The following is a 49,825-nucleotide window of genomic DNA, read 5'->3' on the forward strand; positions in this document are numbered from 1 at the left end:
TCAGTCGATCCCTCGGGAAGGTACGCCCTTCACGTGCCACTCCGAGAGCCGATCCACAAGTCATGAGCATTGCTCGACGTCGAAACCCATCAGCGCGTGCATCCCTGCGCTGTTCGGAAGGACATGAAAGGTAACGTTCTCGCGCTCCTGCATCTGCAACAGGTGCTTCAACTGCTCCAACCACTCCGCTGAGTCACGCATCGGCGTGCGGAGGGCAGCCTCCGACAGGATCGTCCGAAACGGTGGCGCATCCTCACCATCCAGCAGTTCGCGGCGTCCCATGCGCGCCTTGACCTGCTGTTCAAGCTCCGGCCCCTTGAGCCCGCCCGCTGCCAGCACCTCCCGTGCATAGCCCGGCGTCTGCAGCAGCCCCGGCAGGACGCTCACCGCGAAGTGCCACAGGCTCACCGCCTCGGCCTCCAGCGCCATGTACCGGCGATACCGCTCACGGAACTGGGTATGGTCGCCGGCGGCCAGTTCCCAGAGGGCAAGCAGGAGTCCCGGCGTCTCGTAGTACTGGTCCAACGCTTGGACGACCTCGGGGCCGCCCAGGGTGTCGCCCTTCTCCATCTTTCCGAACAGGGACCAGTCCCAGCCCATCCGTTCCCCGAGCTGCCGCAGACTGTCCCCTCTTGCCGTCCTCAACTGCCTTAATTCTTCGGCAAATCGCTGGCGCGGTTCCTGACTGCGGCCTGTGATGATGCGGCGCTGCGGCAAGGTGACTCACCTTCGTGCAACGTGTGGCACATGCGCTTTCGAGAGAGGAACCCGACCGTGCCTACGGCGCGTCGTGCCTCACCCCGGCTGCATTCTTGTAACGCACTGACTACGCAATGTAATACGTGGTGCTGGGCATTGGTGGCCGAATAGCGAATCTGCACGGCCACACCCGCTCCTCACCCGTTCCGAGCGGAAGGACCACCGTGCCGACACGTCACCCTGCCCCCAAGCTCCAGGAAGCTACCGACGCCCGTGACGCCCTCGCTGCCGCTCTCACGCAGGCCGGTATCCAGCTCCCCGCGATGGACGTCCGTACGCCCTGGGGAGACGTGCTGCCCGAGGACGCGGAGGAGTGGACGGCGGACGCCGCCGAGGTGCACCGCGTTCCCGCCAGCGCCCGGTACGCCCTCGTGCACCTCGGTGTCTGCTCGGCGCCCGTCGCCCTGGCCCTCGCCGCCGTCATCGCGAGGGGCGCCGACCAGTGAGCGGGCCGAGTTCCGACGCCTCCGCGCCCGGACCCGCTCCTCCCCCAGCCGGCACCGCCGTCCTGGACACCGAGCGCGATCGCGTCGGCGTCGTCATGGGGTGCGAAGGGCCGTACCTTCAGCTCCGCCCGCTGTCCGGTGGGCGGGAGTGGGACGCCGACCCGAGCCGGGTCCGGGCCCTCACTTCGGAGGAGCTGCTTCGCGCTCGGCTGGCCGAGGCGAATGCCCGCAGCAGGACGGGTCTCGGTGTCCAGCGGCTCCAGCCGTCCCTTGAGTGACGGTCTCGGGACTGGTAGGCCCGCATGTTGAGGTGTCGCGTATTCGTCAGCGGAGTTGTGCTCATGCCCTGATGGTGTGACGGACAGTGATGTTCGGGAGTCTCCCCCTCCGCCGTTTGACCTCGCCTTATGACTGCGAGCTTCCGCTTACTCCAGATGGAGAGCTGCCAAGCGGGGCAGTCGGCGAGTCATTTCGCCGTGGTCGTCGAAATCGAAGTTCCAGGTGGGGTCCAGCTCCGGGTATCGGATGGTGAACGCATCGTCAGGGAGTTGTTTGCCGGTCGCCATGATGTGTGCGTTCCAGACGATGCTTAGCGCCTCCTCGCACTCGAGATCGAGTCCGTCGGCCGCTGATGCTCGCACGATGGGCAGTTCTGCCAGGGCATCGGGGGCAGCGACTACGCGCTCGAAGGCCTCGCGTCCCTGCGCGATCAACCAGCCACGGAAGTAGTCGAAGCCGTCGTCGGAGCATCCACCATTGATCACGTAGGCAGCGGCCCACAGAGGGTTCGTGTAAGAGTCTGCCATCAAGTTCCATAGCACCTGCTGAGCGGCGACGATCTCCTCGGTCGGGTGCGTGGCCAGCTGCGAGGTTGCCCGGTGGGCGACGTCTTCGCCGTCGTTCGGGTTGGACGCCTGATTGCGGGCTGCCTCGATGAGCTGCCAGAACTGCTGTTTGTTCATGGCGGCAGAGCATGCCACCTGGTTCTGACATCGGGCCGGTCACGGAAGCTTGGCCCACCAGAGCAGCCACGTCGCTGCTGTCAGCGTGTGTGATCGCCGGGCGCATATCGGCTCCAGGCTCCTCCGGCTTCGGTGACCAACCGGGTGGCGGTCTTGTCGTGGTGAACCGCCCCGAGTCAGGCAGAGACTCGATTCGCCGCAAGGATCGAGTCATGGCACGGCCCTCCCGTCACCCGCTTGAGTTGCGCCGTCGCGCGGTGCGCATGGTCGCCGAGGTGCGCGACGACCACCCGAACGAGACGGCCGCCCTGCAGACGGTCACGGACAAGCTCGGCATCAGCTCCCGCGAGACACTGCGGAACTGGGTGAAGTAGCACGAGAGCGACGCCGGGACGCGGCCGGGGACGACGACGGAGGAGTCCGCCCAGCTCAAGGCGTTGAAGAAGGAGAACGCCGAACTGAAGCGGGCGAATGGGATCCTCAAGGCGGCGGCGAGTTTCTTCGCGTCAATGGCCGAGCTCGTCCGGCCACACACACGCTCGTAGCCTTCGTCGACGAGCACCGGGACCGCTTCGGCGGGGTCGAGCCGATCGGCAGAACGCTCACCGCACACGACTGCAAGTCGGACCCGCGTTCTCACCCGGCCATGAGTCCCGAGGTCAGGAGAAGGCACCAGGCGACAGCACAGCATGTACGAAACCGGCCGGCGGCAAGTAACTGTGGGCTTCGACATAGTGAGCAACCAGTTCAGGAGCAGCGTAGGCGACGCCGTTCCCCATGACGCGTATCTCTGAACTGCCCCGTGGAGTGTCGCCCTTCGGTCCGAGCAGTCTCGAGGCGCACCAAGGGCAGAAGTGATATCCGCGTGTCCGTTGGGCCCGATGCGTCTGAGTCATACGCTGCAGCGCGTCCACCAACTCCGAAGGGGGCGCCCCTTTTGAGTAGGCCTTACCGCGGCTGAGCCAGCCCACGTTCAGCAGCGGGACACCTCGCCAGCAGCCTGACGCTTCTGGGTCCCAACTGTCCCTGTCGTACGTGTACGGAGTCAGGTCTGTGTAGTAGGTCATGAGATTTTCTATCAACCAGAGTCGATCGAATCGCATGTGCCGGGACCCGACTGGTCAACCAGAGCGCCCAAGGGAAGTGCCAGGCCGGCGCGGTCGCCGGGGGCGGGGTGCCGCCCCCGGCGTCCGGTCAGCGGGTGGCGAGGAGTTCGAGCGTGTCGATCACTCGGTTCGAGAAGCCCCACTCGTTGTCGTACCAGGCGACCACCTTGACGTGGCGGCCGTCGACGCGGGTGAGGGCCGAGTCGAAGATGGAAGAGGCGGGATTTCCCGTGATGTCGGAGGAGACGAGTGGGTCGTCCGAGTACTCGAGGACGCCGGCGAGCGGCCCCTGTGCCGCGGCGCGGTACGCCGCCAGCACGTCGTCGCGCGTCACGTCGCGGGCGACGGTCGTGTTGAGTTCGACGATCGAGCCCACCGGCACCGGTACGCGGATCGAGTCGCCCGACAGCTTGCCGTCGAGGTTCGGCAGCACCAGGCCGATCGCCTTGGCGGCGCCGGTCGTGGTCGGCACGATGTTGACGCCGGCGGCCCGGGCGCGACGGGCGTCGCGGTGCGGACCGTCCTGCAGGTTCTGCTCCTGCGTGTAGGCGTGCACCGTCGTCATGAACCCGTGCTCGATGCCGGCGAGTTCGTCGAGGACCGCGGCCAGCGGCGCGAGCGCGTTGGTGGTGCAGGAGGCGTTCGAGACGATCGTGTGCACGGCCGGGTCGTAGGCGTCGGTGTTGACCCCGAAGGCGAGCGTGACGTCGGCGCCGTCCGACGGCGCGCTGACGAGTACCTTCTTCGCGCCCGCGTCGAGGTGGGCGCGGGCTGCCTTGGCCGAGGTGAAGCGGCCGGTGGCTTCCAGGACGAGGTCGACGCCGAGTTCGGCCCACGGCAACTGCGCCGGTTCACGCTCGGCCAGCACCGTGATCCGGCGGCCGTCGACGACGAGGGCGTTCCCGTCGACGGTCACCGGGCGCCCGAGCCGGCCGGCCGTGCTGTCGTAGGCGAGCAGCCGGGCGAGCGTGGCGGGCTCCGTCAGGTCGTTGACGGCGACGATCTCGAGGGTGCTGTCGCGTTCCAGCAGTGCGCGCAGCACATTGCGTCCGATGCGGCCGAATCCGTTGATGGCGATGCGAGTGGTCATGAGTGGTGTTCCTTCCCTTCGCCACCAGGCTCGCCCGTGGCCGGCGCCGCCGACAGTGGCGGAATCGCCACGGTTCAAAAGGTTCCCGCCACGCGCGCCGGGCGGGTTACTCGCCCAGGGTGAAGGTGCGCCGGTACTCGCTCGGGGTGGTGCCGAGGATGCGTTGGAAGTGCAGGCGCAGGTTCGCGCCGGTGCCGAGGCCGACGTCGGCGGCGATCTGTTCGACGCTGCGCTGCGACCGCTCCAGCAGTTCGCGGGCCAGGTCGATGCGGGCGCGCATCACCCACTGCATCGGTGTGTAGCCGGTCTCCTCGACGAAGCGCCGGGAGAACGTGCGCGGCGAGACCCCCGCCTGTCGCGCCAGTGTGTCGAGGGTGAGGGGCTCGCCGAGCCGGTGCAGCGCCCACTCGCGGGTGGCGCCGAAGCGCTCACCGAGCGGCTCGGGGACGCTGCGCGGCACGTACTGGGCCTGGCCGCCGCTGCGGTAGGGGGCCGCGACCAGACGCCGGGCCGCGTGGTTGGACGCGGCCACTCCGAGGTCGCCGCGCAGGATGTGCAGGCACAGGTCGAGGCCGGAGGCGGCGCCGGCCGAGGTGAGCACGCTGCCCTCGTCGACGAACAGCACGTTCTCGTCGACCTGGACGAGCGGATGCCTGGCCACGAGTGCCCGTGTGTAGTGCCAGTGCGTCGTGGCGCGCCTGCCGTCGAGCAGGCCCGTGGCGGCGAGCGCGAAGGCGCCCGTCGAGATGGCAGCGAGCCGCGCGCCCCGAGCGTGGGCGGCGATCAGTGCGTCGACGACGGCCTGCGGCGGGTCCTCGCGGTCCGGGAACCGGTAGCCGGGGACGAAGACGATGTCGGCCCACGCGAGGGCGTCGAGGCCGTGGGCGACGTAGTACGCGAGGCCGTCGCCGCCGGTCACGAGACCGGGTGTCGCCCCGCACACCCGCACCTCGTACGGCATGCTCGCGCGGGTCGTGAAGACCTGCGCGGGAATTCCGACATCGAGCGGCTTCGCGCCCTCGAGCACGAGGACGGCGACGCGATGCAGGCGGGAGGCTGGCACAGGAAGAGGTTGCGTGCGGCGTGACGTCGATACGCTCACTGCGCGGACCGGGCAGACGACACCGGCCGGGGCGCCACCGTGTCCCAGTGGACCGTGCGGTCGCACCAGCGGTCGAGGAGGGTGCGGTCGTGGCCCACGGCGAGGAGGCCGGCGCCGGTTTCGGTGCGGTAGGCCTCGACCACCGCCACCAGTGCGGCCGTGGTCGACGCGTCGAGCATCGCGGTCATCTCGTCGCAGATCAGCCAGCGGGGGCGCAGGACCAACGCACGGGCCAGACAGGCGCGTTGGAGTTGGCCGTCGCTGACCTCGTGGGGGCGGCGGGTGAGCAGGTCGGGGGTGAGGCCCACGGTGTCGGCCAGTTCGGCGATCCGGTCGGGGGCTCCGGCGCGGCGGCCCGTGGCGCGCAGGGGTTCGGCGATCAGGTCGGTGAGGGTCAGGCGGGGGTCGGCGGAGAGGCGGGGCTGCTGGAAGACGACGCCGAAGGCGGTGCGCAGCGCGCGGGGGGCTCGGTGGCGCCAGTGGCGTACGGGGGTGCCGTCGAGGGTGAGGGTGCCGGCGTCGGGGCGGTGGAGGAGGGCGGCGACCTTGGCGAGGGTGGACTTGCCGCAGCCGCTGGGGCCGAGCAGGCCGACGGCCTCGCCGGGGGCGACGGTGAGGGAGGCGTTCCGGACGGCGGGGGCCGAGCGTCGGTCGTAGCCGGCGGTGATGGCACGGAGTTCAAGCACGGACGACGTCCTCCGGGGTCAGGGCCTCGACCGGGAGCGGGTGGTGGCAGGCGGCCGACGCGGTGAGCGGCGGCAGGGTCGCGCAGGCGGTGGTGGCGCGGTCGCAGCGGGGGGCGAAGGCGCAGCCCTCGGGGAGGGCGCCGAGTTCGGGGGGCATGCCGGGGATGGGGGTGAAGGCACGGTCGGGGAGGGCGTTCAGGAGGCCTCGGCTGTAGGGGTGGCGAGGTCCTGGGGTGCCGAAGAAGGTGTCCGCGTCGGTGAGTTCGACGATGCGGCCCGCGTACATGACGGCGACCCGGTCGGCGATGCGTTCGGCTGCCGTCAGGTCGTGGGTGATCATCAGGAGGGCTCGGGCGTGTTCGTCGTCGGCGTCGACGTGGCGGCGGAGTTCGTCGACGGTGTGGTCCACCAGGTCGCGGTCGAGGCCGGTGGTGGGTTCGTCGGCGAGGAGGAGGGGTGCGTCGCCGATCAGGGCGAGGGCGGTGGCGGCGCGTTGGGCGAGGCCGCCGGAGAGTTCGTGGGGGTGGCGGTCGAGGTGGTCGGCGGGGAAGGCGGCGCGGGCGGCGGCCTTCTCGGCGGCGGTGCGCAGGGCCGTGCGGCCGCGGACGCCGGTGAGTTCGGCGACCGTCTCCTCCGTCTGGGAGCGGATGGTGCGGACGGGGGTGAGGTGGGCGGCGGGGCTCTGCGGGATGAGGCCGATGCGGCGGCCACGTACGGTGCGGGCGAGGGTGCGTTCGTCGGCGGTGAGCAGGTCGAGGTCGCCGAGCCGGGCGTGGCCGGCGGTCTGCGCGTTGGCGGGAAGCAGGCCGAGCAGGGCGGAGGCGAGGACGGACTTGCCGCAGCCGCTCTCGCCGATCAGGGCGAGGCATTCGCCGGGGGCCACGTCGAAGTGGGCGTCGGTGACGGCGGCGATACGGCCTCCGCCGGGTACCAGGAAGCGGACCGACAGTCCGCGGACCGACAGTACGGGAGGTCGCTCGGTCACAGCGTCAGCTCCGATCGGCGGCGGGGGTTGATCCGCTCCCGCCAGACTCCGGCGAGTCCGGCGATGGCGAGGGTGGGGATGATCAGGAACAGGCCGGGGAAGAGGGTGGGCCACCAGTGGCCTGCGAGGAGTGAGCCGCGGGCGCCCTGGATGAGGGTGCCGAGGCTGGCGGTGTGGGTGGGCAGGCCGAGGCCGAGGAAGGACAGCGCCGATTCGTGCCACATGGCGTGCGGGATCATCAGGACGGCGGCGAGGCCGGCCTGGGGCAGTACGCCGGGCAGCAGGTGCCGTAGCGCCACCCGCCATCGGGAGGCGCCGCCGGAGACGGCGGCGTCGATGTAGGGGCGGGAGCGCAGGGAGAGGACCTCGGCGCGGACGATGCGGGCGGTGGACAGCCAGTGGGTGAGGGCGACGGAGATCACCACGGGCCAGACGCCGGGGCGGAACATGGCGACGATGAAGATGCCGAGCAGCAGGTGCGGGACGGAGGAGATGGTGTCGACCAGGCGCATGACGAGGCGGTCGACCCAACCGCCGAGGGCTCCGGCGGTGGCTCCGACGGCGGTGCCGATGACGGTGGCGGTGAGCGCGGCCACGACGCCGACGAGCAGGGAGACCCGTAGGCCGTAGACGCAGCGGAGCAGGAGGTCGCGGCCCACGTCGTCGGTGCCGAAGGGGTGGGACAGGCTGGGCGGGAGGAGTTTGGAGGCGAGGTCGACGGCCTGCTGGTCGAGCTGGGCCAGTGGGGGGACGAGTAGCACCGCGAGGGCGGTGAGGGCGACCAGGGCGGCGGAGACGCGCAGGCGCAGGGTGTGGGTGGAGCGGCGGGTGGTGCCGTGCGAGCGCCAGGCGGTCGCGGCCGTGGGGGCGGTCGCGTCAGCCTTCTCGACGGTGGTGTCAGCCATGGGGATCACATCTCTTCCAGCTTCACCCGCGGGTCGATCAGTCCGTACAGGAGGTCGGCGAGGAGGTTTCCGGCGAGGACGGCGGCGGTGGCGAGGGTGGTCAGGGCTGCCAGGAGGGGGAAGTCGACGGCGGTGGCCGCCTCGACGGTGGCGGCGGCGATGCCGGGCCAGCTGAAGACGGTCTCCACCAGGAGGGCGCCGGTGATGAGTTCGGGGACGCGGGAGCCGATGAGGGTGAGCACCGGCAGCAGTCCGGAGCGCAGGGCGTGGCCGAGCAGGACGGTGCGTTCGGCGAGGCCGCGGGCGCGGGCGCCGCGCACGGGGTCCTCGGCGAGGGCGTCGCCGACGCCCTGGCGGACGTAGAGGGTGAACCAGGGCAGTTGGGAGACGGCGAGGACGCCTGCGGGCAGGATCAGGTGGCTTGTGACCTGGCCGGCGGTGACGTGTTCGCTGCCGGTGTCGGTGAGGCCGCCGGCCGGGAGGACGTCGAGGTTGAGGGCGAACAGCCAGACGGCGAGCAGGGCGATCCAGAAGACCGGCGCGGCTTCCAGGGAGTAGGCGAGGGAGGTGACCGTGCGGTCGACGAGCGAGCCGGGACGGCGGGCGGCGAGGACGCCGAGCAGGGTGCCGAGGAGTACGGCGACGGCGAACGCGACGGTGCACAGCAGGGTCGACCAGACCAGTCGTTCGCCGATCGCCTCGGCCACCGGCTGCCGCATCACGCTGGAGTGGCCGAGGTCGCCGGTGAGCGCGGAGGTCAGCCACTCCCACCAGCGGACGGCGAAGGGCTGGTCCACGCCGAGGTTGTCGCGGAGCCGGTCCAGGGTTTCCTGGTCGGCGCCGAGGGCGGCGGTGCCGGCGTAGGCCTTGACGGGGTCGAACGGGGAGGCGGCGGCGAGGGCGAACGCGCCGAAGGTGACGACGAGGAGGACGGGCACGGCGAGCAGGGCCCGCCGTGCCCCGAGGTGTCCCATCGCCGCCCAGGGCAGGGTCTTCACTTCTCGGGCTGCCAGTCCTCGGCGTTCCACCAGGGTCCGCTGGCGAAGCCGTGCTCGTGCGGTTCGACCTGGGTGGTGAGGTCGCCCCAGTGGTCGTCGAGGACGTAGAGGTGGTCGATGTGGGTGAGGAAGGTGTAGCCGGGGTCCTTGACGAGTGCGCGCTGGAGGTCGTCGTAGGCGGCCTTGCGGTCGTCGGGGTCCTGGGCGCGGCGGCCGGTTTCGAGGGCCTCGTCGACGGCGGGGTTGTCGTAGTGGGGCATGTTGTTGAAGCCGTCGCCGGCGAGGGAGGAGTGCAGCAGGGTGTAGAGGCCGAAGTCGGGGTCGCCGGTGCTGCCGAAGCCGGCGAGGACGGCGTCCTTGCCCATCCGGGGTTCGATGACCTCCCAGGTGGCGCCCTCGACCTTGACGTCGATGCCGGCCTTCTTGGCGTCGGAGGCGTAGGCGAGGGCGTGGTCCTGGCGGACCTTGTCGCCGGAGGGGTAGAAGAGGGTGAACGTGGCGCGGGCGCCGTCCTTGGCGCGGATGCCGTCCCGGCCGGCCTTCCAGCCGTCGCGGTCGAGGATCTTCTTGGCCTCGGCGAGGTCCTGGGGGCGTTCGATGTCCTTGGCGTACCAGGGATCGTCGAGGGGAAGCGGCCCGTAGGCGGGACGGCCGGCGCCGTCGAGGATCTTGTCGACCATGGCCTGGCGGTCGACGGCGAGGTCGAGGGCGCGACGGATCGTGGTGTCGCCGGTGACCTTGTTCCCGGTGGGGAGGGTGACGGCGCGGAAGTCGTAGGTGGTGGCCCGGTAGGTCTTGCGGGCGTCGTCGTTCTTGAAGGTGGCGGCGAGGTTGGGCGGGAGGGTCGCGCCGTCGAGGTCGCCGGAGCGCAGCCGGGTGGCGCGGACGTCGTCGTCGGCGATGATCGCCATGGTGAGCTTCTTCACCTTCGGTGCGCCGCCCCAGTAGTCGGGGTTCGCCTTGAAGGTGAGCTTCTCGCCCTTGCTCCAGCCGGTGAGGACGTACGGTCCGGTGCCGATCGGCTCGGTGTTGAAGGCGCCGGTGTTGGGGTCCTGCTCGCCGGCGACGTGCTCGGGGACGATGGGCAGGACGGTGCGGGCCGGGAAGGCCGCGTAGGGGTACTTGAGGGTGAAGACGACCTTGTCGTCGCCGTCCGCCCTGACCTCCTTGACGGCGTCGAGTTCGCTCTTGGCGGTGTTGTTGGTCTTGTCGTCGAGGACCGTTTCGTACGTGTAGACGACGTCCTCGGCGGTGAGGGGTTCGCCGTCGCTGAACTTCACGCCCGGGCGCAGGGTGTAGGTGTAGGTGCGGCCGTCGTCGGCGATCTCGGGGAGCGCCTTCGCCAGGGCGGGCTCGAGTTCCAGGTCGGCGTCCCGGGCGAGCAGCCCGTCGAAGATCTTGGAGTTGCCGTCCTTGCCGTAGCCGAGCAGCGGGCTCAGGGTGTCCGGCTCGGAGGCGACCCCGATCACCACGGACTCGGCGGACCCGCTGCCGCCCGCGGCGCCGTCCGTGCCGCCGGTCGGTGCCGAGCAGGCGGCGACCGCGGCGGCCATGGTCGCCGCGACGGCGGCACCCTTTATTCGTCGGGTCGTCATCGAATTCCACACCTTTGCTGCCCGGATCTCGTTGTTGCATATTAGTTGCAGCAGGGTTCTGCCCAGCACCCCCTCCCCTCATTCCCGCGCTTCGGCGGACCGGGACCGCGAGGTACGCGCTGCGGGGCGCCGTCCGCGCCCCCCGGGTGTGCTTGTCAGCGGGCCGAAACGGGGTCTACTGTCGCCACGCCTTGGTGAACGGGAAATCCGGTGTGATGCCGGTGCGGCCCTCGCCACTGTGATCGGGAAGTCCGGCTCCGGCCCCAGGCCCTGTCCCCCGACAGGACCGAACGGCAGCCACTGGGTCCCCCTCGGACCCGGGAAGGCGGAGCACGGGCGGTGGTACCCGTCAGCCAGGAGACCGGCCAAGGCGCGTCAACCATCCACGAGGTGCTGGAGAGGGTCTGCTGAGCCATGCACATAGCCGAGGGTTTTCTACCACCGGCGCACGCGGTCGCCTGGGGCGTCGCGTCGGCGCCGTTCGTCGTCCACGGAGCCCGGTCGCTCACCCGTGAGGTCAGGGAACATCCCGAGAGCACGCTGCTGCTGGGCGCGTCGGGAGCGTTCACCTTCGTCCTGTCCGCGCTGAAACTGCCCTCGGTGACCGGGAGTTGCTCCCATCCCACCGGCACCGGGCTGGGCGCCGTCCTGTTCCGGCCGCCGGTCATGGCGGTGCTGGGCACCATCACCCTGCTGTTCCAGGCCCTGTTGCTCGCCCACGGCGGGCTGACCACGCTCGGCGCCAACGTCTTCTCGATGGCGGTCGTCGGGTCGTGGGCGGGGTACGGGGTCTACCGGCTGGCGCGGCGGTACGGGGCGCCGCTGATGGCCGCGGTGTTCTGCGGCGCGTTCGTCGCCGACCTGTCGACGTACTGCGTGACGAGTGTGCAGCTGGCGCTCGCGTTCCCCGACCCGGGCAGCGGATTCCTGGGGGCGCTCGGCAAGTTCGGCTCCATCTTCGCCGTCACGCAGATCCCGCTCGCGGTGAGCGAGGGGCTGCTGACGGTGCTGGTGATGCGCATGCTGGTGCAGTCCAGCAAGGGCGAACTGACCCGGCTCGGGGTGCTGGTGGCCGGGCTCGGGAAGAAGTCGGCGGGCGCGGGCGAGGCGGTGGCCCGATGAGCCGGAACGCGAAGATCAACTCCCTGTTGCTGCTTCTGGTGGCCGTGCTCGCCGTGGTGCCGCTGGTGTTCGGGCTCGGCGATCACAAGGAGGAGCCGTTCGCGGGCGCCGACGCGGAGGCGGAGGCGGCGATCACCGAGATCGACCCGGACTACGAGCCGTGGTTCTCGCCGCTGTACGAACCGCCGTCCGGGGAGATCGAGTCGGCGCTGTTCGCCCTCCAGGCGGCGATCGGCGCGGGCGTGCTCGCGTACTACTTCGGACTGCGACGGGGGCGCCGGCAGGGGGCGCAGCGGGCGCAAGGGGTCGCCACCGAGACGGACTTCGACGACGCGGGACCCGGGGCCTGATCCCCCGTGCTGCCGATCGACGCGGCGGCGCACAGCAGTCGCTGGCGCCGCCGTCATCCCGTGGACAAGGCCGTGCTCGGGCTGGGGCTCACCGTGCTGGCGATCTCGCTGCCGCCCTGGCCGGGAGCGGCCCTGGTGCTGCTGACCGCGCTCGCGGTGCTGCTGGGCCCGGCGGGGGTGCCGGGCCGGCGGCTGTGGCGTGCCTACCGGGTGCCGCTGGGCTTCTGCGTGACCGGGGCGCTGACGCTGCTGGTGCAGGTGGGCGGGCCGGACGGGTTCGTGGCCTGGGCCGACGACGGGCCGTCGCGTGCCGGGGAGTTGCTGCTGCGCACCTCGGCGGCCTCCCTCGGGGTGCTGTTGTTCGCCTTCACCACGCCGATGTCGGATCTGCTGCCGCGCCTGGTACGGGCCGGGGTGCCCGCTCCCCTCGTGGACGTGGCGCTGGTGACGTACCGGATGAGTTTCCTGCTGCTCGACTCGGTGCGCCGGGTCCGGGAGGCTCAGGCGGCCCGGCTCGGGCACACCAGCCGGGCAGCCACGTGGCGTTCGCTGGGCGGGCTCGGCGCGACCGCGTTCGTCCGGTCCTTCGACCGGGCGGCGCGGCTGCAGACGGGGCTCGCCGGGCGCGGTTACGACGGCACGCTGCGCGTGCTGGTGCCGGAGGCGCGGGTCTCGGTGCGCTTCACGGTCGGGAGCCTGGCCCTCCTGGCGGCCTTGGCCGCCCTCACCTTCGTCCTGGAAAGGCAGTTGTCATGAGCGGGCCCGCGTTGGTCGCCCTGCGGGGCGCGTCGTTCGCGTACGAGGACGGCCCGGCCGTGCTCACCGGCCTCGACTTCGAGGTGCGGGAGGGGCGTGCGCTCGCCCTGCTGGGCCGCAACGGCAGCGGCAAGACGACGCTGATGCGGTTGCTGAGCGGTGGACTGCGCCCGCGCGAGGGCGAGTTGACCGTGGCGGGGCGGCCCGTCCGGTACGACCGCAAGGGGCTGACCCGGCTGCGGACGACCGTGCAACTCGTCGTGCAGGATCCCGACGACCAGCTGTTCGCGGCGTCCGTGGGCCAGGACGTGTCGTTCGGGCCGCTGAATCTCGGGCTGTCCGACGCGGAGGTGCGGGCGCGGGTGGCGGAGGCGCTGGCGGCGCTGGACATCACCGCTCTCGCCGACCGTCCCACGCATCTGCTGTCCTACGGGCAGCGCAAGCGGACGGCGATCGCGGGCGCGGTCGCCGTGCGGCCCCGGGTCCTGATCCTCGACGAGCCGACGGCGGGCCTCGACCCCGACGGCCAGGAGCGGCTGCTCGCCACCCTCGACGGGCTGCGTGCGAACGGCACCACGGTCGTCATGGCCACCCACGACGTGGATCTCGCCCTGCGCTGGGCCGACGACGCGGCGCTGCTCACGCCGTCCGGGGTGCGGACCGGCCCGGCGCCCACGATGCTGGCCCGCACGGATCTCCTCGCGGCGGCGGGGTTGCGGTTGCCGTGGGGTGTGGCGGCCGCGCGCCTGCTCCGCGCCCGGGGTCTGCCGGCCGACACGGCTGCCGGGCCCCGGACGCCGGAGGAACTGGCCGCGCTGTACGTGGCGGACCCGTAGTGCGGTGTCCGCGGGTCGGGCCGGGGGTGGCGTCGCGCGCGGGGTGGGAGGGGAGCGGGGCTGCTCGGGGGCTCGGTTCGGGTGGTGCAGGGTCCTGCGCGCCCGGCACCACCCGAATGTCAGGCCCTGGCTAGACCGAGGTGCGGAAGGCGGGCAGGTAGCCGCTCGACTGGCCGATGGCCTTCGGGTGGTAGGAGTTGCTGATGTTGAGCCAGTCCACGCTGTGGAGCCACGCGTCGCCCGAGCAGATCTCGTGGCCGGTGAACTCGTCCACCACGCTGGAGAAGGCGAACCCGGAGTTGGCCGCCCGCTTGGCGATCACCCCGTTCATCACGTCCGAGGCGTTGTTGATCGCGCCGCGCTCGGTCTCGGTGAGTCCGGCGATGCAGCTGCCCGAGAGCTTGTAGAAGCGCGGGTACCCCAGGACTACCACGCGGGCCTGCGGGGCACGCGAGCGGATGTTGGCGTACATCGTGTCGAGCTTGCCCGGGAGGGAGCTGTTCATGAGGGAGATGGCCGAGTTGACGCGGCTGACGCAGGTCGCCTCGCTCTGCAGCACGCAGGCCTGCATGACGTCCGCGAAGCCCATGTCGTTCCCGCCCGCGGTGACGCTGACGAGCGTGGTCGATGCGTTCAGCGCGCCCAGCTGACCGCTGGAGACGCTGCTCGTGGTCGCGCCGCTGCAGGCGACGAATCTGAACGAGGACGGGGCGTTCGCAGCGGCCCAGAGTTGGGGGTAGGCCTTGGTGCTGCGTCTGCAGTCGCCGCTCTCGGACGTGTAGCTTCCGGCGCCCACGCCGGAGGAGTAGGAGTCGCCGAGAGCGACGTAGTTGTGGCCGGCCGCCGAGGCCGGCTGCGCCATGCCGAGGACGGCTGCGGCACCCATGACGAAGGCCAACACGGAGGCCCGGAGAGAACGCACTGACATAGCGGTCAGCCCTTCGAAGTGCGGGGAAAGAGCGGTTGGTTGTTGAAGCAACCACTCTTTTAGCAGGGCTGAAACTCGTCAGTAACACCTCGGCGAAAAGCCGCCCGTAATGCCTGAATGGTCATTCGACCGAACCATCTCCGCGCGTAGATAAACTCCTTTCTTCTAAGGGAATTCACAGTTCTCTCAGATGGCGTTCCGATCTCCCGAGGGGCTCCGGCCGGCGCTCCGGGGGCCGGCCGCGCGGGTGATGGCCGACTCGACGGCGGCGATGCGGTCGCCGAGGAGGGCGAGGGCGGCGACCGCGCGGGCGAGGGCGTCGTCGTCGGGGCCGCCGAGGGTGCGGGTGCGGAGGTGGGCGGCCTTCACCTCGTCCCAGCGGTCGGCCTGCGCGGGGGTGAGGGTGCCGCGCAGCTCGGCGAGTTTGAGCAGGCTCGCCTCCGCGCCGGTGGTGAGGGTCTGCGCCTCGGCCGTGTAGTGGTCGTCGACGACGGCGGTGAGTTCGGCGTCGTTCATGACCGGCTGGATCCGCTGGGCGATCTTGTTCATGTTGCGGTAGGAGCCCTGGAGGCGGAACGGCGGCTCGGTGCGGGCGTCGTCGGACTGGGCGGCGGAGGCGATGTAGGCCGCGTTGACCGCGAGGACCGTGCGGCGGGCGGTGAGCAGGTGGCGCAGGACGGCCAGGACGCGGTCCAGTTCGGTGGGGGCGTAGGGGTGGGTGAGCCGGTCGGCGTGGGCCGTGGGGTCGCCCTCGGCGAGGCGGATCAGCAGGTCGAGGTCGGCGCGGTCGCGCCCGGCGAGCGGGGCGAGCACCGGGTTGGCGGTGAGGGCGTTCTCCACGAAGCTGGCCGCGAAGGCCTCTTCCTTGCCGGTGAGGACGTCGCCGAGGTTCCACACGTCGGCGCGGTTGGCCAGCATGTCGGGCACCCGGAAGAGTTCGCCGGACTCGGTGTACGGGTTGCCGGCCATGCAGACGGCGAACCGCTTGCCCCGCAGGTCGTAGGTGCGCGGCTCGCCCTCCCACACGCCTTCCACCCGGCGGGTGGCGTCGCACAGCGGGATGAACTTCTGGAGGAGTTCGGGCGAGGTGTGCTGGATGTCGTCGAGGTACAGGAGGGTGTTGTTGCCGGCGGCCAGCGCGAAGTTGATCTTTTCGATCTCCTGGCGTGCGGTGGCGTTCGGTGCTTCGGCCGGGTCGAGGGAGGTGACCGTGTGGCCGAGCGCGGGGCCGCTGATCTTCACCAGGACGAGGCCGAGCCGGTCGGCGACGTACTCCATGAGGGTGGTCTTGCCGTAGCCGGGCGGGGAGACCAGGAGCAGCAGTCCGCCGGTGCCGGTGCGTGCGGACTCGCCGGTGGTGCCGAGCTGTTTGGCGAGGCTGTCCCCGATGAGGGGGAGGTAGACCTCGTCGACCAGGCGGTTGCGGACGAAGGTCGACATCACGCGCGGGCGGTGGTCGTCCAGGCGCAGCCGGGTGCGTTCGGCGTCGACCAGGGCGGTGCGGCGGCGCTGGAAGGCGCGGAAGGCGGGGGTGTCGTGCTCCCTGAACTCCTTTGTGCGGGCGAGGAATTCGTCCAGGCGGAGGGCCAGGCGCCGGTCGGTGATGCGGGGGTGGGTGCCGAGCAGGCCCTCCACGGTGGTGGTGAGGGGCGCGTCGGACTCGTGGCGGGGCCGGCCGGGGCAGAGTTCGGCGGCGACGGCCTCGGCGAGGTCGCCGGGGGTGAGGCGGGTGCCGGTGGCGGTGGCGTACGCGGACAGCCAGGCCTCGACGAGTTGGCGGCGGGCGGCGAGGTCGGTGAGGGCGGGCAGGTCCTCGTCGTAGGCCTCGGTCGCGACGGTGCGGCGGAACTTGTCGAGCAGGGTGCGGGTCTGCGCGCTGATGACGAACCCGTCGGGGCCGGTGGTGAGTTCGTCGAAGAGGTAGGCGGCGCAGGCTTCCGGTCGGGCGGTCGTGTCGGGGTGCCGGTCGGCGATCGTGCGGGCGAGTTCGGTGTGCAGTTCGGCGAGCGCCGGGGGCGGCCCGAAGGCGTCGCGGACCCGGGCGAGGGAGCGGGCCCGGCGGGTGAGGTCGGCGCGTTCCTCGGCGGTGGTGGCGTGGGTCCAGTGCAGCAGGGCGAGGGCGCGGGCGGCGGGCTCGTGGCGCAGGACTCCGGCCCCGTCGTGCAGGCGCAGCACGGCGGTGAGGATCGCGGTGGCGTCGTGGTCGTGGACGCCGCGCTCGTACCCCTCGTCGTAGGCCTCCTCGGCGGCCCGGCGCACCAGTGCCTCGAGGTCGTCGGCGCCGTTCAGGGCGTCGGGGCCGTGCTCGTGCAGGAGGCGGGCGGCGAGGTGTTCGGCGCGGTAGACCCCGGGCGACTCGGAGGGCAGGTGCCGCTCCCAGTGGCGCCGGCCGTCGGTGAGGGCGGGGTCGGTGACGGGGCTGCGGTAGTCGGTTCCGGTGAGGGCGAAGGCGAGGGTGTCGCCGTGCGGGACGACGGTGAGGTCGAGGGGCTGGGTGGTGACGGCGAAGCGGTGGCCGCCCAGGCGGATGGCGCGGCCGTCGTCGGCGTAGAGGTCGGTGCGGTCGCGCAGGGCGCGGGCGGCTTCCTGCCGGGCGGAGCGGAGGCGTCCGTCGAGTTCCTCGGCCCGGACCCGGTCGCCGAGTTCGCGCAGTTCACCGGCGGTGCGGCGGACCTTGGCGACCAGCGGGTCGGAGGCGAAGTAGGTGCTCACCTCGTCGGTGTCGGCGAGGGTGGTGGAGCGGCGGGCGATCGTCGCGAGGACGCGGTCGGCGGCGGAGGCGAGCTGTTCGGCGCGACGGGCGCGGGCGTCGGTGAGGCTCTGTTTGCGGGCGGCGAAGGCCTCGTAGATCTCGGTGCGCTGGTCGGCGAGTTCGCCGAGGACGTCGTCGAACTCCGCGAAGCGGGACTCCAGGGTTTCCAACTGGGCCAGTACGCGGGTCAGTTGTTCGTCGCAGGTCTCGGGGTCGGTGGCGGTGGCGAGGGCGCCGGTGACCGTCTGGCCGAGCAGGGCGATCTCGGCGGCGAATCCGGCGCGCGCCTCCCGGTCGCGCAGGCCGCGGCGGCGGGCGTCGAGGGTGGCGCGGGCGCGGTTGACGCCGCCGAGGGCCTCGGCGACGCGTTCCAGTACGGCGGTGCGGACGGTCGCGTCGCCGATGTCGAGACCGGCGACGACCTCGGTCACCGTCCGCAGTCCGTCGGCGAGTTCGTCCAGGCGGGTGGCGACCGGGGCCGCCTCGGCGGCGACGGTGATCGTCTCCGCGTCGGCGACGAGGCGTTCGACGTCGGCGTGGTGGGCGGTGAAGGCGTCCTCGTGGGCGAGGTGGGTGACCGCGCGCTGCCCGAAGGAGGCGAGGTCGTGGCCGGCGTCGGCGGCGAGTTCGTCGATGCGGGCGTGGTCGGCGTACCGCATCTCCTTCAGGGTCAGCAGATGGCCCTGGGCGTGGCGGAGTTCGGTGAGTCCGGCGACCCAGGCGGTGGCCTCGCGGGGCTGTTCTCCACGCAGCCGGCGCACCACGGAGGCGATGCGGGCGGCTGCCTCGTCGAGTGCTTCGGCGGCCCGGCGGGAGAGGTCGCGTACGGTCTCGAACTCGGCCAGGACCTGTTCGGCGGTGCCGCGCACCTGCTCCAACGGGGCGTGCAGGTCGCCGAGTCCGGGGTCGGCCAGCCAGTGGTGGGCGTCCGCGGTACGGACGCAGGCGGCGACCAGGGCCTCGTACACCTCGGTGGTCGGGGTGGTCTCGGTGACGGAGCGGGCCAGGGACAGGCAGTCGGAGACGCCGCGTACGAGGTCGGCGTTGCCGACCCGGTCGAGGGGGCCGTCGCCGACGGGCTGCGCGGCGGCGTGGGTGTCGGAGACGTAGGGCGAGTGCCACAGCTGGAGCGGGTGGACGCGGGCCGGTTCGTCGCCGTCGGGCCGCAGCAGGGTGAGCGCGCCGTCGTCGAACAGGGCCCAGCCGTGGCAGGTCAGCGGGGTGGCGACCTCCTCGCGGATCACGTTGTACGACAGCAGCAGGGAGCGGCCACGGCCGGGTGCGTGGAAGGCGTACAGCACGTCCTCGCCGTTGGGTGAGCGCACCTCGCGCTCGAACTCCATGCCTGTCGTGTCGAGTTCGTATGTCTTGTGGGGACCGGCGGCCAGGCAGTAGCCGCCGGGGAAGACGATGCCCTGGTCCTCGGGCAGGCGCCGGCAGCCCTGTCCGACGCCGTCGAGGCGGACGACGGTCCGGGTGAGGGTGTTGAAGACGAGGTGGCGGTGCGCGGTCTCCTTGTAGGGCAGGACGCGCAGCAGGATCAGGGCGCCGACGCGGGCGTAGGCGATCTCCGCGTCGGCGAGGGACTGGAGCGGTTCGTCGACCGGTTCGCTGTGGATGCCGTCGGGGGTCTCGGTGTCGCTCTGCGTCCTGACGGTGAGCGTGCCGCCGAGGGTGTCGACGAAGACCTCGCCCTGGACGGAGACGTGCGGGTGCCGGCCGAGGACGTGGTCCTCGCGGGTGGTGCGGGTCCATTCGATGTCCGGAGCCGGGGTGCGCGCGTGGTCGCGGTCACCGCGCGCGTCGAGGAAGGCGGCCCGGCCGTCCTCGGTCACCGACCAGCGCAGGACGCGGATGTCGCCGGCCTTCTCGCCGGTCTGGAAGACGGCGAGCAGTCTGCCGTCCACGCGGCGCAGCCGCAGCAGGCGTGCCTGGCGGTAGTAGCGGTGCAGCGCGGCGAACTCCCGTACGAAGGCGGGGTCGTCGAGCAGTCCGGGCACGGCGTCGTCGGGCAGCCGGCCCAGGTCGCGGTCGTGGACGGCGAGGACGTCCCCGACGGCGGTGTCCGTGTCCGGGCGGGGCTGGGCGCCGTAGCCGAAGAGGAGCACGTCGCCCACGGCGACGATGTCGCGGGGCACGCTCGTGCGGTCGGTGCGCAGTCGTTCGGTGCCGGTGAGGCGCAGTTCGGCGGAGCCGAACGCCTCGATCCTCTGCCGGTTCAACGCCTCGGTGCGGCGGGCCAGTTCGGCGGCCTGCGCGGACAGCCGGTCGCGCAGCACCTGGTAGGTGCCGCCGTCGACCGACCCGTGGAAGCCGGCGGCGGGGCCGGTACCGGTTTCGGTGTCGGCCGGGGCGTGGGCGCGGGTGTCGGGCGTCTCGTGGGTGCCGGTGCTCATGGCCGCCTCTCGGGAGGGAGCGGTCGGGAGCCGCCGTCCCCTGTGCGGCGGCTCCCGATGGGGGTGGTCGGGCTCGTCAGACCCTCGCGTGGCCGTTCAGCGCGGCCAGCGGGGTGTCCGCAAGTCCCAACTCCCCAGCTTTTTCGATCAGTTGCTGAAGCTGTCCGGTGTTCTCGCCGCCCGCCTTCATCAGCTGCATCAGCAGCGCGGACACCGTCAGGTGCTGCACGTCGGCGCTGGAGACGGAGCCCAGCATCCGGCTCAGGTCGTCGGTGAAGCTCGCCGTGCCGTCCAGCCAGGGCCCGGCGAGGGCCTGGGCGGTCCGGGAGTGCTGGACGAACCCGTCGACGCTCTTGCCGAGGGAGATCGACGACATCAGCCGGTCGAAGAACACGGACTCCCCGCCGACGATGTTGATGTCGGCGCCCTCCAGGCCGGTCGCGAGGACCGTGGCCTGCGCCTCGGCGACCTGCCGCTGCGCCTCCAGGCCGGCGAGCCGTATGTCCTTCTCCGCCTCCAGCCGCAGCCGGTACTCCTCGTGCCCGCGGGACGCCTCGTCCAGCGCGGCCATCGCCGCCGCCTTCTCGGTGAGGCCTGCCGCCTCCGCCCTGAGCTTCCCGCTGATGGCCTCCGCGTCCGCGAGCGCCTTGGCCCGCGCGCCCTCGGCCTCGGCGCGCATCCGGGCCTCGGCCGCCTCGGCCTCGGCACGGCCGGCCTTCTCGATGACCTCGGCCTCCTTGTCGCGGACCTGCACGGCGGCGAGTCCCTCGGCGGCGGCCTCCGCCTGGATGGCCTCGGCCATCCGCAGCTTCGCCTGTGCGTCCAGGTCGGCGGTCTTCAACCGGGCCTCGGCCAGGGTCAGTTCCTCGGCGGCACGGTGCGTGGCGGACTGCTCGGCGGCCTCGGCGGCCTTGATGTCCTTGACCAGCTTCTCCTGCGCCTCGGCCTCGGCGGCGATGATCACGGCCTGGCGCTGCCGCTCCGCCTCCTCCACGGCCCGCAGCTTCTTGATCGACTCCTCCTGCTCGGCGACCGTGCGGTCCACCGCGACCCGCTCCCGGACGACCTCGGCGATCTCCCGCTTCTCCGCCTCGACCTCCTTGTCGGCGGCGATCCGGGTCAGCGAGGTCTCCCGCTCGCGGGCGATGACCTCCAGCATCCGGTCCTTCTCGATGCGCTCGCTCTCCACCGCGATGACCCGCTCGCGGTTCTTGGCGGCGACGGCGACCTCGCGGGCCTGGTTCTCGCGCTGCACGCCGAGCTGTTCCTCGGTGCGCAGGAAGGCGCTCTGCGCACGCAGCCGCTCCTCCTCCACCACCCGCGCCGTCTCGGCCTCCTCCCGGGCCCGTACGGTCTCGATCTCCCGGCGCTGCTTGATCTCCGCGTCGGCCTGGCGGCGCTCCAGCTCCAGGATCGCCTCCCGCGCGTCGACGTTCTGCCGGGTGATCTCCTTCTCCTCGCCGCGCTGGGCCTCGTTGGTGCGGACGTGCTCGATGGCCGTCAGCTCGGTGATCTTGCGGATGCCCTGCGCGTCGAGCACGTTGCCCGGGTCCAGCTGGGACAGCGGCGTCTGCTCCAGGAAGTCGATCGCCGCGTCCTCGAGGTGGTAACCGTTGAGGTCGACCCCGATGACCTCGATGATCCGGTACCGCAGCTCCTCACGCTTGGTGTAGAGGTCGGTGAAGTCCATCTGCTTGCCGACGGTCTTCAGCGCCTCGGAGAACTTCGCGTGGAACAGCTCCTGCAGGGTGTTGCGGTCGCTGGCCCGCGCGGTGCCGACCGCCTGGGCGACCTTGATGACGTCCTGCACGGTCTTGTTGACCTTGACGAAGAACGTGATGCGGATGTCGGCGCGGATGTTGTCCTGGCAGATCAGGCCTTCCTTGCCGGCCCGGGTGATCTCGATGGTCTTCACCGAGATGTCCATCACCTCGGCCTTGTGCAGCACCGGCAGCACGACCTGCCCGGTGAAGGTCACGTCGACCTTGCGCATCTTGGAGACGATGAGCGCCTTGCCCTGCTCCACCTTGCGGAACAGCTTGGTCATGACGAACAGGGCGGCGAACACGAGGAGCAGGCAGACGCCGACGAGCACGGCGACACCCACGGTGGCAGCATCCATGGGACACGTCCTTCAGGGCTTTGTGACGGACAGAAGTGACAGGTCGACGCCGGGCGTCGAGAAGTGGAGCGGGCGGAGCCTCCCCCGGTGCGGCTCGGCTCGGAGAAATCGGAAATCCCAGCGAACTCGGAGAATTCAGCGAACTCGGAGAGCCCGGACGGCTCGTACAGCGTGGTGGTGCGGCGTGGTCGCGTGACACGCCCGGCCTGCGCGGGAGCCGTGGAGCGGCTCCGTCACGAGACACGTGCGGCGCACCGCCCCGGTTCCCGCCGAGCCCGCGGAACTACCGGGACGGCTCGGGTTCGTCGGGCAGGAGCCGGTGCAACGGGCGCACGAAGAAGCGGGTCAGCCGCCAGGCGGCGAGCAACGCGGCGAACACGACCGGCAGGCGCAGCGACCTCGCGGCGGACCCGTCGGGGACGTGGACGGCCAGCAGCACGGTCGCGCCGGTGGCCAGCAGCCAGGCGAACAGGGCCAGCAGGGAGAGCGCGAGGGCGACCGGCACCCCGCCCATCCCCCAGGCGTCGAGATCCGCGTCCGAGTCGAAGGCGTGGGGGGTGGTGGCACCCACGGCCACCAGCAGCCAGAAGCAGGCCGCCACGACGAGGGCCGCGGTGAACAGGAGGGTGGGCAGGCCCGTGGCGGCCTCTGCGATCAAGTGCATCCCCGTTCCCCCCTTCCCGTTCGCGGCTCGTACCGGTGGCAGCACCGGTTCCCTCGGGTTCGGTGCCCGACGCCTGCCGGTGCCGGGCACCGGAACCATCCGCGGTGCTCCCCGCGGACCATGTTGCCCGTTACCGATCCGTCCGCGCATTGCCGGAACCCGGCAATGTTCACTAGGGTCTTCATGCCGAGTAGGGCATCAACGACGCATCAAGACGGCGTCAAGGGTGCGTCAAAATCGAAGGGGCGATGTGGCGGAGCGGGAGATTCCGGAGGAATATCTCGAAGGTTATGCCCAGATCCTGGAGGAGGTCGCGGCCACCGGTCGGCGCCTCTCCCGGGACGAGCTGGCCTCCCGGAAAGCGCTGGGGGAACGCGCCGCGGAGGCGGGCTTCGGACTGCGTGCCCTGGTGCGCACCCATCTGACCGCCGCACGCGACGCCTGGCCGCGCGGCCACACCGACTCGGCCGAGGCGGCGCTCTCCGCCGTGCAGCAGGCCGTGGACGCCTTCGCCGAGGGCTACGAGCGGGCGCAGCGGCTGGCGGTCCGTCGGGAGGAGGCGGCCCGGCGGGAGTTCATCGACGATCTGCTCCACGGGCGCAGCGACCTGGGCCGGCTCGCCGAACGCGCCGACCGCTTCGGGCTGCGGCTGTCCCAGGCGCACGCCGTCGCCGTCGCCCGGGGCCCCGTCGCCTACGACGAGGGGGACGCCGTGCCGCGGCGGGTGGAGCAGGCCCTCGTCGCCCGGTTCGGTGACCGCAGCATCCTGCTCACCACCAAGGACGGGCGGCTGCTGTGCGTCGCGCCGGGGCACCACGGCGAGGTGCTCACCCACTTCGCCAAGCAGGCGCACGCCGCGACCGACGGCGGCCAGGTCGCCATCGGCCGCCCGCAGTCCGGGCCCGGTGGTGTCGTCCACTCCTACGAAGAGGCCCTGCGCACCCTGGAGATAGCCGAACGGCTGGGGCTGGACGAGCCGTTGCTGCGCGCCGCCGAGCTGCTCGTGTACCCCGTCCTGGCCCGCGACCGCCAGGCGATGGCCGATCTGGTCCACAACACCCTCGGTCCGCTCACCACGGCCCGGGGCGGTGCCGAGCCCCTCCTCGACACGCTCACCGCGTACTTCGACTCCGGTTGTGTCGCGGCGGAGGCGGCCCGCCGACTCTCGCTGAGTGTGCGGGCACTGACGTACCGTCTGGAACGCATCCACAAGCTCACCGGCGCCGACCCCTCGGAGCCCGCGCACCGCTACATGCTCCAGACGGCGGTCATCGGCGCCCGCCTGCTGGCCTGGCCGGCCAACGAACTGTGATTCCTGTGAGGTTCGCAGTTCCGGCGAGTCCGGGTCGCGGGGCGGCCGGGTCTGCTCGTCTCAGGCGGTGGGCAGGATCTCCCGGCGGATGTCGTCGCGGCCCATCGCCGTGAGGCGGGGCACCTCGGTGTTCCAGTGCACGGCCAGGTCCTCCAGGGCGTCGGTCAGGGCCCGTTGCAGTCGTCGCCGGCCCAGGCGGAGGGCGAGGGCGGCCACCGGGCGGAACAGGCGGCGGCCTCGTATCCGTACGGTGACCGTCACCTCCCATCTGTCCTCGACGGGGTCCGGCCGCGGTACCGCCCGCAGTTCCGCCCGCGCCGCGCCGCACTCCAGCCGGGCCCGGAGCGGCGCGGAGCGCGGGGCGCGTCCGGTGTCCGTGGCGGTCCACCAGTCGTCGAGCCGCAGCCGGGCCCGGCCCGTCGGCCGGGACAGCGCGGACCACACGCCGTCGATGCGTGCACTCCCCTTGATCTCGGCCTCGCGCGGCCGGTCCGGGCTGCGCAGGGTCCCCTCCCCCACCAGGACGGCGTCCGCCCCGGACACGGCGATCCCCAGCCGCAGCGCACGGCGCCGGTCCCACTCCCGCACGGTGATCCGGACCGATTCACCGGGGTCCTCCGGCGTCCGCTTCTTCTCCGCGCCCCCGGCCGCGGTGCCGGGCCCGTCCCCGTCCCCGTTCTCGCTCTTGCCCTCGTTCTCGTCGAGCACCGCGTCGTACACCGCACCGGGCCGGAGATGACGCCCCTCGATCAGCCGCACGTCCGGCAGCACGCCCCCGTCCGGCAGCAGTACCCGTCCCGCCTCCACACTGCTGCTCTCCCCCGACTCCACCACAGCGGCGAGAGCGTCGACGAGCCAGGCGCGCGGAACGGGAGCGAGCACCACCGTGTGGCTGAGTGAGACCATGCGGTCAGCCTGCCGGGCCTGCCGCCCGCCCGTCCATGCCCGGGGACGGCAGAACCGGCGCCGACAGACTTCCGGGCCGCGGCAGAACGGCGTGGCGGGTGCCGCTCGTTCAGTCCTGGACCAGCGTGACGTCCTGTCGCTCCACTGCGTGGACGAGGGGCATCAGGGCAGCAGGGCGAAGCCGTCGATTTCCACCATCGCCTGCTCGTCCCACAGGCGGACGACCTCGACCACCGCCATCGCGGGATAGTGGGTGCCGACCAATCGCCGCCAGACGCGGCCGAGTTCGCGGGCGTGGACGCGGTACGCGGCGACGTCGGTGGCGTAGACGGTGACGCGGGCCAGGTCCGCCGGGGTGCCGCCGGCCGCGCGCAGGGCGGTGAGGAGGTTGGTGAGGGCCCGGGTGAACTGCTCGGGCAGGGTGTCGCCGACGACCTTTCCGTCGCCGTCCAGGGCGGTCTGGCCGGCCAGGAACACCACCCGGGAGCCGGTGGCGACGACGGCGTGCGAGAAACCGGCCGGTGGGGACAGCTCGGGCGGGTTGACGCGCTCGGTGGTCATCGGCCCTCCAGGCTCTTGTACAACTCCTTGGCGATGATGTCCCGTTGGACCTCGCTGGCCCCCTCGTAGACGCGGGGGGCACGGACCTCGCGGTAGAGGTGTTCGAGCAGGTGCCCGCGTTGCAGCGCCCGCGCGCCGTGCAGTTGGACGGCCCGGTCGACGACGTACTGCGCGGTCTCGGTGGCCAGCAGCTTGGCCATGGCGGCACGGCTGGGGACATCAGGGGCGCCCGCGTCGTACGCCGTGGCGGCCGCGTACACCATCAGGCGGGCCGCCTCCGTGCGCAGCGCCATCTCGGCGACCTGGTGGGACACCGCCTGCAGCTCGCTCAGCCGACCGCCGAACGCCTCGCGTCCGGCGGTGTGTTCGAGGGTGGCGTCCAATGCCGCCCGCGCCATGCCGACCGCGAACGCGCCGACGCTGGGCCGGAACAGGTTGAGGGTGTTCATGGCGACCCGGAAGCCGCGGTCCACCTCGCCGAGCAGGTCGTCGGAGGTCACCGGTACGGCGTCGAGGGCGAGGGCCCCGATGGGATGCGGGGAGAGCATGTCGAGGGCGGTGCCGGTGAGGCCCGGACGGTCGGCGGGCACCAGGAAGGCGGTCACGCCGCGGGCGCCGGCGCCGGGGGTGGTGCGGGCGAAGACGGTGTAGAAGTCGGCCTCGGGCGCGTTGGAGATCCAACGTTTCTCGCCGGTGAGCCGCCAGCGGCCGGGGCCGTCCGGGTCGGCGGTCAGGGAGAGCGCCGCCGCGTCCGATCCGGCCCCCGGCTCGCTGAGCGCGAACGCCGCGATCGCCGTGCCGTCCGCCACCCGGGGCAGCCAGCGGGCCCGCAGTTCCTCGGCGCCGTGGGCGTGCACGGGGTGGGCGCCCAGGCCCTGGAGGGCGAGGGCGGTCTCCGCCTCGGTGCAGCCGTGGGCCAGGGACTCACGCATCAGGCACAGGTCGAGCGCACCGGAGGTGAACAGGCGGGGCAGCAGGCCGAGGGTGCCGAGTTCGGCGACGAGGGGCCGGTTGACCCGGCCCGGTTCGCCCTTCTCGGCGAGCGGGCGCAGGCGCTCGGCGGCCAGGGCCCGCAGCCGTTCGCACCAGGCGAGTTGTTCCGGTTCGAGCGAGAATGCGGTCATCGCCGGTACCTTCCCTCCTCGCGCCCGATGCGGCCCGCCATGAGGCTCGCCCGAGTGGACCCCGTCAGGCTATCGCGAACCGTTGACTGTCGTCATCAACGCGATACGCTCCTGGGGCGAGCCCACCACACCGAGGGGGCGAACCGTCATGAATCCACGGACCACCGGGCACCCGCACCCCACCGGGCACCTCGACACCTTCGCCCGCGACCACCTCCCGCCACCCGGCCAGTGGCCCGAACTCCGCTTCGACCTGCCGGAGCTGGACTACCCCGAACGGCTGAACTGCGCCGCCGAGCTGCTGCACGGCCCGCCCGGCGACCGCCCGGCGTTCCGCACCCCCGACGGCGGCGTCTGGACGTACGGCGAGCTGCGCGCCCGCGTGGACCGGCTCGCGCACGTCCTCACCGGCGACCTCGGCGTCGTCCCCGGCAACCGGGTGCTGCTGCGCGGCCCCACCACGCCCTGGCTGGCCGCCTGCTGGCTGGCGGTGCTCAAGGCGGGCGCGATCGCCGTCACCGTGCTGGCCCAGCAGCGTCCGCACGAGCTGAGCACGATCTGCGGGATCGCCGACGTACGGCACGCGCTGTGCGACGTCCGGGCCGTCGACGACCTCGCCAAGGCGGAGGTTCCGGGTCTGCGGATCACCCCGTACGGCGGTGACGCGCCGGACGACCTGCTGAACCGTCCGGCGCCCGGCACGCCGTACGAGGCCGTGGACACCGCGGCGGACGACGTGGCGCTGATCGCCTTCACCTCGGGCACCACCGGCCGCCCCAAGGGCTGTATGCACTTCCACCGGGACGTGCTCGCGATCGCGGACACCTTCTCCCGGCACGTCCTGCGGCCGGAGGCGGACGACGTGTTCGCCGGCAGTCCGCCGCTCGGCTTCACCTTCGGCCTGGGCGGTCTCGTGGTCTTCCCGCTGCGGGCGGGTGCCAGCGCGCTGCTGCTCGAACAGGCACACCCCGCGCAGTTGCTGACCGTGATCGCCGAGCACCGGGTGTCGGTCCTGTTCACCGCGCCCACGGCCTACCGGGCGATGCTCGAGACCCTCAACGGGCACGACGGGCGCGACGGCCCCGACATCTCGTCACTGCGGCGCTGCGTCTCGGCGGGCGAGAACCTGCCGGCCGCGACCTGGCGGGCCTGGCACGAGCGCACCGGGCTGCGGGTCATCAACGGCATCGGCGCGACCGAACTGCTGCACATCTTCATCTCCGCCGCCGACGAGGAAATCAGACCCGGGACCACGGGAGTTCCGGTCCCCGGATGGCGGGCGCGCGTGCAGGACGCCCACGGCACTCCCGTGCCCGACGGCGAGCCGGGGCTGCTCGCGGTGTGCGGGCCCGTCGGCTGCCGCTATCTCGCCGATCCGCGCCAGCGGGAGTACGTGCGCGGCGGCTGGAACGTCACCGGCGACACCTATGTCCGCGAGCCCGACGGCTACTTCCGCTATGTCGCCCGCGCCGACGACATGATCATCTCGGCCGGGTACAACATCGCGGGCCCCGAGGTCGAGGACGCCCTGCTGCGCCACGCGGACGTCCTGGAGGCGGCGGTGGTCGGGCGGCCCGACGAGACGCGCGGCCAGGTCGTGGTGGCGTACACGGTCCTCAAGGAGGGCGCCGAGCGGGACGCCGAGGCCCTGCGCACCTTCGTGAAGTCGGAGCTCGCCCCGTACAAGTGCCCGCGCGAGATCGTCTTCCTGGACGCGCTGCCGCGCACCGCGACCGGCAAACTCCAGCGGTTCCGCCTGCGCACCGCCGCCGGTACGGGAGCTGACCAGGGGTGACACCGGTGCCGGGGGCCGGAGTGGATCAAGACGACCTAAGATGATCAACGTGTCCGACCAGTCCGCGCAGCACGCTCCGAGGTCTCTCATCGTCACGCTCTACGGCGCCTACGGCCGTTTCGTGCCGGGCCCCGTACCCGTCGCCGAGCTGATCCGGCTACTGGCCGCGGTCGGCGTCGACGCCCCCTCCGTGCGTTCCTCGGTGTCCCGGCTCAAGCGGCGCGGGCTGCTCCTCCCGGCCCGTACCGCGCAGGGCGCGGCCGGCTACGAACTGTCACCGGACGCCCGCCAGTTGCTGGACGACGGCGACCGCCGCATCTACGCGACCGCCGCACCCGGTGACGAGGGCTGGGTGCTCGCGGTGTTCTCCGTGCCGGAGTCCGAGCGCCAGAAGCGGCACCTGCTGCGCTCCCGCCTGTCCGGTCTCGGTTTCGGCACCGCCGCGCCCGGTGTGTGGATCGCGCCCGCCCGGCTGTACGAGGAGACCCGGCACACCCTTCAGCGGCTGCGGCTGGACGGTTACGTCGACTTCTTCCGCGGTGAGCACCTCGGTTACGCGCCCACCGCCGAGGCGGTCGCCCGCTGGTGGGACCTCGAGGGGATCGCGAAGGAGCACGAGGCGTTCCTGGAGCGCCACGCGCGGGTGCTGGACGCCTGGCGGGAGCGTGCGGACACCCCGCCCGAGGCGGCCTACCGCGACTACCTCCTCGCCCTCGACTCCTGGCGCCACCTCCCCTACACCGACCCGGGTCTGCCCGCCGGCCTGCTGCCCGCCGACTGGCCGGGGGCCCGCTCGGCGAGCGTCTTCCACGGACTGCACGAACGCCTGCGGGACGCGGGGGCCGAGTTCGCCGGGCTGTGACCCCGAGGGCCGGCCGTCTCCTCAGTTCCCCAGGGTCAGCCGGGGTCTGGGGGCGTCCGTGCGGCCGGTCCGCGGGGGTCTGCGGCCGGCCAGGTAGGGCGCGGGCCAGACGACGCCCTCACCCTCGTAGCCCTGCTCGGCCGCCGCGTGCAGGGTCCAGTGCGGGTCGTAGAGGTGGGGGCGGGCCAGCGCGCACAGGTCGGCGCGTCCGGCCAGGATCAGCGAGTTGACGTCGTCCCAGGAGGAGATCGCGCCGACGGCGATCACGGGGACACCGGCGCGGTGGCGGATGCGGTCGGCGAACGGCGTCTGGTAGGAACGGCCGAACTCCGGCCTCTCGTCGGACACGACCTGCCCGGTGGACACGTCGATCGCGTCGGCGCCGTGCGCGGCGAAGGCGCGGGCGACGGCGACGGCGTCCTCGGCCGTGGTGCCGCCGTCGGCCCAGTCGGTGGCGGAGAGGCGGACGGTCATGGGCCGCTGCTCCGGCCACACCGCGCGGACGGCGTCGAAGACCTCCAGCGGGAAGCGGAGCCGGTGCTCGAGCGGACCGCCGTAGGCGTCGGTGCGGCGGTTGGTCAGCGGGGAGAGGAAGCCGGAGAGCAGATAGCCGTGGGCGCAGTGCAGTTCGAGCAGGTCGAACCCGGCGTGCGCGGCCCGCTCGGCCGCCGAGGCGAACCGATCGCGGATGTCGTCGAGTTGGGCACGGGTCAGCTCGTGCGGGGTCTGGCTGTCCGGCCGGTACGGCAGGGGGGAGGCGGCGACGAGGGGCCAGTTGCCGGTGTCCAGCGGCTCGTCCATGCCCTCCCACATCAGCTTGGTCGAGCCCTTGCGGCCGCTGTGGCCGAGCTGTACGCCGACCGCGGTGCCGGGTGCCGCCGTGTGCGCGAAGTCGGTGATCCGCCGCCATGCCGCGGCCTGACCGTCGGTGTAGAGACCGGCGCAGCCGGGCGTGATGCGTCCCTCGGCGCTCACGCACACCATCTCCGTCATGACCAGCCCGGCTCCGCCCAGCGCACGGGCGCCCAGATGGACGAGGTGGAAGTCGCCGGGGACGCCGTCGACGGCCGAGTACATGTCCATGGGTGAGACGACAACCCGGTTGCGCAGGGTCAGTTCGCGCAGCCGCAGCGGGGTGAACATCGGGGGCGTACCGGGCGGGCAGCCGAACTCGCGCTCCACGGCCCCGGTGAAGCGGGCGTCGCGCAGGCGCAGGTTGTCGTGGGTGACGCGGCGGCTGCGGGTGAGCAGGTTGAAGGCGAACTGCCGGGGCGGCTCCGCGAGGTACAGCTCCAGGTCCTCGAACCACTCCAGGCTGGCCCGCGCCGCCCGCTGGGTGGAGGTGACCACGGGCCGCCGTTCCGTCTCGTACGCGCGCAACGCGGCGTGCAGTGTGGGGTGTTCCCGCAGGCAGGCGGCCAGGGCCAGGGCGTCCTCGACGGCGAGCTTGGTGCCGGAGCCGATGGAGAAGTGGGCGGTGTGGGCGGCGTCGCCGAGGAGCACGACGTTGCCGTGCGACCAGCGGTCGTTGACGACCGTGCGGAAGGTCGTCCACGTCGACTTGTTGGACCGCAGCGGGCGGCCGCCGAGGGCGTCGGCGAAGATCTTGGCGCAGCGCTCGATCGACTGTTCCTCGTCGAGTTCACCGAACCCGGCGGCCCGCCACACCTCCTCGCGCATCTCGACGATCACCGTGGAGGCGTCGGCGGAGAAGGGATAGCCGTGCAGTTGCATCACGCCGTGCGGGGTCTCGGCGATCTCGAAGCGGAAGGCGTCGAAGGCGAAGTCCGCCGCCAGCCAGATGTACCGGCAGCGGTGCTCGGTGATCCGGGGGCGGAAGGCGTCCGCGAAGGCGGCGCGGGTGCCGCTGTGCACCCCGTCGGCGGCCACCACCAGGTCGTACGCCCGGGCCAGGTGCGCGGGGTCCGGCGCCTCGGCGCGAAAGCGCAGGTCGACGCCGAGGGAGCGGCAGCGTTCGTGCAGGATCTCCAGCAGCCGGCGCCGGCCGAGGGCGGCGAAGCCGTGGCCGCCGGAGGTGTGGCGCACCCCCCGGTGGACGATGTCGATGTCGTCCCAGCGGACGAAGTCCGCCCGGAGCGCCGCGTGGACCACCGGGTCGGCGTGCTCGATGCCGCCGAGGGTCTCGTCGGACAGGACGACGCCGAAGCCGAAGGTGTCGTCGGGGGCGTTGCGCTCCCAGACGGTGACCTCGCGCGCCGGGTCCAGGCGTTTGAGCAGCGCCGCCGCGTACAGGCCGCCGGGCCCGCCCCCGACCACCGCGACCCTCCGGACGCCGGTGTCCGTCCCGGCTCCGGACTCCGCCCCGGTCGCGGTGCCCGGCACGGCTACCGCCCCCGCCACTTCGGAGGGCGCTTCTCGGTGAAGGCCGCGTGGAACTCGGCGTAGTCCTCGCCGTTCATGAGCAGGGCCTGGGTGGCGGCGTCCAGCTCGACGGCGGCGGCCAGGGGCATGTCCAGTTCGGCCGTGAGCAGTGCCTTGGTCTGGGCGTACGCCAGCGCCGGGCCGTCGGCCAGGCGGCGGGCGAGTGCCTGGGCGGCCTCGTCGGCACCGCCGTCGTCGGCGAGGGCGCTGATCAGGCCGATCCGCTCGGCCTCGGGCGCCCGGACCGGTTCGCCGAGCATCAGCAGCCGGGTCGCGTGGCCGAGGCCGACCACCCGGGGCAGCAGATAGGCGGCGCCCATGTCGCCGCCGGACAGGCCGACCCGGGTGAAAAGGAAGGCGAAGCGGGCGGTGGGGTCGGCGACCCGGAAGTCCGCGGCCAGGGCGAGGACGGCGCCGGCGCCGGCCGCGACCCCGTGCACCGCGGCGATCACCGGGAACGGGCACTCCCGGATCGCCCGTACGGTCTGCCCGGTCATCCGGTTGAAGTCGAGGAGCTGCGCGGTGTCCATGCCGAGGGTCGCGCCGATGATCTCGTCGACGTCACCGCCGGAGCAGAAGCCGCGCCCCTCCCCGGCCAGCACCAGGGCCCGCACCGCCCGCTCCCGGGACAGCTCGGCGAGCAGGTCGCGCAGGTCGGCGTAGGCGCCGAAGGTGAGCGCGTTGAGTTTGTCGGGGCGGGCGAGGGTGACGGTGGCGACGCCGTCGGCGAGGTCGACGCGCAGATGCTCCCAGCGGGGGGTGCGGGCGGCGGAGCCGGTGAAGGGACTCATGAGGGTGGCCTCCTCGGGCGGGCGCGCCGCGCGGTCTCGCACTGCGGCTGCCGCCCTGCTCACTGAGCTCTACCCCGCGAAGTTATCATTCATCTATGACTGCCGTCAGGAGTGCGCGATAGCTGGATCCGGGTACCCCTGAAAGAGCTCGTACGGGGCCCCGTACGATTGCGTGATTGAAAGCAGGACCACCTGCCTGCTCTCCCCGATCGGATCCCCGTGTACGAATCCCTGACCTCTCCTTCCTGGCGCGTCGCACTGCCGCACACCACCGCGGCCGTGCCCGTCGCCCGTGCACTGGTCCGTACGGCGCTGGCCGAACGGCGGCACGCCGCGGACAGCGACACGGCGGAGCTGCTCACCGCCGAACTGGTCGCCAACGCGGTGGAGCACACCTCGGGGAACACACCGATCGAGCTGGTGGTGGAGCTGCTGCCGACCGGCTGCCGGGTCGAGGTGCACGACGGCGACCCTGCCCCGCCCGGCGACCTGACCCGTCCCGCCCTCGACCCGCCGGACCCCTGGCAGGAGCACGGGCGGGGACTGCTGCTGATCCGCGCCCTGAGCGCGTCGTGCGGGCACCGCCTCACCGAGTCCGGCAAGGCGGTGTGGTTCCGGCTGCCGGTGGTACCGCACCAGCGCCGGCCCTCCTGAGAACGCCGGCGCCGGCCCGCCCGGACCTCAGGCCAGGGTCGCCACCAGGACCGCCTTGATCGTGTGCATCCGGTTCTCCGCCTCGTCGAAGACGACCGAGTGGTCCGACTCGAACACCTCGTCGGTCACCTCCAGCGACTCCAGACCGTGCTTCTCGTACACCTCGCGCCCGACCAGGGTGCCCAGGTCGTGGAAGGCCGGCAGGCAGTGCAGGAAGCGGACGTCGGGGTTGCCGGTGGCGCGCAGCACGTCCATGGTCACCGCGTACGGCGCGAGGGCGGCGATCCGCTCGTCCCAGACCTCCTGGGGCTCCCCCATGGAGACCCAGACGTCGGTGGCGACGAAGTCGACGCCCGCGACCCCCTCGGCGATCTCCTCGGTGAGCGTGATGCGGGCCCCGCTGGACTCCGCGAGCGCCCGCGCCCGGTCGACGACCTCCTGGGCGGGCCAGTACGTCTTCGGGGCGACGATGCGCACGTCCATGCCCAGCAGGGCCGCGGTGACCAGGTAGGAGTTGCCCATGTTGAAGCGGGCGTCGCCGAGGTAGGCGAAGGAGATCTCCGTGACCGGCTTGCCGCTGTGCTCGGTCATGGTGAGCACGTCGGCGAGCATCTGGGTGGGGTGCCACTCGTCGGTCAGGCCGTTGTAGACGGGCACGCCCGCGTGCTCGGCGAGGGTCTCCACGGTGGCCTGGGAGTCGCCCCGGAACTCGATCGCGTCGAACATCCGGCCGAGCACCCGCGCGGTGTCCTTCGCGGACTCCTTCTTCCCGATGTGCGAGCCGCTCGGGTCGATGTACGTCGTGGCGGCGCCCTGGTCGGCGGCGGCCACCTCGAAGGCGCAGCGGGTGCGCGTCGAGGGCTTCTCGAAGATCAGCGCGATGTTCCTGCCCCGGAGGTACCGGGTCTCGGTCCCGGCCTTCTTGGCGGCCTTCAGCTCCGCGGCCAGCTCGAGCAGGCCGAGGAACTCCTGCGCGGTGAAGTCCACCTCCTTGAGGAAGTGGCGGCCGGCGAGGGCGGTCGGGACTGTCGCCATGGGGGCGCTCCAGAGGTGCAGGTACAGGTTGACACATGGAACTCTATACGAAACTCAGAATTTATATGCAAAAGCCCGTCGGCGCCCCTACACCGCGTCCCGCTCGACCGGACAGCTCATGCAGCGCGGTCCGCCCCTCCCCCGGCCGAGCTCGCTGCCGGGGATCTCGATCACCTCGATGCCCTGCTTGCGCAGATGCGTGTTGGTGGTGGCGTTGCGCTCGTAGGCGACGACCACGCCCGGTTCCACGGCCAGGACGTTGCAGCCGTCGTCCCACTGCTCGCGCTCGGCGGCGTGGACGTCCTGGGTCGCGGTCAGCACCCGGATCTCGCTGAGCCCGAGCGCGGCGGCGATGGCCCGGTGCATGTGCTCCGGCGGATGGTCGGTGACCTTGAGCTCCTTGTCCTCGGAACCGGGTTCGATGGTGTACGAACGGAGCATGCCGAGGCCGGCGTACTGGGTGAAGGTGTCGCCGTCGATCATCGTCATCACCGTGTCCAGGTGCATGACGGCGCGCCTCTTCGGCATGTCGAGGGCGACGATGGTCTCGGCGGAACCGGCGGCGAACAGCTTGTGCGCGAGCATCTCCACGGCCTGCGGGGTGGTCCGCTCGCTCATGCCGATCAGCACCGCTCCGTTGCCGATGACCAGGACGTCCCCTCCCTCGATGGTGGACGGATAGTCGGCCTGCCCCTCGGACCAGACATGGAAGTCCTTCCCGCGGAACAGCGGGTGGTGCCGGTAGATCGCCTCGAAGTGCACGGTCTCGCGCTGCCGGGCGGGCCACCGCATGGCGTTGATGGAGACACCGTCGTAGATCCAGGCGGAGGTGTCCCGGGTGAAGAGGTGGTTGGGCAGCGGGCGGAGCAGGAAGTCGTCGAGTTCCATGGCGTGGAAGCGCACGGACGTCGGTTCGGGGTGGACGTCCAGGAACTCCCGCTTGGTCATCCCGCCGACCAGCGCCTCGGTGAGCTCGGCCGCGGGCAGCGGCTCGAACGCCGCGCGGAGGTGGTCGGTGGCCAGCGGGCCGTACTCCTTCTCGTCGAAGACACGGTCCAGGACGAGCTCGCGGGCCGCCGGGATGTCCAGCGTCGAGGCGAGCAGATCACCGAAGAGGTGGACGGTGACCCCCCGGTCGCGCAGGACGTCGGCGAACCCGTCGTGCTCGGCGCGCGCCCGGCGCACCCAGAGCACGTCGTCGAACAGCAGGGCGTCCTTGTTGCTGGGGGTGAGCCTTTTGAGCTCGAGATCGGGCCGGTGCAGGATGACACGGCGCAGCCGTCCGGCCTCGGAGTCGACGTGGTAGGTCATGTCTCCATCCTGACCACCTACGCGGAGATTCACCCCTCTGCGGACGGGGCGGAAACCGGCTCGTGCCGGCCGGTGCGCGGCGGCCCCAGCGGACCGGGGCCGCCGGGTGGCGGGCCCCGGTCGTCACAGTCGGGAAACTCGGTGAGGTCGACACCATCGACGATGCCCTCGTCCTCCCGAGGTCCAAGCAGCGCCCGGAGGGCCTCCTCGTCCACCGTGCGCGCCGCGACATGGACCTGAAGGGCCCTGCCAAGATCCGCCATTCCGGGCAATTCGCCCCACACTCCCTCAGAAGCGCTGTCATCGTCTTCGGGTAAGGACCAGGGCGACTTGGAGGCCCGGCCCGTCGTCCCGCATGTCGTCCGGGGCAGGGGCGCGGCTCCAGGCGCCGTCCTGCCCCAGTGGACGAACCCGAGATGCGGCCCGGCCGCGTCGTGTCGCAGTTCCTTCCACGGCAGCCGCTCCGGTCCGCCGGCGAGAAGATCGACCTCGGGCACAAGAAGATGACCGTGGCTGTTGCCGGGATCCTGTCCGCAGAAGACCGCCCGGCCCTCCGGCAGGCGCCGCATTCGCCATCGTCCCCCGGCCCCGCGGTAATGCAGGCTGTTCCCGTCCGGGCGAACGTCAGCCCGACCGCACTCCGGCAGGGCCCTGGTCGTGGCATGTACCCACACCCGGTCCAGGTGGGGGAGATCTTCGGGAACGCTTGGTCGATGCGTGACGACGACCATGCGTTCGAGGTCCGTCGTGGGACTCGTGCCCGCTGGAGACGGGAGTTGTCCCGGTCACTGGAAAGCCGAGATCGCCAGGACGATGGGCAGCGAGATGAGCGAGGCCAGCGTCATCGGGATGGTGTGGGTCTTGATGGTCCCCCGGGTGGAGAACCCGAGCAGGGACTGGAACATCCAGAAGAAGTTGCTGGAGACGTGGGGGACGAAGAGGGCGCCCGAACCGGCTGCGAGGGCCACCAGGACCACTGGCGTGTCGAGGCTGCCCGCGATGGGCGCCAGAATGCCCGCGGCGGTGATGCCTGCGACCGTGATGGAGCCGAGCGCGATGTGCAGCACAGCCGCCACGATCCAGACCAGCAGCAGGGGCGGCAGGAATCCGGAGGAGAACGCGCTGCCGAGAATCTCGGCCATGCCGGAGCCCTCGATGACGAACCCGAGCGAACCGCTGATGCCGCTGAGGACGAGGATGGGACCGCACTGGGTCAGCGCCGTGCTGATGGCCCCACTGATCTCGTGCCGGGACCGGACGCGGCTCGCCAGCACATAGGCCAGGGTGGCGCCCAGGAGGATGGCGACCACAGGATCGGTCAGGAACACGAGTGCCGCCGAGTCGACGGACATGGCGTCCGCGAGTGCTCCGCCTGCGATCAGGACCAGCGTCAACAGCACCGGTGTGACGGCGACGAACAGGGGCAGCTCCCGTACCTTCTCCCCGAGCGGCACCCCGCCCGGCGCCGTGCCGGGCGACTCGGTGGTGGTCGTCTTCCCACCATCCTGAACAACCGCTGTGGTTCGGGACGAACCGCCGGCTGTCGCCCCGTCTCCGGAAGGCTGCGCCTTCTCGCCCTCCTCGCGGCGGAAACCATTGCCGTCAGGGCCGTCGTGCGCCTGCCCGGGAGCGGACCGGGACTTGTCGTCTTCGTCCACCTCACCGGCCTCGTCGAACTCCGGCTCCCACTTCATCAGGCGCAGAAGGGCGGCGAAAACGAGCGTGGTCAGCAGCGCCGTCGGCAGACCGACCGCGAGACCGATCAGGAACATCTGGCCCAGTGGGACGTCCAGAATGCCTGCGATGGCCACAGCGGCGACGCCGGGCGCGACGAACACCAGACCCACTTCGATGCCGGCGGTGAGCGAACCGCCCATCAGGGCGCGGCCCTTCGGGCCCAGCCGCGGCCCCAGCCGGCGCGCGAGCGGTGACGAGAGCACCAGCAGCACGTCCGAGTAGATCGAGGTGAGCATCGAGCTCAGTGTCGCGGCGAAGACATACGGGACGCTGCGCTCGCCGAAGATCTTGAGCATCGCCTCGACGAGACGCTGCATCGTGTTCGTCACCGTGAGCAGCGCGCCCAGGACGACACCGAACGTCACCAGGATGCCGATGTCACCCATGACGTCGGCGAATCCTGCCGCGAGCGCCTCCGGAGTGCCCTTCGCCCCGACCGCAGTGGTCAGCCCGAGATAGAGGGTTCCGAAGAGAAGCGCGAACACAGAGGGGAACCTCAACCACGTGATCGCGACGACGATGCCGACGATGGCGATCGTCGTGTTGAGGAACAACAGGGCTTCGTCAGGCACGGGAGACTCCGCTCATAGAATTCCACCAGGTCCCTGCAGATCCGTCAGGAGCCGGCCCGACGGGTAGTCCGGGGGCCCGGCTCCTCGCATGGTGCGTCGAGTTCGCGGACCGGTCACTGCCGCCGGACCCGTCGGCGGTGTGTGACGTGTCGTACATGGTGACGACGGTCACCTTCGCTGTCCAAGACGCATATGCAGCCCGACCGATAACATCCGCTTATCGAACGGCAGATACGAGAGACGGCGCCAGTCAGGGCACTCCCGCTCCCGTCAGGGAATCGCCCCCCGGACGTGATCGGGCCGCTACCTGCCGCGCGGGCCGGCGAAGGCGGTGGACGGCTTGGACGTACGACAGCTGCGCTACTTCCTGGCCGTGGTCGACCACGGCGGCGCCCACCGGGCGGCCGAGCATCTCTTCGTCGCCCAGCCGTCGGTGACCCAGACCATCCGCCGCCTCGAAGCCGATCTCGGGACCAGTCTGTTCCTGCGGCAGGGCCGCGGACTCGTGCTGAGCCCATCGGGTGCGGCCCTGGTCGCGCCGGCCCGCGAAGCGGTCCGCTCCCTCGATGTCGCCCGCGAAACGGTCGCGGCCGTGGACGGCCTGCGGGGTGGACAGTTGCGCATCGCCTCCATGCCGTCCCAGGTCGTCAGCCCCCTCACCGGGCTCATCGCCGCCTACGCCGACGCCTACCCTCACGTTCAGGTGGCGGTGGTGGCCGCCGCCCGGCCCGATGACGTCCGCGACGCCCTTCGCAGAGGCGCCGCCGAGGTCGGCATCGTCGCCGCGGCCGGCACTCACGAGGCGTTCGCAGACCTCGACCATGTGCCCATCGAAACGCAGTCGTTCGTGCTCGTCGCCCGTGACGACGCCGGCCTTCCGCCCGGCGACCGTGCCCTCGCCGTCGGCGAGCTCACCGGCCTGCGCCTCGTCACCGGCCAACCGGGCACAGGAATGCGCCGCGTCGCAGACGCCATCGTCGCCGCGACCGACTGCCGCATCACGGTCGAGATCGAGCACCGCGAGGGCCTCCTCCCCCTCGTTCTGAGCGGCCTGGGAGTGGCCGTCGTCACCGACTCCTGGCGCCCCCTCGCCGACGCGGTCGGGCTACGGGTCCGACGACTCGCGGTCGAAGACACCCTCGACGTGGGGCTGGTCTGGCAGCGTCACCGCCTCAGCCCCGCTGCCGCCGCGTTCGTCGCCGTCATCCAAAACGCCGACGACGTCACCGATCCGGGTCTTGGCGGCACAGCCGGCTGAGGCCACCCGGCAGAGCCGCACATCAGCCGGGACAGCGGCACGACCGATAGGCGGGTCTTATCGGACAGGCTGCAATCGGGTCTTGGACAGTCGCGAGCATCCCGGCGTTCCATGGTGCCCATGACCACTCGCTACCGCATCGCCCTCATCCCCGGCGACGGCATCGGCGCCGAGGTGCTGCCGCCCGCCTGCGCCGTCCTCGACGCCGTCGGCAAGCGCCACGGACTCACGTTCGCCTACGACATGCTCGACTGGTCCTGCGAGCGTTACCTCTCCGAGGGGGCGATGATGCCGGCCGACGGTCTGGAGCGCATCCGTCACCACGACGCCATCCTCCTCGGCGCCGTCGGATGGCCCGGCGTGCCCGACCACGTCTCGCTGTGGGGTCTCCTCATCCCCATCCGTCGCCAGTTCCGCCAGTACGTGAACCTGCGCCCCATCAAGGTCCTCCAAGGCGTGCCGAGTCCGGTGGCGAAGGCCACCAGCGACGTCGACCTCGTGGTCGTCCGCGAGAACGTGGAGGGTGAGTACTCCGAGATCGGTGGACGGCTCAACCGCGGCTTCCCCGACGAGATGGCGGTCCAGGAGGCCGTTTTCACCCGTCCTGGCGTCGAACGCATCCTCGACTACGCCTTCACCACAGCTCAGCAGCGCAACGGCGACCTGGTCTCCGCCACCAAGTCCAACGGCATCGTCCACACCATGCCGTTCTGGGACGAACTCGTCAGGGAGGCCGGCGAGCGCTTCCCGCACGTGGCCTGGCGGCAGGAGCACATCGACGCGCTCGTCGCAAAGATCGTCCTCGACCCGGCCCGGTTCGACGTCATCGTCGGCTCGAACCTGTTCGGCGACATCCTCTCCGACCTCGCAGCCGCCGTCGCAGGCAGCATCGGCATCGCTCCCGCGGCCAACCTCAACCCCGAGCGCGAGTACCCCTCCATGTTCGAGCCCGTCCACGGCTCCGCCCCCGACATCGCCGGCCAGGGCATCGCCAATCCCCTCGGCGCGATCTGGTGCGCCGCGATGATGCTCGACCACCTCGGTCACCCCGAGGCCGGCGCCGAGGTCTTCGACGCGTTCTCCTCCGTGCTCGCCACCACCGACGTCCGTACGCCCGATCTCGGCGGGACTGCCGGCACGAAGGACTTCACCCGCCTGGTGCTCGAGGGCATCGCCCACGGCCGGCCCTCCGAGTAGCCGGGAGGAGTCTCACCTCCCGGCTGCTCGGCGCACTAGAGTCGCGGGTCCACCGGCTCCGACTCCAGTGCCAGTACGCCGAAGACCGCCTCGTGCACCCGCCACAGCGGCTCACCCTCGGCGAGCCGGTCCAGGGCCTCCAGTCCGAGCGCGTACTCGCGGACGGCCAGGGACCGCTTGTGGCCCAGGAACCGGCCGCGCAGCCGGGCCAGGTTCTCGGGGCGCGTGTACTCGGGACCGTAGATGATCCGCAGGTACTCGCGGCCCCGGCACTTGATGCCGGGCTGCACCAGGCGGCCCCGCGGATCGCGGACCAGGGCGCCGACCGGCTTGACGACCATGCCCTCACCGCCGCGTCCGGTCATCTCCAGCCACCAGTCGACACCGGACCGCACCGACTCCGGGTCGGCGGGGTCGACGTACAGGCGGCGGGTGGTCCGCAGCAGGCCGGTGGCGTCGTGCTCGACCATGCGGTCGAGCAGGGCGAGCTGCTCGTCGTGCGGCAGGGCGGCGAGGCTGCGGCCCTGGACGGCGAGGATCTGGAACGGGGCGAGGCGTACACCGTCCAGCCCGTCGGTGGGCCAGCAGTAACGGCGGTAGGCGTCGGTGAACGCGGCGGCGTCGTCGGCGCGTTCACGCTGGCGGTCCAGGAGCTCCTTCGCCTCCACGCCCCGGGCGGCGGCCTTCTCCAGGGCCGCCAGCGCGCCCGGGAACACCGCGCCGGAGGCGGCGCCCACGGCGGCGTACTGCGAGCGCAGCAGCCCGGACGCCTTCAGCGACCACGGCATCAACTCGGCGTCCAGCAGCAGCCATTCCGTCTCGAGCGTGTCCCAGAGTCCGGCCCCGGTGATCGCCGTGCGCAGCCGGCCGAGGATCTCCCCGGTGACCGCGGCGTCGTCGAAGAACGGGCGGCCGGTACGGGTGTAGAGCGATCCGGCCGGGCCGTCCTCGACGCCGAAGTGCCTGGCGGCCGCGTCCGCGTCCCGGCAGACCAGGGCGACCGCCCGCGACCCCATGTGCTTCTCCTCGCACACGACACGCTCGACCCCGTCCTCCCGGTACTGGGCGAAGGCCTCGACCGGGTGCTCCAGGTAGCCGTCCAGGTGGGAGGTGGCCGTGGGGGCCATGGTCGGCGGGAGGTAGGGCAGCAGGCGCGGGTCGATCGCGAAGCGGCTCATGACCTCCAGCGCGGCGGCGGCGTTCTCCTCGCGCACGGCCACCCGGCCGGCGTGCCGGGTCTCCACGGCCCGGCGGCCGTGCACGTCGGCGAGGTCCAGCGGACGGCCGTCCTGCCCGCCGGGGGCCTCGGTGCGCAGCGGGCGGACCGGCTCGTACCAGACCCGCTCGGCCGGTACGTCGACCAGTTCCCGCTCCGGCCAGCGCAGCGCGGTGAGCTTGCCGCCGAAGACGGCGCCGGTGTCCAGGCAGATGGTGTTGTTCAGCCAGGTCGCCTCGGGGACCGGGGTGTGGCCGTAGACGACGGCGGCCCGGCCCCGGTAGTCCTCGGCCCACGGGTAGCGCACGGGCAGGCCGAACTCGTCGGTCTCGCCGGTGGTGTCGCCGTACAGGGCGTGGCTGCGGACCCGGCCGGAGGTACGGCCGTGGTACTTCTCCGGCAGCCCGGCGTGGCAGACGACCAGCCTGCCGCCGTCGAGGACGTAGTGGCTGACCAGGCCGTCGACGAACTCCCGCACCTCGGCGCGGAATTCCTCGCTCTCGCGGTCCATCTGCTCGACGGTCTCGGCGAGTCCGTGGGTGTGCTGGACCTTGCGGCCCTTCAGGTACCGGCCGAACTTGTTCTCGTGGTTGCCGGGCACGCACAGCGCGTTGCCCGACTTCACCATGGACATCACCCGGCGCAGCACGCCCGGACTGTCCGGTCCGCGGTCGACGAGGTCGCCGACGAAGACCGCGGTGCGGCCCTCGGGGTGCACGCCGTCGGAGTAGCCCAACGCACCGAGCAGCAACTCCAGTTCGGCGGCGCAGCCGTGGACGTCGCCGATGATGTCGAAGGGGCCGGTGAGGTGGGTGAGGTCGTTGTACCGCTTCTCGGTGACGACGGTGGCGCTCTCGACCTCGGCGACACCGCGCAGGACGTGCACCTTGCGGAAGCCCTCGCGCTCCAGGCTCCGCAGGGAGCGGCGGAGTTCGCGGATGTGCCGCTGGACGACCCGGCGGGGCATGTCCGCGCGGTCGGCGCGGGCCGCGTTGCGTTCGGCGCACACCTCCTCGGGCACGTCGAGCACGATGACTATCGGCAGCACGTCGTACTGCCTGGCCAGGTCGATCAGTTGGCGTCTGGCGTCCTGCTGGACGCTGGTGGCGTCGACGACGGTGCGGCGGCCCGCGGCGAGCCGCTTGCCCGCGATGTAGTGCAGGACGTCGAAGGCGTCCCCGGACGCGCTCTGGTCGTTCTCGTCGTCGGCGACCAGGCCGCGGCAGAAGTCGGAGGAGATGACCTCGGTGGGCTTGAAGTGGCGGCGGGCGAAGGTGGACTTGCCCGAGCCGGAGGCCCCGACGAGGACGACGAGGGAGAGGTCGGTGACGGGCAGGACCCGACCCCCGGCGCTTCGGGCTTCGACGGTGGTCTCGTTGCTCATGCCGCCTCCGCCTCCTTCTTCTTGTCCACGGTCTTCTTGTCCACGGTCACGAACACGGCCATCTGGGTGGGCGGGCCGACCTCGGGGTCGTCCGGCCCCACGGGCACGAACTCGACGTCGTAGCCGTGCCGTTCGGCGACCTCGGCCGCCCAGGCACGGAACTCCGCACGGGTCCACTCGAAGCGGTGGTCGCCGTGCCGGACGTGCCCGGCGGGCAGGCTCTCCCAGCGCACGTTGTACTCGACGTTCGGGGTGGTCACGAGGACCGTGCGGGGGCGGGCCGCGCCGAACACGGCGTACTCCAGGGCGGGCAGCCGCGGCAGGTCGAGGTGCTCTACCACCTCGCTGAGCACGGCCGCGTCGTACCCCTTGAGCCGCTTGTCGGTGTACGACAGCGAGCCCTGCAGCAGCTTCACCCGCGCCGCCTGCCGCTCCCCCATGCGGTCCAGCTTGAGCCGCCGGGAGGCGATGGTGAGCGCCCGCATGGACACGTCGAGGCCCACGATCTCGGTGAAGGCCGGGTTCCGCAGCAGCTCCTGCACCAACTGACCCTGCCCGCAACCGAGATCGAGCACCCGGGTGGCCCCGGACACGCGGAGCGCGGCGACGATCGCGTCCCGGCGCTGCACGGCGAGCGGGGTCGGCTTCTCCTCGCTCTCCGTCTCCTCCCCCACGGCGTTGTCGATCTCCTCGACCTCGCTGTCGTCCGCCTCGGCCAGCCGGACCAGCTCGAGCCGTTCCAGCGCCTCCCTCGTCAGCGACCAGCGTCGGGTGAGGTAACGGCTGGTGATCAGCTTCTGCTCCGGGTGGCCGGACAGCCAGCCCTCACCGGCACGCAGCAGCTTGTCCACCTCGTCGGACGCCACCCAGTAGTGCTTGGCGTCGTCGAGGACGGGGAGCAGGACGTAGAGGTGGCGCAGGGCCTCGGCGAGGGTGAGGGTCTCCGCCTCCAGGACGAGGCGCACGTACCGCGAGTCGCCCCACTGCGGGAACTCGGTGTCCAGCGGCACCGGCTCGGCCGTGACCGTCCAGCCGAGCGGCTCGAAGAGCCGGCCGACCAGGGCGGGGCCGCCGCGCGCGGGCAGCGCGGGTATCTCGATGCGCAGCGGCAGCGGCCGCCCCGGCAGCTCCGGGCGGGCCTTGCACACACCGCGCATCGCGCTGGAGAAGACCGCGCTCAGCGCGACGGCGAGCAGCGAGGACGCCGCGTACGGGCGGTCGTTGACGTACTGCGCGAGCGCGGCGTCGGGAGCGCCGCCCCGACCCTTGCCCCTGCCCCGCCGGACCAGCGCCACCGCGTCCACCTCCAGCAGCAGCGCCGCCGTGCAGCGCTCGGCGTCCGCCTCGGGGTAGAGGACGTGCGCCGTGCCGTAGGAGGTGGAGAACGCCTGCGCCTTCCCGGGATGCTTGTGCAGCAGAAAGCCCAGGTCGGTCGCGGGGCGCTCGGGGACGCCGGTGGTACTGATCGTCAGGAACACGTACCCGAGTATGGGTGGCGTCGGGCCCCCACCGATACTCGATTACCTCGCGAGCAGCAGCGGCCCCCACCAGGCCGGCAGACGGCCGGCCGGCCACAGAGGACACCGGGCGGGGCGGGACATACGCCAGGCTCGCCGAACCCGGATACGAGCCGGTGCACTTCCGCGAAGAGATCCGCTCACACATGCCCTCGCAGGACGGGGCGGCACAGCTGAGCATGTCCGCGGGCACCCCGGTCATCCTCACCTGCCGCTGAGTCACGACCTTCTTCACAGGCTCAAGCACCCGCCGTCGCTCCGCTCCTCCGGACGGGCACACGGGCATTTCGAAGTCAGCGCCGGCGACAGTTGGACAGCAGGAACCCCTGTGCGTGGCCGTTTGCAGCCGACACCGCGCTTATCCCTTTGGCTGCACCGACGACGTTTGACCGGACTCGCCGTGACTAGCCTGCCAAGCATTGATTTGCAGGCCAGGAACAAAATATTCATCCGATCGGTTACGAGCCATCCGCTCTCTTCGCCGATCAGCGGAAGTGGTCGACAACCTCGTCCGGTCCCAGATCCCGCACCATCCCTGCGAGCTCGCCCAGGAAGTGGGCCCGACTATCCACGTGCATGTGCAAGCCAGTCAGGAGAGCCCGCGCTCACGCGCCAGGCTCCGCCAGCCGAGCGGCGGAGCCTGGCCTTTGAGGCTTGGGACATCCGGTGCATCCTGCCGGACGTCGCGAAACCCCTGTTCTACTCCTCTTCCGTGCACAGCCTGTCGTAGAACTTTTCGTAAGCGGCCGAGTAAGCCTGCATGTACTTCGAGTTTTTCGACTTCGGCGCCCAGGACTGCTTGTATTCGCAGTCCGGGCCGTCAGCCTGCCCGGCTACCCGTCCGTCTCGAGCACCCTCCTTCGCCCCCGGGGTCGGCGGCTTCAGGACCTGATTCACAGACACCGACGCGGCGTGGGTGGTGTCGGCCGAGCCTTGCGCCATGGCTGCGGGCGAGAACGCCAGGGCCACTGCTGCGGCGAGGGGGCTCGCCACGAGTGCGACGGTTCGCTTCGCGTGCATAGTTACCCTCTTCCTTGATAAGGGTGCGGCACATGGCGCCTCGACCTGGCCAAGGCACTTCCTTCGTGCGGTTGCCGATCAGGGAGCGGCATCTACACTCTCTGGCACCATGAGGCCGGTGGATTCTGGCTTCCGACGCCAACTTCCTTGCGAGCCGGCTGCTACTCGCAATTGCGGCGTCTCCAATTCGACCGTAGCGAGCACCGGCCAGGATGTCTATTTATGACCTGATCCCGTGATTGACGTGCCAACTACCGCCGACTCCGCAGTGACTGAGGGCTGTCTCGTAAGTGCTGTTCATCTCCAACGGGAGACAGCCCGCGGCGGTCAGCAGAAGACGAGTTCGACTTCCTTCTCCAAGCAGTACTTCATGACGGTGACCAGTTGGCGCACGTCGTCGATGCGTCGCTCAAGGACGGGGTCCCCGTCCTCGTGTTGCCGCTGGTCGGTGATTGCTTCCAGCCTGGGCAGCATGGCCGCGCATTGAGCGGGCGCGAGAGAGCCCTCGTCGTCTGGATGGTCGAGGAGCGGTGCCAGTGTGGTGGAGACGCTGCTCCACATGCGGTCGCCACCGAATCCGTTCATCTCCGCAAGGGTGAACCCCTCTGCCTGAGCCAGCCACTCCCTGAACATGTTGAAGCCGGTGCAGGACCAGGAGACGTCTGGGCTGGTCACGTCGTCGTCTCCGGGGGAGAGCATGAGCCCCGTCTTGTTCCTCCTTGCTTACCCGGGGCCCAGGATCAGTCGCGGGGAGACGTGTCGGCAACTGAAATGATCTGTCGTACGGCTGGTGTGATCACGGCGTCGGAGTCCTCGTGGACAGCCCCGTTCACCGGGCTGAGTGAACCGTGCCTGTTCTGCATCGGACTCCACCCAATACGACGGGACGTCAGCAACCGGGCATCAACCGACCATGCCGAAGCCCTGGGCCGAGTCCAGCCGGGTGCCTGCCGGCACGCCTGTCAGAGGAAACCTCAGCAGGGCCCGCGCGCAGCCCGCTCCGCCACGAGCACCACGCGCCGTGCGCCGTCATCGCCGTCCACGGTCCCGGCCCCGATCCACCAACTCCCGTAGGCCCAGGCCCGCATGTCCACCACGTGGTTGCCGAAGGGGGTGAGCAGGGGCAGTCCTGCCGTCGCGTCCACCGTCGGATCGGCGTGCCCACCCATGGCGAGGTTGCGCGAGGGCCCGTACCTACGGCTGATCTCCTCGACCAGATCGGCCAGCGTGACCTTTCCGGAAACGGCAAGACACAGGTGCCCTGCCCCATGCCCCGCCACGCCGCACTCCAGCGGCTGCGGACCGCGGGCAACCAACGGCGTCACGGCATCAAGCAGTTCGTCCCTCCCGATGCGCTTCCGTTCCTCCCCGCGCATACGTGCCGCCCTGTTGTCCTCCTTGATCCCCCGGATCTCTCGCTTGACACGGAAGCCGATGTAACCCCACGCCGGGAGCGCAGCGACAAGACTCATCAGCCGATCCTCGCCGGACTCCCCCGACCCGAAGGTGATCGACCCATAGACAGCCGCCCAGACGATTGCGAAACCGAGCAGACGATTCATGGCCCCCTCCGGCCCCCTTGGGAAAACGGTCGGTTCTACCGGACACCGGCCCCGTAGTGCGAGCCATCGGAAGCTTCGGCCGCATCACCCCGGGCGGCGCCGTCTGCAAATCCCTGCAATGGCACGGTCCGGGTACCTTTCCGCAGCATAGCCAGGCAGCGTCTCGGCAGGACAGCAGGAGCAGCGCGATCGAACTTACAAGGCGGGAGTCAAGGAGGGTCCGGGCAGTCATGATCACCCAGTCCTCCCTACACTCCAGGTCATGCCGACCCAGCATCAGCCCGTGAGCCCCACCGACGACCTGTTGTCGATCATCGACAGGCTGAGCGCGCTCCCCTTCCCCGATTCAGAGGTCAAGCCCTCGACAAAGGGCGAGTGGGGCGGGCCCGGATATCACCTGGCCGTGCTCCGCGAGAGCCAGGACTTCTGGGACGACCGGAGCGAGGACGTCGTCGAGGCAGCCGAGCGGGAAATGGAGGCCGACTTCGCCGCGCTGGCTGGCTCTTTGACCGAGCGCTGGGGAGCCCCAGAGACCGTCGACCTGGGCCGATATCTCGGCTTCGCCGAACCCGACCCCGGGTTCCGGGCCCCGAAGTCGCTCGGCTTCCTCAGCGGAGTCGCCGTCAGCATGCAGGTGTGGCGGCTGCCGTCCTCCGGGCGCTGGGTTGGCCTAACCATCGGCCAGGCCGATCCTGAGTGGCCACTCCAACTGCTTGTGGCCTTCGGTGATTCATCCTCGCTCCAGTGAGGCGGTGGCCCCCTCCGTACGGATCAGAAGGTCACTGACATCCATGGCTGACATCAACGTCATCGGACGGTGACGGATCCAACGGACCTCCAGCGGATCGGAGAGCCGCCGCCGCTCATTGTTCCGGCAGCTCGCTGGGAGCCGAAATCGAACTCCTGAAGCGGGTGTCGCAGGTTCGAATCCTGCCGGGGGCACCAGCCGAAAGGCCCCGGACCGATCATGGTCCGGGGCTTTTTGCGGTTCGGTTTCAGGCGGCGTGCGGGGTGAAGGTGACGCGGGAGTCGCCCTCGTCGATGGCCAGGTTCAGGGTGCCGTCCAGGGCCTTGGCCAGGCGTCGCAGCAGCGGAAGCGTCGGCACGGTGTCGCCGCCCTCCATCCGGGACACCTGAGGCTGCGTCATCCCGGCCCGCTCGGCCGGCTCGGCCTGGGACAGACCGAGCTCGATCCGACGGTCGTAGACCGCCTGCCCGAGGTCGCCGGCCAGCCGTGCGTCGACGTACTCCTGGTCGTACTCCACCGCCTCACCCGCAAGCTGCCGGGCCCGGCGCGTCCTCCACGTGCTGTGATTCATCAGCTCCCCTTGCGCCGATCGTAGGTGTGCTCGGCCCGGTGAGCCGCGCCGCAGGCGCCGGGCTGCCTACAACCGATACGGCGGAGTACGTCACCTCTTCGCCGTCCTGGACCTGGCCAAGGACAAGCTCTACGGCCGCATCAAGCCCCTCAAGAAACGCACCCAGTTCCTGGAGTTCTGCAGGTACCTGCGCAGCCTCTACCCGCCCGAAGTCCGTATCGCGATCGTCTGTGACAACTTCTCCCCACACCTGACCACGAAGAAGTGCCGGCGGGTCGGCACCTGGGCGGCGGCGAACAACGTCGAGATGGCCTGCACCCCGACCAACAGCTCCTGGCTCAACCGCATCGAGGCCCAGTTCACCGCCCTGCGCCACTTCACCCTCGACGGCACCGACCACACCACCCACAAGGAGCAGGGCAGCATGATCCGCCGCTACATCATCTGGCGAAACCGTCACGCCGACGACCGGCGCCTACGCGCCGTCGTCGACAGGGCGAACGTCGCCTGATGCGGCACTGGCCCGCCACTGCGTGCCACAGTCATGTCAGGTCCAGGGGTCTACCACGCTGAAGTGTGAGCCGTCCCAGTGACCGATCTTCTGCGAGATCACGAGCGAGGACGGCGAGCCTCCGTCCGCAGGCCTGCCGTGAGTACGTGCAGGCCTGCGGGTGTGAGTCATGCGGGTGGTCTGCCCGCGCGGCCGGAGGGGCTAGGGCAGCTGGGACTGGACCTGGGAGGAGATCAGTTCCAGGTGGTCGAGGTCGGAGAGGTCGAGGATCTGGAGGTAGATGCGGCGGGAGCCGATCTCGGCGTAGCGGCCGATCTTGTCGACGACCTCGGCGGGCGAGCCCGCCAGGCCGTTGGCCTTGAGCTCGTCGACCTCGCGGCCGATCGCGGCGGCGCGGCGGGCGATCTCCCGGTCGTCCTTGCCGACGCAGACGACCAGGGCGTTGGAGTACACGAGGTCGTCGGGGTCGCGGCCGGCTTCCTGGGCGGCGGCGCGCACCCGGCCGAACTGGCGCTCGCTGTCCTCGAGGGAGGCGAAGGGCATGTTGAACTCGTCCGCGTAGCGTGCGGCGATGCGCGGGGTGCGGACGGCGCCGTGGCCGCCGATGAGCACCGGGACCTTCGACTGGGCGGGCTTGGGGAGCGCCGGGGAGTTCGTGAGGTCGTAGTAGGTGCCGTGGAAGTCGTAGGTCCGGCCGGGCTCGGTGGCCCACAGCCCGGTGACGATCTCCAGCTGCTCCTCCAGGCGGGCGAGCTTCTCCTTGGGGAAGGGGATGCCGTACGCCGTGTGCTCCTCCTCGAACCAGCCTGCGCCCAGGCCGAGTTCGATGCGACCGCCGGACATCTGGTCCACCTGGGCGACCTGGATGGCGAGGACGCCGGGGAGGCGGAAGGTGCCGGCGGTCATCAGGGTGCCGAGCCGGATGCGCTTGGTCTCTCGGGCGAGGCCGGCCAGGGTGATCCAGGCGTCGGTGGGGCCGGGCAGGCCGTCGCCGGAGCCCATTTTGAGGTAGTGGTCGGAGCGGAAGAAGGCGTCGAAGCCGAGGTCCTCGGTGGCCTTGGCGACGGTGAGCAAGGTGTCGTAGGTCGCCCCCTGCTCCCGAGTTCATCAGTTGATGGGCACATGAATGGGTCCGGGGCGTCGTTGTCGCAGGTCAGCGCGATGCGGCCTGTGGGCGGGTAGCGAAAGTGTGGGCACACGATTTCTAGAACGATCTAGTCTTGTCCTCGTCATTTGTGT

General features: G+C 71.2%; 40 protein-coding genes, 4 pseudogenes and 1 riboswitch. Of the genes and pseudogenes, 16 read left to right on the forward strand and 28 right to left on the reverse strand.

Translation table 11 applies throughout. The features are described from left to right. Positions 1-90 precede the first annotated feature (90 nt). Positions 91-717, reverse strand: a pseudogene (locus JL475_RS28300) (helix-turn-helix domain-containing protein); the annotation flags it as partial. Between the two features lie 206 nt (positions 718-923). On the opposite strand from JL475_RS28300, the gene JL475_RS28305 reads away from it, so the two are divergent. Together JL475_RS28305 and JL475_RS40375 are read left to right on the forward strand one after the other, a co-directional pair. Then, entirely contained in the window at positions 924-1,205 is a 282-nt protein-coding gene (locus JL475_RS28305) for a hypothetical protein (protein WP_202280800.1), read from the forward strand. 95 nt (positions 1,206-1,300) lie between these two features. Next, on the forward strand, positions 1,301-1,483 hold the full coding sequence (locus tag JL475_RS40375) for a hypothetical protein (protein WP_237408540.1): 183 nt from the start codon (positions 1,301-1,303) through the stop codon (positions 1,481-1,483). Positions 1,484-1,630: 147 nt separating this feature from the next. Here the strand turns inward: JL475_RS40375 and JL475_RS28310 are convergent, their stop codons facing one another. Then, positions 1,631-2,167, reverse strand: a complete 537-nt coding sequence (locus JL475_RS28310; RefSeq protein ID WP_202280801.1) for a DUF4240 domain-containing protein — start codon at positions 2,165-2,167, stop codon at positions 1,631-1,633. Positions 2,168-2,379: 212 nt separating this feature from the next. On the opposite strand from JL475_RS28310, the gene JL475_RS28315 reads away from it, so the two are divergent. Beyond that, positions 2,380-2,541: a hypothetical protein gene (locus JL475_RS28315; protein ID WP_202280802.1), complete on the forward strand. Its 162-nt coding sequence runs from the start codon at positions 2,380-2,382 to the stop codon at positions 2,539-2,541. Between the two features lie 820 nt (positions 2,542-3,361). Here the strand turns inward: JL475_RS28315 and gap are convergent. From gap to JL475_RS28350, 7 genes are all read right to left on the reverse strand, one after another. Then, entirely contained in the window at positions 3,362-4,363 is a 1,002-nt protein-coding gene (gap, locus tag JL475_RS28320) for a type I glyceraldehyde-3-phosphate dehydrogenase (RefSeq protein WP_202280803.1), read from the reverse strand. 106 nt (positions 4,364-4,469) lie between these two features. Continuing rightward, a complete protein-coding gene (locus JL475_RS28325; protein ID WP_202280804.1) occupies positions 4,470-5,426 on the reverse strand; it encodes a GlxA family transcriptional regulator in 957 nt (318 codons plus the stop codon). Positions 5,427-5,461: 35 nt separating this feature from the next. After that, positions 5,462-6,151: an ABC transporter ATP-binding protein gene (locus JL475_RS28330; RefSeq protein WP_202280805.1), complete on the reverse strand. Its 690-nt coding sequence runs from the start codon at positions 6,149-6,151 to the stop codon at positions 5,462-5,464. Beyond that, positions 6,144-7,136: an ABC transporter ATP-binding protein gene (locus tag JL475_RS28335; RefSeq protein WP_202280806.1), complete on the reverse strand. Its 993-nt coding sequence runs from the start codon at positions 7,134-7,136 to the stop codon at positions 6,144-6,146. Before JL475_RS28335 ends, JL475_RS28330 begins: the two co-directional genes overlap by 8 nt. Then, positions 7,133-8,041 (reverse strand): ABC transporter permease, encoded by a 909-nt coding sequence (locus tag JL475_RS28340; RefSeq protein ID WP_202280807.1) that lies wholly within the window; start codon positions 8,039-8,041, stop codon positions 7,133-7,135. The genes JL475_RS28335 and JL475_RS28340 overlap by 4 nt, the downstream gene beginning before the upstream one ends. A gap of 5 nt (positions 8,042-8,046) precedes the next feature. Then, positions 8,047-9,015, reverse strand: coding sequence for an ABC transporter permease (locus tag JL475_RS28345; RefSeq protein WP_202280839.1), 969 nt, complete (start codon positions 9,013-9,015; stop codon positions 8,047-8,049). Positions 9,016-9,035: 20 nt separating this feature from the next. Further along, the gene (locus JL475_RS28350) at positions 9,036-10,634 is read right to left on the reverse strand and encodes an ABC transporter substrate-binding protein (protein WP_202280840.1); all 1,599 of its coding nucleotides are present in this window, start codon (positions 10,632-10,634) and stop codon (positions 9,036-9,038) included. A 175-nt stretch (positions 10,635-10,809) separates the two neighbouring features. Continuing rightward, positions 10,810-11,019, forward strand: a riboswitch (cobalamin riboswitch). A 29-nt stretch (positions 11,020-11,048) separates the two neighbouring features. On the opposite strand from JL475_RS28350, the gene JL475_RS28355 reads away from it, so the two are divergent. Genes JL475_RS28355 through JL475_RS28370 form a run of 4 tightly spaced genes read left to right on the forward strand, consistent with a single transcriptional unit; the run spans position 11,049 to position 13,698 of the window. After that, on the forward strand, positions 11,049-11,756 hold the full coding sequence (locus JL475_RS28355) for an energy-coupling factor ABC transporter permease (protein WP_202280808.1): 708 nt from the start codon (positions 11,049-11,051) through the stop codon (positions 11,754-11,756). Continuing rightward, positions 11,753-12,106 carry an energy-coupling factor ABC transporter substrate-binding protein gene (locus JL475_RS28360; protein WP_202280809.1) on the forward strand — a complete coding sequence of 118 codons (354 nt, stop codon included), beginning with the start codon at positions 11,753-11,755 and terminating at the stop codon, positions 12,104-12,106. The genes JL475_RS28355 and JL475_RS28360 overlap by 4 nt, the downstream gene beginning before the upstream one ends. A 6-nt stretch (positions 12,107-12,112) precedes the next feature. Next, positions 12,113-12,862 (forward strand): cobalt ECF transporter T component CbiQ, encoded by a 750-nt coding sequence (gene cbiQ / locus JL475_RS28365; RefSeq protein WP_202280810.1) that lies wholly within the window; start codon positions 12,113-12,115, stop codon positions 12,860-12,862. Continuing rightward, entirely contained in the window at positions 12,859-13,698 is an 840-nt protein-coding gene (locus tag JL475_RS28370; protein ID WP_202280811.1) for an energy-coupling factor ABC transporter ATP-binding protein, read from the forward strand. The genes cbiQ and JL475_RS28370 overlap by 4 nt, the downstream gene beginning before the upstream one ends. Before the next feature lie 130 nt (positions 13,699-13,828). On the opposite strand, the gene JL475_RS28375 is transcribed toward JL475_RS28370, so the two are convergent. From JL475_RS28375 to JL475_RS28390, 4 genes are all read right to left on the reverse strand, one after another. After that, positions 13,829-14,626, reverse strand: a complete 798-nt coding sequence (locus JL475_RS28375) for an SGNH/GDSL hydrolase family protein (RefSeq protein WP_202280812.1) — start codon at positions 14,624-14,626, stop codon at positions 13,829-13,831. A 186-nt stretch (positions 14,627-14,812) separates the two neighbouring features. Then, positions 14,813-19,774 carry a DNA repair ATPase gene (locus JL475_RS28380; protein ID WP_202280813.1) on the reverse strand — a complete coding sequence of 1,654 codons (4,962 nt, stop codon included), beginning with the start codon at positions 19,772-19,774 and terminating at the stop codon, positions 14,813-14,815. A gap of 76 nt (positions 19,775-19,850) precedes the next feature. Continuing rightward, positions 19,851-21,896 carry an SPFH domain-containing protein gene (locus JL475_RS28385; RefSeq protein ID WP_202280814.1) on the reverse strand — a complete coding sequence of 682 codons (2,046 nt, stop codon included), beginning with the start codon at positions 21,894-21,896 and terminating at the stop codon, positions 19,851-19,853. A 283-nt stretch (positions 21,897-22,179) separates the two neighbouring features. Next, positions 22,180-22,560, reverse strand: a complete 381-nt coding sequence (locus JL475_RS28390) for a hypothetical protein (protein WP_202280815.1) — start codon at positions 22,558-22,560, stop codon at positions 22,180-22,182. 250 nt (positions 22,561-22,810) lie between these two features. Between JL475_RS28390 and JL475_RS28395 the strand changes: the two genes are divergently transcribed. Further along, positions 22,811-23,872, forward strand: coding sequence for a CdaR family transcriptional regulator (locus JL475_RS28395; protein WP_202280816.1), 1,062 nt, complete (start codon positions 22,811-22,813; stop codon positions 23,870-23,872). A 60-nt stretch (positions 23,873-23,932) separates the two neighbouring features. On the opposite strand, the gene JL475_RS28400 is transcribed toward JL475_RS28395, so the two are convergent. The 3 genes from JL475_RS28400 to JL475_RS28410 all read right to left on the reverse strand — a co-directional run bounded on the left by JL475_RS28400 (position 23,933) and on the right by JL475_RS28410 (position 26,463). Next, on the reverse strand, positions 23,933-24,778 hold the full coding sequence (locus tag JL475_RS28400) for a hypothetical protein (RefSeq protein WP_202280817.1): 846 nt from the start codon (positions 24,776-24,778) through the stop codon (positions 23,933-23,935). Between the two features lie 162 nt (positions 24,779-24,940). Next, positions 24,941-25,339 carry a RidA family protein gene (locus JL475_RS28405; RefSeq protein ID WP_202280818.1) on the reverse strand — a complete coding sequence of 133 codons (399 nt, stop codon included), beginning with the start codon at positions 25,337-25,339 and terminating at the stop codon, positions 24,941-24,943. Next, positions 25,336-26,463 carry an acyl-CoA dehydrogenase family protein gene (locus tag JL475_RS28410; protein WP_202280819.1) on the reverse strand — a complete coding sequence of 376 codons (1,128 nt, stop codon included), beginning with the start codon at positions 26,461-26,463 and terminating at the stop codon, positions 25,336-25,338. Before JL475_RS28410 ends, JL475_RS28405 begins: the two co-directional genes overlap by 4 nt. A 148-nt stretch (positions 26,464-26,611) precedes the next feature. Between JL475_RS28410 and JL475_RS28415 the strand changes: the two genes are divergently transcribed. Both JL475_RS28415 and JL475_RS28420 read left to right on the forward strand, forming a co-directional pair. Next, the gene (locus JL475_RS28415; RefSeq protein ID WP_202280820.1) at positions 26,612-28,258 is read left to right on the forward strand and encodes an AMP-binding protein; all 1,647 of its coding nucleotides are present in this window, start codon (positions 26,612-26,614) and stop codon (positions 28,256-28,258) included. A 40-nt stretch (positions 28,259-28,298) separates the two neighbouring features. Continuing rightward, the gene (locus JL475_RS28420) at positions 28,299-29,120 is read left to right on the forward strand and encodes a PaaX family transcriptional regulator C-terminal domain-containing protein (RefSeq protein WP_202280821.1); all 822 of its coding nucleotides are present in this window, start codon (positions 28,299-28,301) and stop codon (positions 29,118-29,120) included. A gap of 21 nt (positions 29,121-29,141) precedes the next feature. Here the strand turns inward: JL475_RS28420 and JL475_RS28425 are convergent, their stop codons facing one another. Beyond that, positions 29,142-31,397 carry a bifunctional salicylyl-CoA 5-hydroxylase/oxidoreductase gene (locus tag JL475_RS28425; RefSeq protein ID WP_307825183.1) on the reverse strand — a complete coding sequence of 752 codons (2,256 nt, stop codon included), beginning with the start codon at positions 31,395-31,397 and terminating at the stop codon, positions 29,142-29,144. Between the two features lie 68 nt (positions 31,398-31,465). Further along, positions 31,466-32,293 (reverse strand): enoyl-CoA hydratase family protein, encoded by an 828-nt coding sequence (locus JL475_RS28430; RefSeq protein ID WP_202280823.1) that lies wholly within the window; start codon positions 32,291-32,293, stop codon positions 31,466-31,468. Positions 32,294-32,512: 219 nt separating this feature from the next. Between JL475_RS28430 and JL475_RS28435 the strand changes: the two genes are divergently transcribed. After that, positions 32,513-32,947 (forward strand): ATP-binding protein, encoded by a 435-nt coding sequence (locus tag JL475_RS28435; protein WP_202280824.1) that lies wholly within the window; start codon positions 32,513-32,515, stop codon positions 32,945-32,947. Positions 32,948-32,974: 27 nt separating this feature from the next. Here JL475_RS28435 and argF read toward each other — a convergent pair whose 3' ends face one another. From argF to JL475_RS28450, 3 genes are all read right to left on the reverse strand, one after another. Next, positions 32,975-33,982, reverse strand: a complete 1,008-nt coding sequence (gene argF / locus JL475_RS28440) for an ornithine carbamoyltransferase (RefSeq protein WP_202280825.1) — start codon at positions 33,980-33,982, stop codon at positions 32,975-32,977. Positions 33,983-34,069: 87 nt separating this feature from the next. Further along, entirely contained in the window at positions 34,070-35,293 is a 1,224-nt protein-coding gene (locus tag JL475_RS28445; RefSeq protein ID WP_202280826.1) for an arginine deiminase, read from the reverse strand. A gap of 785 nt (positions 35,294-36,078) precedes the next feature. After that, the gene (locus tag JL475_RS28450) at positions 36,079-37,602 is read right to left on the reverse strand and encodes a GntP family permease (RefSeq protein ID WP_202280827.1); all 1,524 of its coding nucleotides are present in this window, start codon (positions 37,600-37,602) and stop codon (positions 36,079-36,081) included. Positions 37,603-37,942: 340 nt separating this feature from the next. On the opposite strand from JL475_RS28450, the gene JL475_RS28455 reads away from it, so the two are divergent. Both JL475_RS28455 and JL475_RS28460 read left to right on the forward strand, forming a co-directional pair. After that, entirely contained in the window at positions 37,943-38,860 is a 918-nt protein-coding gene (locus JL475_RS28455) for a LysR family transcriptional regulator (protein WP_202280828.1), read from the forward strand. 120 nt (positions 38,861-38,980) lie between these two features. Further along, positions 38,981-40,057 (forward strand): tartrate dehydrogenase, encoded by a 1,077-nt coding sequence (locus tag JL475_RS28460; RefSeq protein ID WP_202280829.1) that lies wholly within the window; start codon positions 38,981-38,983, stop codon positions 40,055-40,057. 35 nt (positions 40,058-40,092) lie between these two features. Here the strand turns inward: JL475_RS28460 and JL475_RS28465 are convergent, their stop codons facing one another. Next, positions 40,093-42,657, reverse strand: coding sequence for a polynucleotide kinase-phosphatase (locus tag JL475_RS28465; RefSeq protein ID WP_202280830.1), 2,565 nt, complete (start codon positions 42,655-42,657; stop codon positions 40,093-40,095). Continuing rightward, the gene (locus tag JL475_RS28470; protein ID WP_202280831.1) at positions 42,654-44,135 is read right to left on the reverse strand and encodes a 3' terminal RNA ribose 2'-O-methyltransferase Hen1; all 1,482 of its coding nucleotides are present in this window, start codon (positions 44,133-44,135) and stop codon (positions 42,654-42,656) included. Before JL475_RS28470 ends, JL475_RS28465 begins: the two co-directional genes overlap by 4 nt. 95 nt (positions 44,136-44,230) lie before the next feature. Here JL475_RS28470 and JL475_RS28475 point away from each other — a divergent pair. Further along, positions 44,231-44,389 (forward strand): annotated as a pseudogene (locus tag JL475_RS28475) (GntR family transcriptional regulator); the annotation flags it as partial. Positions 44,390-44,873: 484 nt separating this feature from the next. On the opposite strand, the gene JL475_RS28480 reads toward JL475_RS28475, so the two are convergent. From JL475_RS28480 to JL475_RS28490, 3 genes are all read right to left on the reverse strand, one after another. Beyond that, positions 44,874-45,194 carry a hypothetical protein gene (locus JL475_RS28480; RefSeq protein ID WP_202280833.1) on the reverse strand — a complete coding sequence of 107 codons (321 nt, stop codon included), beginning with the start codon at positions 45,192-45,194 and terminating at the stop codon, positions 44,874-44,876. 327 nt (positions 45,195-45,521) lie between these two features. Continuing rightward, positions 45,522-45,869, reverse strand: a complete 348-nt coding sequence (locus tag JL475_RS28485; protein ID WP_307825182.1) for a hypothetical protein — start codon at positions 45,867-45,869, stop codon at positions 45,522-45,524. A 299-nt stretch (positions 45,870-46,168) separates the two neighbouring features. After that, positions 46,169-46,666: a hypothetical protein gene (locus tag JL475_RS28490; protein WP_202280835.1), complete on the reverse strand. Its 498-nt coding sequence runs from the start codon at positions 46,664-46,666 to the stop codon at positions 46,169-46,171. A gap of 352 nt (positions 46,667-47,018) precedes the next feature. Between JL475_RS28490 and JL475_RS28495 the strand changes: the two genes are divergently transcribed. Continuing rightward, complete coding sequence (locus tag JL475_RS28495; RefSeq protein ID WP_202280836.1) at positions 47,019-47,504, forward strand: hypothetical protein; 486 nt, start codon at positions 47,019-47,021, stop codon at positions 47,502-47,504. 247 nt (positions 47,505-47,751) lie between these two features. Here the strand turns inward: JL475_RS28495 and JL475_RS28500 are convergent, their stop codons facing one another. Continuing rightward, positions 47,752-48,075: a helix-turn-helix domain-containing protein gene (locus tag JL475_RS28500; protein WP_202280837.1), complete on the reverse strand. Its 324-nt coding sequence runs from the start codon at positions 48,073-48,075 to the stop codon at positions 47,752-47,754. A gap of 46 nt (positions 48,076-48,121) precedes the next feature. Here JL475_RS28500 and JL475_RS28505 point away from each other — a divergent pair. Beyond that, positions 48,122-48,586, forward strand: a pseudogene (locus tag JL475_RS28505) (transposase); the annotation flags it as partial. A gap of 201 nt (positions 48,587-48,787) precedes the next feature. On the opposite strand, the pseudogene JL475_RS28510 reads toward JL475_RS28505, so the two are convergent. Continuing rightward, positions 48,788-49,684, reverse strand: a pseudogene (locus tag JL475_RS28510) (LLM class F420-dependent oxidoreductase); the annotation flags it as partial. Between the last annotated feature and the right edge of the window lie 141 nt (positions 49,685-49,825).

This window comes from Streptomyces sp. M2CJ-2, assembly GCF_016757295.1.
Classification (GTDB): Bacteria; Actinomycetota; Actinomycetes; order Streptomycetales; family Streptomycetaceae; genus Streptomyces.

Coding starts and splice junctions, on each gene's coding strand:
- JL475_RS40375 (WP_237408540.1), top strand. CDS start 1,301: ATGGGGTGCGAAGGGCCGTACCTTCAGCTCCGCCCGCTGTCCGGTGGG.
- JL475_RS28310 (WP_202280801.1), bottom strand. CDS start 2,167: ATGAACAAACAGCAGTTCTGGCAGCTCATCGAGGCAGCCCGCAATCAG.
- JL475_RS28315 (WP_202280802.1), top strand. CDS start 2,380: ATGGCACGGCCCTCCCGTCACCCGCTTGAGTTGCGCCGTCGCGCGGTG.
- gap (WP_202280803.1), bottom strand. CDS start 4,363: ATGACCACTCGCATCGCCATCAACGGATTCGGCCGCATCGGACGCAAT.
- JL475_RS28340 (WP_202280807.1), bottom strand. CDS start 8,041: ATGGCTGACACCACCGTCGAGAAGGCTGACGCGACCGCCCCCACGGCC.
- JL475_RS28345 (WP_202280839.1), bottom strand. CDS start 9,015: ATGGGACACCTCGGGGCACGGCGGGCCCTGCTCGCCGTGCCCGTCCTC.
- JL475_RS28350 (WP_202280840.1), bottom strand. CDS start 10,634: ATGACGACCCGACGAATAAAGGGTGCCGCCGTCGCGGCGACCATGGCC.
- JL475_RS28355 (WP_202280808.1), top strand. CDS start 11,049: ATGCACATAGCCGAGGGTTTTCTACCACCGGCGCACGCGGTCGCCTGG.
- JL475_RS28360 (WP_202280809.1), top strand. CDS start 11,753: ATGAGCCGGAACGCGAAGATCAACTCCCTGTTGCTGCTTCTGGTGGCC.
- JL475_RS28370 (WP_202280811.1), top strand. CDS start 12,859: ATGAGCGGGCCCGCGTTGGTCGCCCTGCGGGGCGCGTCGTTCGCGTAC.
- JL475_RS28375 (WP_202280812.1), bottom strand. CDS start 14,626: ATGTCAGTGCGTTCTCTCCGGGCCTCCGTGTTGGCCTTCGTCATGGGT.
- JL475_RS28380 (WP_202280813.1), bottom strand. CDS start 19,774: ATGAGCACCGGCACCCACGAGACGCCCGACACCCGCGCCCACGCCCCG.
- JL475_RS28385 (WP_202280814.1), bottom strand. CDS start 21,896: ATGGATGCTGCCACCGTGGGTGTCGCCGTGCTCGTCGGCGTCTGCCTG.
- JL475_RS28390 (WP_202280815.1), bottom strand. CDS start 22,560: ATGCACTTGATCGCAGAGGCCGCCACGGGCCTGCCCACCCTCCTGTTC.
- JL475_RS28400 (WP_202280817.1), bottom strand. CDS start 24,778: ATGGTCTCACTCAGCCACACGGTGGTGCTCGCTCCCGTTCCGCGCGCC.
- JL475_RS28405 (WP_202280818.1), bottom strand. CDS start 25,339: ATGACCACCGAGCGCGTCAACCCGCCCGAGCTGTCCCCACCGGCCGGT.
- JL475_RS28410 (WP_202280819.1), bottom strand. CDS start 26,463: ATGACCGCATTCTCGCTCGAACCGGAACAACTCGCCTGGTGCGAACGG.
- JL475_RS28415 (WP_202280820.1), top strand. CDS start 26,612: ATGAATCCACGGACCACCGGGCACCCGCACCCCACCGGGCACCTCGAC.
- JL475_RS28420 (WP_202280821.1), top strand. CDS start 28,299: ATGATCAACGTGTCCGACCAGTCCGCGCAGCACGCTCCGAGGTCTCTC.
- JL475_RS28430 (WP_202280823.1), bottom strand. CDS start 32,293: ATGAGTCCCTTCACCGGCTCCGCCGCCCGCACCCCCCGCTGGGAGCAT.
- argF (WP_202280825.1), bottom strand. CDS start 33,982: ATGGCGACAGTCCCGACCGCCCTCGCCGGCCGCCACTTCCTCAAGGAG.
- JL475_RS28445 (WP_202280826.1), bottom strand. CDS start 35,293: ATGACCTACCACGTCGACTCCGAGGCCGGACGGCTGCGCCGTGTCATC.
- JL475_RS28460 (WP_202280829.1), top strand. CDS start 38,981: ATGACCACTCGCTACCGCATCGCCCTCATCCCCGGCGACGGCATCGGC.
- JL475_RS28465 (WP_202280830.1), bottom strand. CDS start 42,657: ATGAGCAACGAGACCACCGTCGAAGCCCGAAGCGCCGGGGGTCGGGTC.
- JL475_RS28480 (WP_202280833.1), bottom strand. CDS start 45,194: ATGCACGCGAAGCGAACCGTCGCACTCGTGGCGAGCCCCCTCGCCGCA.
- JL475_RS28490 (WP_202280835.1), bottom strand. CDS start 46,666: ATGAGTCTTGTCGCTGCGCTCCCGGCGTGGGGTTACATCGGCTTCCGT.
- JL475_RS28495 (WP_202280836.1), top strand. CDS start 47,019: ATGCCGACCCAGCATCAGCCCGTGAGCCCCACCGACGACCTGTTGTCG.
- JL475_RS28500 (WP_202280837.1), bottom strand. CDS start 48,075: ATGAATCACAGCACGTGGAGGACGCGCCGGGCCCGGCAGCTTGCGGGT.